This is a genomic window from Deltaproteobacteria bacterium (assembly GCA_016178705.1).
Taxonomy (GTDB): Bacteria; Desulfobacterota; Binatia; order HRBIN30; family JACQVA1; genus JACOST01.
This window is the reverse complement of sequence record JACOST010000007.1, coordinates 1-42,112: the sequence shown is the minus strand read 5'-3', so window position 1 is coordinate 42,112 and position 42,112 is coordinate 1. Positions and strand designations below refer to the sequence as shown.

Here is a 42,112-nt window from a genome sequence, read left to right as displayed (position 1 = left end):
ACAGTGTCTGTGCCCGCTGCGAAACGAAGTCAGCACACGACCCGCGGTACCGACGCGTCAGTGATCTACACGAGAGCCACCCCGCCCCCGTGACGCTACCGTCTCGTCTTCTTGACAAGCGGAGCCCTTATAGGTGTTAGGCTGCACGTGGGGAGTGCGCGGCGACTCACTTGTCATCGGACGAGCGTTGCGCCTCGACGAGGATATATCGCGGGTGAGCGGTCGGATCGAAACTCGTTGGTCGTGAGACACCTGGCGGGGCAGAGCAATCGACGAGAGTGCTGCCAACGATTTTGAAGATGCCTTGAACAGCAGTCCCTGCCTCCCAATAGTCGATCTTGAAGGGTTCGGTGGTCGCATCAATCTCGAATACCTCGAAGCCCCGATCTCCCTCGAACCAAAAGCGATTCCCTTCGAAGTGCATGATGGTGCCAAGCTTATCAGGCATCGCGGTGCCTCCGCGCTGAGCCCGAGTGACTGTCCAGACTCCTTGAAGCGCGATGTAGGACGCCGGAAGTTCAGATTGTTGCTGCACCATCGGCGCCCGCGGCGAGATTGGGCGAGATACCGAGACGCACCCACTGATCAGCAGCAGGAACAGGATGGCAAGTGCGCGCCGCATTACCCCCTCGATCGCCTAACTATCTGCTCACCTACTTCGGCCTCTGTGCTTCGCCGCGTGATAGACTGCACGATGCTGTCAGCCTATCGTGTATCGCTTTCGCCACGCCCATCGTAGATCTTCGCGTGTTCGTTCGCCGGTTGGAACTGCGGGCACCGATATCACCGACTGCGCAACCCTTGCAAGGTTTTCGCAGCCTATCCCCGCGCGTCGAGGAGACAGAGTCGCAGCCTATCACGCATCGTCCGCGTGGGTTGCTATTGCTTCTGCCCCGACACGCTGCGTCTGGTGAGCGAGCACCTCGGACTGATCGCGCTCGACCACCCCTGACGCAATCGCCTTGACCGGGTGAGGCAAGTGGAAGCGCTTCTCAGCGCCGCTTCGTCCGCGTGCGCTTGGCTCGTGGCGCGGGGGCTGGGGGGAGATCGCCCGCCTCAGGGCCGTGCAGTTTTGCGAGGCGCTTAGGTACGATCATGAGATAGCCGTCTTTGAGAAGGTCAGCGAGTTCTTCCCAATCGACCTTCCTCACGTCGAGGCGCACGCCTATCCATCCCTTGTGGCCGACGTATGGTGGCTTGAAGAACCGCTTGGGGTCGGAGCCCACGAGGATCTCCTGCACCATCAGCGGTGCCTTCACCCACACCGAGCAGTGCTCACTCCCGTGATGATGGTTGTCGGTCATGGCGAACATCTTGCCGCCGACGCGGAACGTACATTCCCCCCACGCCTCCTTCTCGGTCGCTTCCGGCAGTGCGAGGCAAATCTCCCGCAGCCGTTTGATCGGGCCTTCCGGATCGTAGGGCATATGTGGATGCGCCATTTGCTCACCTCCTCAACGCGCCCAACGATGCAGATCGGGCGGTGGCTTTGCACAAAAAGGTTGCCGCCCCTCGATACGCCGCCCTTCGATACGAAACCTTCGGCTTCTCAGTGCGACTACTCGGGGAAGCGGTTCTCTTCTCGCGAGGAGCCCAATGTCCGTTTGCTCGAGTAGATCGCGAAGCGATCGTATCGAGAGCCTTCGTTGTGCAAAGCCATCTCACGGGGTGACGATGGGGAAATTTCCATCGGGCTTGTCGAGCAGCGAGAAGAACGAGAGCAGATCCATGCGACTGCCCTCCACCTTGAGATCGTCGGAGAAGATCATATCGCGCAAGCCCGCTTGTCCCGTGACCAAGCGTAAGAGGAAATCGCGAGTGAGGCGCACGGTGGCGGTCGCGGAGGGTTCGGGATCGCGCTGATGGTGGTGCAGGACCGCGTTTTCGAGGGTGAGCACGTGGGTCTCGCCGAGGTCGGTGAAGACGAAGTTCAGCGTCATTGTCTTACCCTCGGCCTTGGGTCCGTTGATTCGCGTGGCCATCGACGTGAAGAAGCGATCCACTGGTGTGTGCCGTAGCAGATCCACCGCAGCGGCGAGGTTGAGCGCGGTGCTCGGCGTTCCGTGACGCAGCTCGAACGCGCCGCTGAGATACTCATCGCGCCACGGACCCGACTCGGCGCGATAGCCGAGTTGATCGTAGGTCTGGGCGAGCAGATCGCGCGCGTCGGCGCGCTCAGGTTCTGCGAAAACTAGATGGTTGAGAACCGTGGCGGCCCAGCGGTAGTCGCCTTGGGCGAAGGACTCGCGCGCCTTGCGTAGCACCTCGTCGCCTCCGCCCATGAACTCGACGTATTTCTTCGCGGACTCCGGCGGCGGCAGTGGATCAAGATTCGCCGGGTTGCCATCGAACCAGCCGAAGTAGAACTGGTAGACCGCCTTCGCGTTGTGCCGCACGGTGCCGTAGTAGCCGCGGTCGGCGAAGACGGACCGGAGCGACGCGGGCAGCTCCAGCTCTTCGGCGATTTCTTGTGGGGTGTGGCCGCTGTTGGCGAGCCGCAATGTTTGGTCGTGGATGTACTTGTAGGTGTCGCGCTGACGCTTGAGGTAGTCGGCGATGCGGGCGTTGCCCCACACCGGCCAATGATGGCTCGCGAACACGATTTCCATGTCGCCAAAGCGCGCGAGCGCGTCGTCGATGTAGCCGCTCCACTTGAGGGCATCCCGCACTTTGGCGCCGCGCAGCGTGTAGAGGTTGTGCATCGTGTGGCTGACGATCTCGGCGCCGCAGAAGGCTTTCACCTCCGGCAGGTAGAAGGTCAGTTCCGCCGGCGCTTCCGAATCGGGGACGTACTGGAACACGAAGGGAACGCCGTCGATCTGCATTTCCTGCCCGGTGTGATCGACGAGGTCCGTGGGTTCGAGGATCCCGATCGTACCGCGTGCCGGCGCCTTGCCGAGGCCGGTGTCAACGTGTCCGCGTTCCGTGCGGGCGAGCCCCAAGCCGTACATGAAGCCGGCCCGCCGACCCATCGCGACTCCGGCCAGGATGTTCTCGCTGGTGGCCTCTTCGATGAAGCCGCGCGGCGCAACGATCTGGATGGCCTGCTTGGCGTCGGGCGGCAGAACGCCGCCGACACCGCCGAAGTGATCGACGTGGCTGTGCGTGAAGATGATGGCGACGATTGGCGCGTTGCCCAAGTGGCGTCGCGCCAGTGCGAGTGCCGCGGCCGCGGTCTCTTGAGAGGTTAGCGGATCGATCACGATCAAACCGGTATGACCTTCGATCAACGTCATGTTGGAGACGTCGTAGCCGCGCACTTGGTAGACGTGGTCCGCAACCTTGAAGAGGCCGTGAATGCCGTTGAGCTTGGCTTGGCGCCAGAGGCTTGGATTTACGCTCGGAGGCGCGTCACCGGTTACGAAGCCGTAGGCGCTCGTGTCCCAGATCCGAGTGCCGCCACCGTCGACGATCACATTTGGATCGCTGGCGACGAGTCCGCGCTTCGCGTCGTCGAAATCCTGCTGATCTGCGAGGGCAAGCGTGCCGGCGACGGCGGCGTTGACTTCCACGGTCTTGTCAGTCGGCGCGGTGTGTCCCTGCGCGTCTGCGCCCGGCGGGGGCGCGGCTTGTTCCTTCGGTCCGCCACAGGAGACGAGGCAACCGAGGGCGACTCCGCTGATCACGATGGAACTGATTCTCATCTGACTCCCCCCAAGCGAGGAGCCTTAGTACACGATGCGGCGGCGCGCTACCGCGGCGTACGCAGCGTGCAGCCGACTACGTGGGTTGCCAGTCTCCGCGCAGGAAGGCGAGGGCGGTCTCGACGAACGGGGCAGACTGGTTGCCGAAGATAGGGCCGTGTCCGCCGTTCGGGACGATCCACAGGTGGGATCGAGCGATGGCCGCGTGCAACTCCATCGCCATCCGGACCGGATAGAGCGGATCTCGATCGCCGTGGACAATCAGCGTGCGGGCCGATATTCGCGACAACAACGGTGGCGTGAAGTTCATGTCCTCGTAGCTGTCCTTGAACGCGTGTGCTTGTTTCCACAGTGCTCGAATTTGCTCGTCACCGTGGTAATGGCGCTGCCGCATGACGCGCCACTCTTCGTCGGTCCGGTTGTCGACGGTCATCTGAGCCATGATGGCGCGGGCTTCCGGTGGGAAGTAGGGCGCGGCGCTGACCAACACCATGGCGTCGATTCGACTGGGCTGCTGCGTCGCCATGTGCAGCAGCGTCTTGGCTCCGGCGCTCATGCCGATCGCTTTGAATCGTTCGATCTTCAAGTGATCGAGCAAGCAAAACGCGTCGCGCGCCGATTGCCGATGCGTGAACTCCGCCGAAGGGTTGGTTGAGCGGCCGTGCCCGCGCAGATCGGGAATGATCAACCGGTAGCCCGCGGGCGCGGAGTTGAATACGAGCGCCCAATCGGCACCGGAGCCGGTGAAGCCGTGCAACAGCAGCAGCGGCGCGCCCTGGCCCTGACTCTCAAAGTACATCTCTATCCCGGTCTCGATGAACGCTGTCTGGCCATACGTTGTCGACATGCTCATTGGAGGTCCTCTCAAGGTGATGCAAAGCGCTGACTGTCGGCGGGTCGAAGGTGTAGTTCTACGTCTCCGCGAGATGTGCGTCGAGCGCGGCGGTGAGACGGCTCAGCCGCACGGCGTCGAGCGGGAGCGCGCGCTTTCGGTTGAAGCGGTGTCCGAATTCGCTCAGCAGCACGACGCAGAACAGGGTGGTGTAGAACTGGAGTACGCCGCGTTGCTCGGCTGTGAGATCGAGAAGATCGCACCAGTAGTCGACGTAGTCCGGGATCTGTCCGTCGTTGAGCAGCGCCGTTCGTGTGAGCGCGAGCGCAAACAGCGGATCGCCGAAGCAGACGACATCGACATCGACGATTCCGCTCACGCGACCGTGGTGCACGATCACGTTCTTCGTCGTCGTATCGTCCAAGAACGCTCGCGGTGGAATTGTGGCGAAGTAGCGATCGAAGCGTTCCGCGCGGCGCTCGACTCGATCGACGAAGTCGGTGTCGAGGAGTTGTGCCGCGTCGATCCACGCGCGACTGCGCGCAAGCGACGCGTGCACGACGCCAGCCCACGTGCGATGGGGAAACGGGCCGCCTTGATGATGCACGAACCCATACCCGCGACCTTCCGGGAGCCTGCGCACGGTGCTCTGAATGCGCGCGACCTCGGCCGCGATTCCCCGCTTTTCGTCCGTTGTCAGCTCACCGTATACGAGCCCGAGATCAGTCCCGGGCAAGCGCTCGATGACGATATACGGCATCCCCGCATGGGTTCCGGCTTGCAAGAGGGTCGGGAGCGGCACGCCCAAAGGGCGGAGTAGATTCGACCAATATGCGGCGCCGGCGAAGTGTGCTGTATCAGCCGGCGTACCGATGCGGACGACGAGGCAGCGCCCGCTCGAGGTAACCACGTCGTAGACGTAGTGCGCGATACCCATCGCGAAGCGAGCCACGGAGCGAGTTGCTTACGCAGTAAACGCGCTGGCGATTGCCGCGGCATCGCTTTCTATCGGTCGGCGGTCCGTGCCGGCGTTCATCTGCAGTCTGTATTCTCCATCCGTCGGACCGAGTACCAGACGCGGCCCGCTCGCTTCCCTTGTCATTGCGCCTCAACGACGAGCGCTGGCTTTCCTACGGAGACTTATGATCCGACTCCGCGCGAATACTTCGGCAAGGCGGGGTCCATGAAATCCCACGGTTGCGCACTGGATGTGAAGATGTCCATCGTCGGGCGATGGTCGCTGGGGTCGTCCAGGCTTGCGGCGTAAATGACGAAGACGGGGAACGCCGACTGCTTTGCCGCCACGGGCGATCCGCATTCCGCACAGAACCCGCGGCTCGCGATGTTGCCGCTGTCGGCGGTGCTGACGTAGTACTTCGCCGTTCCCTTGGTGAACGTCAGATCTGTTGCCGGAACGAATATGCCGGAAGCGCAAGCGCTACCAGCCGCGCGCTGACAATCCCGACAATGGCAATTGAGGACCAGGATCGGCTCAGCGGTACACTCATAGCGAATGGCGCCGCACGCGCAGCCACCGGCGAATGGGATCTTCATGATCGACTCTCCCTTCGATTGAGCGCTGAGAAGTTGGTGCCCCGCATGTCCAGCGTCGGTTTAGATCGCCCACGAGGTAGCCCCGATCATGCCGGGCGTCGCGGGCGCTGCTTCGCTGAGATGGATTTGATCACGATGCGGACCGGCTTCGTTGCGTCCAGCGAATTGGTAAGACGCTTGAGCGCCTGTGCCATTAGCGCCCGAACCGCCGGCTTGTCCAACGTTGCGGCGTCGTCGAGGACGATGTGGCGGATCTCCTTGCTGCCCTTCAGGAGCTTTCGCGGATCGGGCAGGTCCGCTGCGTGAAAGAAGAACAAGCTGACCCAGCGCGGATACACCACGATCGAGAAAATTACATCCGATGCACGTTCCGTCGGGCCGAAGCCGATGGCGAGGGCATTGTAGTTGTCCCACACCAACTCGAGCGCGCCTGGCAGACGCGCTCGCATCTTGGCGAGCGCGGCCCGCGCCAGCACCCCGATCTCGGGAGTGTACTTCGCGATGAAACCAGCGAGTTGTTTTTCGGCTGACTGATCCTTCATCGGGAGGCCACCTCGGTGCACGTTATGTCTGGTTCGACTGTGCCTGATTCGACGGAGTGCCCTGATGAAAGAGCATTTGCCAGCGTCCGTCCATCAGCTTCCAAATGGAGCTTCGCAACGAGGACGTTGGTGACTCGCCGGATGCGTCGTCTCGAATGGCGCGGTAGGTTGCCAACACCACGCCCGGCGCCAGCACGGAGGTCTTGAAGTCCGCCAGCGATCTGCGCGTCGGCGACTCGGCCTGCAGCGCCGCGATGATCTGCTGCTTGTCGAACACTCGACCCGAGCTGCCAAACTCGACGAACTCGTCCGCCAGCAGCGCGGACAACTTCTCCGCGGACCAGCGCACGTCAGGTCGAAGGAGTTGCTCTTCGAGCTGGCGAAGATGCTGCTCGATGGATGGCTCTGCACGCATGACTATGGGGCGGGAGCATCCACAGGCCGATGCGCGCCATGCAGCTCCGGCGAGCCGTCGCTGCGCAGGACGAACTGCGTAATGCCGCAAATGCGCCAACCCTCGACGACGCGGACGAACTCGTAGCGGTAGAAGCCATAGGTGTGAAAGAAGCGCGGATCGGCCTGCTCCACCGGCCAGCGGTGAATGATGAAGTCGCAGCGGCAGCACGCCCGCTCGCCCGTGACTTCGACCAAGTGGTTGAAGCTGAGGTGCTGCGTGCGCAGACCAGCCAAGCCAACCTGTCGCAGTCGCACGAACTCATCGGCGGCAAGCCGCGCCGGCGGCGTGCCGCGAAAGCGCGAGTAGTCGGTGTCGAGCGCGTCGGCCAGGCATGCGCGCAACGCCGGCCAGTCCTGCTCGTCGAAGGCGCAGCACATCCGCGACACGGTATCGATGACAGCTTGGCGGTCGAGGAGACCCTGCATGGTGGAGTCGGGTTGGCGTCTTCGCATCATTCACACCCCGCAGTCTCCGACGTCACACAGCGCCAACGCATCGGTTTGCTAGAGCGCTCTCGTTCATGGGGTTGATGCGATCACCTTAACCGCGCCCTGTGTTTGTGGGACGTGACCCTTGAGATTCGACTCGCGCCAAATCTCGAACTCCGATTCGCGCAGGCCGGACGGCTCCTGCGTCCAGGACTTCTGTCGCAGGTACACCCAAACGTATTCTCGCATGAACCCGGCCCCCGCAACTCGCGACAGATCGTCGAAGTAGGCCAAATCCAACTCGGGATCGTGTTGCTGGAGGCGGTGATACGTCTTGAGCGTCTCATCGCGTGCCTGAACTTCTTGGTCAAAAGTTGGGATCACCACGGTCTCTTCGCTCCCACATACATTCGTTGGTCCCGCATGCTGGGCCCGGTACATGAGATAGGCGAGCCAGATAGCTCGTTCTCGGTCGGGGGTTGAACTATTCCAATCGATGACGAACCTACACGACTGCGGCTTGCGTGCGGTGGCCGTACAGCCGAGCAGCATTCCAGCCAAGCCTATGAAAGTGATCCATCGCAAAGGCCCGCACCTAACTTTGATTTGAGCGCAACAGCGATATTGGCAAGCCGCACTGGTATCCGTAGGTCAGCACGCCTGAGCGCATGCTTGCTCATACATCTGGGTCAGCGGTGGATTCAAGCGGATTGGAAACGCATCCAAATGTGCTGTCGTCTCGAGTTGTTGACGAGCGCCTCTCGGCAGGGCCAGCGCTGCAAGCGCGGCCCTGCGATTTGAAAGACTACCCGTGATTGTGATGTGAGAGCAGCGATGCCCGAGTTGCCTGACGTCGAAATGTATTGCTCAGCCCTGCGGCCACGCATCGTGGGACTGCCGCTGGAGCGCGTGCGCTTGGCGAGTCCGTTTGTGCTGCGCTCGGTCGATCCGCCGATCAAGGAGGTCGAGGGAAGACTAGTCGGTGCGGTCGACCGGCTCGGCAAGCGGATCGTGCTGACTCTCGGCGGTGATCTCTTCCTTGTCTTTCATCTGATGATCGCCGGCCGCTTTCGTTGGGGACGACGCGGTGCCAAACCGCCCGGACGTATCGGACTCGCCGCCTTCGACTTTCCGACCGGCGCGCTGCTGCTGACCGAGGCGAGTCCAAAGAAACGCGCATCGTTGCACCTCGTGCGCGGTAGAGCGGAGCTGGCCGCGCACGATCCCGGCGGTCTCGAAGTCCTCGAGTGCGATGCGGCCGCCTTTCGTGTTGCGCTGCTCGACGGCAATCACACGCTCAAGCGCGTGCTCACCGATCCCCACCGCTTCAGCGGGATCGGCAATGCGTACTCGGATGAGATCTTGCACGCGGCGCGCCTGTCGCCGATCAAGCTGACGAGCCAACTCAGTGACGACGACATCGGTCGTCTGTTTGCGGCGACCCGCGGCGTCCTGCAGCGGTGGACCGCCACGCTGCGCGAGCAGTTCAAGGATCGGTTTCCCGGGGCTGGCGATGTTACTGCGTTTCGCGACGATTTCGCGGTACACGGCCGCTATCGCCAACCCTGCCCGGCGTGCGGCGCCACGGTGCAGCGCATTCGCTACGCGGAAAACGAAACCAACTACTGTCCGGGTTGTCAGACGGAAGGGCGATTGCTCGCCGACCGCTCGCTGTCGCGGCTGCTCAAGTCCGACTGGCCGCGTACGATCGAAGAGTGGGAAGCGCTGCGCGGCCGCAGTCGTGCAAACAATCCGGCGTGAGCTTGCGGGCGACGCATGCGTCGCCCCTACGAGAATCACCTGCTGCGCAGGACGACGCACGTGCGGGCGTTGACTAAGTAGCCATTTGTAGTGTCGAGACGGAACTCCTGACCGGGCTCGGCGATGTCGGCGGGACTCGGCTGCGCGGTGTCGATGACGCGGACCCAATGCTGTCCGGCTGGTGGCGGTGGCAGCTCGAAGGTGAGGGCATCGCGCCATGCGTTGCAGGCAAGATAGATGTCGCAATCCGTGGGGGTCGCGTGCTCGCCGGCGAGGTGCATCGCCAGGGCGCAGGACGCATCGCCCCAGTCGGGCTTGTCGAGGTGCACGCCGTGCCAGGCGACGTCCGGACGCGGATGCGCGACAGTCCCCTCTCCGGTGAGGAACTCGGTGCGCCGCAGCACCGCATGGGCGCGGCGGAAGGCGATCAGCATCTTGGCGAAGCGGAACAGATCGCGATGTTGTTCGAGCAAACGCCAGTCAATCCAACCGATCTCGTTGTCCTGGCAGTACGCGTTGTTGTTGCCGCGCTGGGTGCGGCTGAACTCGTCGCCGGCGAGCAGCATCGGCGTGCCCTGTGCGAGCAGCAGCAGGGTGAGGAAGTTGAGCTGTTGGCGATGGCGCAGAGCGATGACCGCGGGATCGCGGCTGGGACCTTCGGCGCCGTTGTTGGAACTGAAGTCGGCGTCACTGCCATCGTGGTTGTTCTCGCCGTTGGCGTGGTTGTGTTTGCGATCGTAGGCGACCAGATCGGCGAGCGTGAACCCGTCGTGGCAGGTGATGAAATTGATCGAGTGGCACGGGCGGCGGCCGGAGTGGTCGAATAGATCGGAGCTGCCGGCCAAACGCGTGGCGAGTTGGCTGGTGAAACCGGCGTCGCCGCGCACGAAGCGGCGAACGTCGTCGCGGAACGGCCCGTTCCATTCGGCCCAGCGATCGCCGGCCGCAAAGCTGCCGACTTGATAGAGCCCGGCGGCGTCCCACGCCTCGGCGATCAGGGTGACGTTGGCCAACACCGGGTCGCCCGCGATGCGTTCGAGCAAGGGCGGATTGGCGAGCACTTCGCCGTGCTGGCCCCGCCCCAAGATGGACGCGAGATCGAAGCGGAAGCCGTCGATGTGCATCTCCAACACCCAGTAGCGTAGCGCGTCGATGATCAGATCGCGGACGACCGGATGGTTGCAGTTCAGCGTGTTGCCGCAGCCGGAATAGTTGAGGTACTCGCCCGTGGCCGGATCGAGCATGTAGTAGGTGCAGTTGTCGAGTCCGCGGAAGCTCACCGTGCGGTCGGTCCGCTCGCCGGTGTGATTGAAGACCACGTCGAGAATCACCTCGAGCCCGGCGCGATGCAGCTCGCGCACCATGCGTTTGAACTCGCGCACCTGTTCGCCATCGCGGCCGGCACTGGCATACGCCGCCTTGGGCGCGAAGAACCCGATCGGGCTGTAGCCCCAGAAGTTTTTCAGCGGCTGTCCCGTTGTCGGATCGACGCGTGTCAGTTCGTTCTCGTCGAACTCGTACACCGGTAGAAGTTCGATGGTCGTCACACCGAGTTCAAGGAAATAGGGGATCTTCTCGATCAAGCCGAGATACGTTCCGGGATGTTTCGCACCCGCGGACTCGTGCTGCGTCAGTCCGCGCACGTGCACTTCGTAGATCACTTTGTCGGGGAGGGGGATGCACGGCGGCCGCACCGACTCCCAATCGAACTCGTCATGCACATAGAGGGAACGCCGTTCGGCACCGTTGCTACCGTCCGCTTGACCGGCCCGCGAATACACGGTGCCCCACTGGCTGCCGCCGGTGATCGCGCGCGCGTAGGGATCGATCAGCACGCGCGAGCGATCGAAACAATGAAATCGGTCCTGCGCCACTGGTTGGCGGTCGGCGCGCCAGCCGTAGCGGACAGTGGCATTGAGACCGCGGATCTCCGAATGCCACACGTCGCCGGTGCGGTTGAAAGTCGCATCCAGGGGGAATTCAATCAGTGACTCGTGCTGACCGGACGCATACAGCACCAGCGTGATCGCGGTAGCGTGACGCGAGAACACCGCGAAGTTGAAGCCGTGGCGGGTTTCACTGACTCCCAACGGCAGTGGCCGCCCCGCCGCGATTTCAAACTCCGAGTCGGTGACGTCGAGCATGGTCGGTGTGTCGCGGCTCGGGGTGCCGTTCCGTTTGCGCGACATGGCCATAGTCTAGTGGCAAACGGCGCTTTGTACAAAATGGCCCTCGATACGTTCGCTTCGCGATCTACTCGGGCAAATGGGTCTTGAGCTACTCAGAGAAAAATTCCGCCTTCCCGAGTAGCCGCAGTGAGTAGAAGCCGAAGGCTTCGTATCCAAGGGCGGCGTATCGAGGGCGCCTTGTTGGGAAGCCGGCAAACGGCGGCACGCCGAGGCGCGCAGCTACTTCGTGATGGCGTAGCAGAGCGCGTCGCGTGGTTCGGGGCTAAGGTTGGGATGAACGACAGCGCGGCGCAGGGTACCCTCGCGCAGCATGCCCGCCTTCTCCAGCACGCGTGCCGAGGCCACGTTGTCGATGTCACACGTCGCCCACACGCGATAGATGCCGGGCAGGGCGATGGCGGCGTCGATGACGGCACGCAGGGCCTCGGTCATGTAGCCCTTGTTCCACTCGGCGCGCGCGAGCACGTAACCGATCTCGGCGGCGTGCTCCGCCATTCGCAAGTCGATCATGCCGATCGGACCGGAACTGCCGTGGAGAGTGATGACCCAAGGGAACTGCGAGCCGGCGCTCCAAGCCGCCATGGATCGACGGATGAAGTCCCCGACCTCGCTCACCGATTGCTTGGGGGTCCAGACGAGGTAGCGCGTGACATCCGGATCGCGCGTGTAGGCGTGGAAGATGGCCGCCGCATCGTCAAGGCGCGGCGGCCGCAGCAGAAGGCGCGCGGTGCGAATGATCTCAGGTGGACGCGCCGCTGTGGCGTTGGCAATCACGGCGTCGGCTTCGATCTCCACTAGGATCTCGGGCGAGATGAAACGGCGCACTTCGACCATGCTAGTGGCGGGTCGAACGCTGCCGAAACCTTCGCTGTGAGCGCGCCCGATGTGTTCCCAGTCATCGATGTTGACGACGTACATGCGGGTGCGGACGACGTCGGTGAGGCGCGCGCCGGCGCGCAGCAACGCCGACTCGATGTTCTTGAGCGTCTGCACTGCCTGTGCGTACGGATCGCCGACGCCGACGATCTCACCGTCGGCGTCGGTCGCGGTGGTGCCGGAGACGTAGACACAGTCGCCGACGCGCACCGCGCGTGAGTAGCCGACGATGGGCTCCCACCGCGTATCGCTAGCGATGTTGTGGCGCGGCACGCTCGATCCTACTGCGCGGCGAGCAAGACGTAGTGGTGATCGAGATGGGGTTCGCCGTTGACCTCGGCCAGATTGAGCGCGGCGCGTTGCGGCGCAGTCAGTTGAGCCAGTAGTGCATCGATCCGACGGCCGTTCGCAGCCGAAACCCCGGCGGTGAATGCGCTCAGCGGACGATGCTTGCGGTACGGTTCAACGACGTCGACGGTGAAGTCGGCCGCGGCGAGCATCTGCTGCCATTCGGTGACGCGATATTCGCGGACGTGCGACTCGTCGTGGTGGCGATCGAGTTGGTTCATGCACGCATCGACGAAATTGTCCTCGGGCACGCTGCGGTCGTCGATGACCAGTCGGCCGCCGCGGCGGAGCACGCGGCGCATCTCGCGCAGCGCCCGCGCGATGTCGGAAAAATGGTGCGCCGCGCGGCGGCACGTGACCAGATCGAAAGAGCCGTCGTCGAATGGGAGGTGGTGAACATCGGCCGGACGGAAGCTGACGTTGGTGATGGAGCGCTGCGCACGCAGCATGGCGGCTTCGGCGAGCATCTCCGGCGTCAGGTCGGTGCCGATGACCGAGCGTACATGCGGTGCCAGCGCGAAAGCGGTGTGACCGGTGCCCGTCGCGATGTCCAACGCCGTCCATTCAGGCTGTGGGGTGCTCAGCTCGACGACGCGAGAGAGGACTTGCGGATCGGTGTGGGACACGCTGGTGGTATAGAGCGCGGCGCGTTCGCCGAAGATTCGCTGGGCGGCTTGTTCGTGGGTCTCCATCGGATTCGTCGATCCCTCCGTCGAACGAGTTGCACGATACTCTGCCACAGGCGCAGCGCAAACGCGCGTCGAAGTCCACGTCCGTTGCAACGCAAGATGGCCTTTTGCTGGTCGCAAATGATCGCTACGATGCAGCGGCGGAAAGTCGAGTGGGGTAGTCATGGGTGGGGTGGAGTCCGTAGACAAGAAGAAACGACCGATGCGTCGGCGCCGCCGTCGCCGGCGACGCAGCGGCTGGCAGTCGTTGCTTCGCAACGTGCTCGAAGCGGTCGCGTTGCTCGCGGCCGGTCTGATCGGCGTGATCACTGCCGTTGGGCGCGCGGCTGATCGATTCACGGGCAGTGGCGTATGGACTCACTTGCTGCCGTTTGCGGGGGCCGTGTTGCTGCTCGCGGTCGGGACGGCCGTGGTGCTGGGTGTATGGCTGGTCGTGCGTGCTTGGCTGGCGCGGTGGTTCACGCCCGCGCCGCTGATTCTTGCATTCGCGATTGCAGGAGGTGCGGGATGGTTCGCAACGCTGCCGGTGTTCGATCTGGAACTCGTTCATCTGCGCACGCTGATCGGCGGCAGCGCGGACGCGGAGCGTCGGGCGATCGCCCATCAGGTGTTCGCCGCCTATCGCCGCGGCGATCGGGTCGAGGTGCAGCGCATGCTGGAGCGAGCGCGTGGCTATGAGGGCATCATCCACGCTGCCGCGGAGGCCTTTGGACTCGATCCGGAGGTGTTGATCGGTCTCGCAGCAACCGAGTCGTCATTCGAACCGCGCGACAGCGCGGATGGCGGCCGCGGTCTGCTTCAGATCACGGCGGTGCCGGAGGACGCGACCCGGGACGTGCAGCATCGTCTCGGCGTGGCGCAGGTCGACCTGCGCGATGCGCGACAGAACGCGTGGCTGGCCGCCGCCACGATGCGGCGCTACCTCGACGATATGCAGGGCGATCTCTTTCTCGGCCTGTTGGCGTACAACATTGGCCCGCACAACGGCGGCTTGCGCGCGATCATGGAGCAATACGGCGCACGCGACTTCGTTACGATTCAGCCGTACCTGCAACACTTGCCGCGCGACTACCCGGTGCGCGTGCTGGCCAACGCGTTGGCGGCGCGCGTGTGGCGTCGCGAGGGACGCTTGCCGGCGTATGAAGAAGGCAACAACGCCGCGCGAATTCAACGGCTTGGCATCCCGGGATTGGAATCGATCGCAGTTACTGATCACTGAGACCGCGGCACTACAGATTCTCGATCGCGACCGGTTCGATCGCATCGGCGAGGACGAACTGAAATACACGGGAGTAAAAGTACAGCTCGGCCTCGAGCGCGCGCTTGATGTGTTCGGCGCGGCGAAAGCCGTGGCCTTCGCCCGCAAAGGGCACGTAGGCGACGGGCAGATGTTTGGCGCGCAGGGCAGCCACCATCGCTTCGGCTTGATTGGGCGGGACGACCTTGTCGTCGAGCCCTTGGAAGAAAATCACGGGACAGGAGAGACGATCGGTGAAGTGAATCGGCGAGCGCGCATGATAGAGATCGCGGCGGCCAGGGTAGGGACCAATCAACCGCTCTTCGTAGCGCGACTCGAATTTGTGCGTGTCGTGCGCCAACGCTTCGAGATCACCGATGCCGTAGTAGCTCGCGCCCGCCTTGAACAGATTGCGGAACGTCAGCGCGCACAACGTGGTGTAGCCGCCGGCACTGCTGCCGCGAATGGCAAGGCGGTCGGGATCGACGAGGCCGTGCTCGATCAGGTCGCACGCGCCGTTGACGCAATCATCGACATCGACCACTCCCCATTGGCCATTGAGTCGCCGGCGATAGGCGCGTCCGTAGCCGGTGCTGCCGCGGTAGTTGACGTCGAGCACGGCCAGGCCGCGACTGGTCCAGTATTGAACGGAGAGATTCAGCGCGGTCGATGCCGCTCCGGTCGGACCGCCGTGGCTGATGACCAGCAGCGGCGGCTGCTCGCCGTCGGGCGCCGTGTAGTCGCGATTGCGGGGCGGATAGAAGAAGGCGTGCGCTGTCTCGCCGTTGGTGGTTGCAAACGTGATCGGCTGCGGCGACGCGAAGTAGGCTGCATCGACATCGACGGTGCTGGCGCAGCGGATGATCTCTCGCCCGCCGTCGACGAGATCGAGCCGCACGATCGACATCGGTTCCGTCGGCGACCCAGCGCAGAACACCGCATGGTGCCCGGCGCCTTCCGCAACACGGATCGAGCTGATCTCCGTGTACGGCAACGCAATCGGCGTAAGCTCGCGCGAACGAGTGTCCAGTCGCGCCAGGTGCCAGCGACCTTCGCGCGCGTAGCTGCAGATGATGTGCGTGGCCGATTCGAAAGCGTAGGTCGACTGCCCGAAGGCCCATTGCGGCCGGCCGAACTCCGCAGCCATGTCGCAGAGTGCCTCGCTGTCGCGGCCATTCCAGCGGTAGAGGTTCCACCATCCGCTACGGTCAGAAACGAAATAGAGCGTGCCGTCGGGTGACCACTGCGGTTGGAAGATCGATTCATCCGCGCCGCCGGCGATGCGCTGCGCGTGCTGCAGCGCGCCGTCGCCGGCAATCTTGGCCAGCCACAGTTCTGTGCCATCCCACGGCATGTTGGGATGGTTCCACGTCAGCCACGCCAGTCGGGTGCGGTCGGGGCTCAGACGTGGGGCCGCGTAGAAATCATTGCCGGCCGTCAGCAGCGCCGGCGGCGTTCGCCCGGCGCTGTCGATACCGACGAGCATGTTGATCGCCTCATGGCCGGCGAGCGAGTGATCCTCGCGCACGCAAATGAGACGCGAGCGCTGGCGATCAAGTACGGCATCGGCGTAGCGGAACGCACCGTCCGGTGTGATCGGTCGCGGGGTGCGGTCGCGATCTTGGCGGTACAGGCGTTGGTCAGTGAAGTTTGCGAAAAATGTCACCCCGTCGGCGACCGTAAACGCGCCGCCGCCGTACTCGTGCACGCGGGTGCGCGCATTGAACGGGGGCGGCGTCACGTCGGCGATGATGCCGTCGGGCGTCCGGCGGACGATCACCGAGCGACCGCCCTCGGTTGGTCGTAGCTCGGTCCAGTAGATATCGTTGGCATCGATCGCAATCTGGCCGAGAGCGATCGTGCTCGCGACGATCACGTCGGCGGTGATCGGCGCTCGCCATGAACCGTAGGGGGCGATGCGAGGCTGGAGTGCGTGCGAGGACACGTGCAGAGGTCTATTGCGCAGTCGAGCCGCCGTCGACGACGAACACACCGCCGGTGGCGAACGACGAATCGTCGCAAGCGAGGAACAGCGCCATGCTGGCCAGTTCCTCCGGCCGTGCCAGTCGCTCCATCGGATTGCTGCGCGAGATAGCGGCGCGGTGCGCCGCCGGCACCATTTCGAGGATCGGCGTGTCGACGCCGCCGGGGGCGATGCAGTTCACACGCACGTGGTGTTTGGCGTACTCGAGCGCGGCGACCTTGGTGAGCTGAATCACGCCACCCTTCGACGCGCTGTAGCCGGCATAACCGCGGGCGCCAATCATGCCCGCGACCGATGCGGTGTTGATCACCGCGCCCCCGCCGCTCGTGAGCATCGCCGCGATGCCATACTTCATGCCGAGGAACACGCCCTTGAGGTTGACCGCGACGACGCGGTCGAAGTTCTCCTCGGTGTAGTCTGAGAACGCCGCGAACGGACCACCAATGCCGGCGTTGTTGAACAGCACATCGAGTCGCCCGAACTCCGTGACCGTGTCTCCGATCATCGCCTGGACTGATTCCGCGCGACTGACATCGACGGTGACTGCGGTGGCCTGGCCGCCCGACTGACTGATGCTTGCGACTGTTTCGTCGGCGCCCGCGCGATTGAGATCGGCGACCATCACGTGCGCGCCTTCGCGCGCGAACAGCACCGCCGACGCGCGCCCGATACCGGAGCCCGCGCCAGTGATGATCGCGATCTTGTTTGCCAGCTTGCCCGTTTTGTTGTCCTTTGGGTCGAGGCGGTATCTACCGCAACCCTGGTGATCGCACCAGCCCGCGGTGCGCCAGCGTAGTGTCTCACGATCGGGTATACAAATCGGCAGATGCAAACCTGGGAGGGCGAGGCTTCTGCCGAGCCGCACTGTGCAAACCAAACGGCTCGCCGGAAGGCTCGCCCTCCCGTTTCGGATACTACTCGGACGGGCGACGGTGCTCGTGACGTGTCCCCCAGGCCCGCCGAGTTACCACTCATCAGTCACGATTCACGACTCACGCGTCACGACTCGCGGGCCACGATTCACGAGGCCGTTTGCGAGCCCGCAGGGCCGATGGTAATCGTCAAGCCATGGCCAGCGCGAGCAACTACGCGGCTGAGCGGCGGCGCATGGTGAGCGAACAGATTGCGGCGCGCGGTATCCGCGACGCGCGGGTGCTGGCGGCGCTGGGGCGCGTGCCGCGGCATTGCTTCGTACCGCTGGCGCAACGTGCGCACGCCTACGAGGATCATCCGCTCCCGATCGGGCACAGTCAGACGATCTCGCAGCCGTACATGGTGGCGCTGATGACCGAAGTGGTCCGGCCGCAAGTCGGCGACCGCGTGCTCGAGGTTGGCACGGGCTCGGGCTACCAAGCTGCGGTGTTGGCGGAACTGGGTGCCGAGGTCTTCACGATCGAACGACACGCCGAATTGAGCCTGGCGGCGAAAGAAGCGTTGTTGGCGCTTGGCTACGGCGAGCGCGTCCACTTGCGCGTGGGTGACGGCGAACAGGGCTGGCCCGAGGCGGCGCCGTTCACCGCGATCGTTGTGACCGCGGCGGCGCGCCGGGTTCCGCGCGAGCTGCTGCAGCAGCTCGGTCCCGCCGGCTGTTTGGTGTTGCCCTTGGGCGAGGCCGAGTTGCAGGGCCTCGCCCGCATCCGGCGCAGCGCGACCGGGTGGGAGGAAGAGTACTTCGGCGAGTGCCGCTTCGTGCGGCTGGTAGGCGCCGACGGCTGGGACGAATCGTAGCGCGCGGGTGACGAACAGGTAAATGGAACGGCGCGCGTGGGCTCGGTGAAAAGCGCGCGCCTGAAGTGGTGGGTGTGGCTGACGGGGAACGGCAACGTAGGCTGTGGATCATTGGGGCGCTGGTGGTGCTGGTGGCGCTGGCAACCGCGTGCGGCCACAAGGTCTATCATCGGGTCCGCCCCGGCGACACGCTCTCTCGTATCAGCAAGGCGTACGGTGTGGGCGTGCAGCGCATAGCGCGCGCCAACCACGTGCGCGATCCGGCGCGCATCGAAGTTGGACAGCGCCTGTTGATTCCCGGCGCGACGCGCGAGCTGCCCGTGCACGTGATCACCCCAAGCGATATCAATACCGCGGTCCCGCATCACGGTGAATTTCCGCGCGGCGATGGCCGGCGCCCGTTCAATTGGCCCATCGACGCCGGCACCGTGAGTTCTGGATTCGGACCGCGCGGCAAACGCTTCCACGACGGCATCGACATCGCGGCGCCCATCGGCACCGTGGTGCTGGCCGCCGCCGATGGCGAAGTGATCTACGCCGACAAACTGTCGGGCTACGGCAACGTGATCATCATCCGCCACGCCGATGGCTACGCGACCGTGTACGCACACAACCGCGAGAATCGCACGCGTGAGGGTGCGCGCGTGCGGCGTGGCCAACTGATTGCGACCGTCGGCGACAGCGGACACACCACCGGCCCGAATCTCCACTTCGAAGTCCGCCAGGACAACATTGCGCGCAACCCGATCTACTTCCTCCCGCAACTGACCGCGAGCGCCAAGTAGAGATTGCGGAATGCGGATTGCGGAATGGGGTCGCGGAATGCGGACGGTGGTGTTGGTGAGTGGCGTTGGTATAAGGAAGACCACGACTCACGAGCACGAGCCACGAGCACGACACGGAGGCCCTGTGAACTTCCAATCGTTCATTCGCGACATTCCAAACTTCCCGAAGCCGGGGATCATCTTCAAGGACATCACGCCGCTGCTGGCCAACGCTGACGCGTTCCGCGCCGTCGTCGACCGGTTCGCGGCGCGCTATCGCGACCGCATCGACATGGTGTTGGGAGTGGAGTCACGCGGTTTCATTCTCGGTGCCGCGCTGGCATATGCGCTCGGGCGCGGACTAGCGATCGTCCGCAAGCCCGGCAAACTGCCGGCGCAGACGGTTGCGGCGGAATATGAGCTGGAATACGGCGCCGATCGCTTGGAAATTCATCGCGACGCCTTCGGCCATCCCTGCCGCGTCTTGCTCGTTGACGATCTGCTCGCCACTGGTGGCACCGCCGGTGCAGCGATTCAGTTGATCGAGCACCTCGGGGGTGAAGTCGTCGAGTGCGCGTTCATCATCGAGCTGAGTTTTCTCAACGGCCGCGACAAACTCGCCCCGCATGGCGTGTTCTCCCTGATTCAGTATGCCGCTGAGTGACCGACTGCCGACTGCCCCCTGCCGACTGCCCACTTCTTCCTGAGCATGCACCCCCGCGCCCACGATCAACATGCGCTCCGGCTAGCGGTCATCCTCACCGCCGCGCTGTTTCTGATCGAACTGGTCGGCGGCTATCTCACCAATAGCCTCGCTTTGTTGGCCGATGCCGCGCACATGTTCGCCGACGTGGCGGCGTTGCTGCTTGCGTTCTGGGCGCTGTGGATCAGCACCCGGCCGGCGAGCGATACCAAGACATTCGGCTACTATCGGGTCGAAATTCTCGCGGCGTTCATCAACGGGCTCTTCCTGTGGCTGGTCGTCTTCTACATCGGCTACGAAGCGTGGCAGCGCTATCATGCACCGCCGATCGTGAAGGCCGGGCCGATGATGGTCGTGGCAGCGGTCGGGCTGGTAGTGAACGTGGTGTGCGCGCGACTGCTACAGCCGCACGACGACAGTAGCCTCAATTTGCGCGGCGCGTTTCTGCACGTGTTGTCCGACCTGCTCGGATCGGTCGGTGCATTGGCGGCCGGGGCGGTCATGCTGACGACCGGTTGGTACGTTGCTGATCCACTGATCAGCGCCGGCATCGGCGTGCTGATCATCGGCAGTTCGTGGGGATTGATTCGCGATGCCGTCGACGTGTTGATGGAAGCGGTGCCGGCGCACGTCGACCTCGATGCGCTGCGGCGCGCGCTCAATGACGTGCCCGGCACGCTCGAAGTCCACGACCTGCACGTGTGGACGCTGACCACCGGGCGCGAAGCCTTGAGCGCCCACGCCGTAATCGACGGCGGCGCCGATCATGACGGCGTGCTCGACGCCATGCAACGCGTCTCCGCAGAGCGTTTCCACATCGATCACGTCACGATCCAGATCGAGCGCGTCAATCGGAAGGAATTCGAGCCGGTGCATTTCTGAGATCGCGAATCGTGGGTCGTGATTCGTGGGTCGGTCTCCCGGCTTAAGTCCGAAGGTTCGGCGTCGGCGGTCGCTCCGGTGTAGGGGCGACGCATGCGTCGCCCTCCGCGGCTCACCACCATAGATACACACCGGTCCCGAGTCACCCCAACGCCTCTCCCCAGCGATAAGCGGTGCGCAAGGAGCCATAAGCGCTGCCGCGCTCGCCAATTGCGCGCGTGTTTGGTACTCGCAAACCGTAACCACATGCGGAGGACCACATGGCTGATGAGTTTCGGATTGAGAAGGACAGCATGGGCGAAATGCGTGTGCCGGCGGCGGCGTACTATGGAGCGCAGACCGCGCGCGCGGTGGAGAATTTTCCAATCTCCGGCCTGCGCTTCTCGCGCCGGTTCATTCGCGCCCTCGGATTGATCAAGGTGGCTGCGGCCCGGGCCAACAAACAAGTCCGTCTGCTCGACGCCCGGCTTGCGCAAGCGATCGAGCAGGCTGCTCTCGAAGTCGCCGAGGGAAAGTTCGACGCCGAATTCGTCGTCGACATCTTTCAAACCGGCTCGGGTACCTCGACCAACATGAACGCGAACGAAGTGATCACGACGCGTGCGACGGAAATCCTCGGCGGTGCGCGCGGCGACAAGCCGCTCGTTCATCCCAACGACCACGTCAACATGGGGCAGAGCACCAACGACGTCTTCCCCACCGCCATTCACGTCGCGGCGATGGAAGCGGTCGAGCTGCACTTGCTGCCGGCCCTGCGCCACCTCGCGGCAGCCTTCGGGCAGAAGGCCGATGAGTTCAAGGATGTGGTGAAAGCCGGCCGTACGCACTTGCAGGATGCCGTGCCGGTCACCCTCGGACAGGAGTTCTCCGGCTACGCCAGCGTGGTGCGCCACGGGGTCGTGCGCGTGGAGAACACACGGCCGCACTTGTCCGAGCTGCCGATCGGCGGTACCGCGCTCGGCACCGGCCTCAATGCGCATCCCGAGTTTGCGACGCGCGTGGTCACTGAACTGCGCGGCCTCACCGGGCATCTGTTCAAGCGCGCCGACAATCCGTTCGAGGCGATGCAGAACAAGGACGCTTGCGTCGAGTTGTCGGGCGCCCTCAAGACGATCGCAGTCGGTCTGATGAAAATCGCCAACGATCTGCGCCTGCTCACGTCGGGCCCGCGCACCGGTTTTAATGAGATCGAGCTGCCCGCGACCCAGCCGGGCTCGAGCATCATGCCGGGCAAAGTGAATCCGGTGATCGCGGAGGCGGTCAACATGGTTGCGGCTCACGTCATCGGCAACGACACGACGATTGCCATCGCGGCCATGAACGGCAATCTGGATCTGAACGTGATGATGCCGGTCATCGCGCACAACCTGCTCGAAGGGATCGAGCTGCTCGGCTGCGCCGCGCAGGTGCTGGCTGACAAGTGCGTTCGCGGGATCGTCGCGAACGCGGCACAGTGCCGCAGCTACGGCGAGAACACCGCGTCGTTGGTTACCGCGGTTGCGCCGGTGATCGGCTACGACGCCGCCGCGAAGGTGTTCAAGAAGGCGCTGGCCGAGAACAAATCGCTACGTCAGGTCATTCTCGAAGAAGGACTGATGTCGCCCGAACGGTTAGACGAGATTTTGAACTTGAAGCATCTCACCGAAGGTGGGCGCGCCTGACGCGATCGTTCGCCGTCCGACGCGCTCGCCCGCGGTTTTCCTCCGCATCACTTTCCGATTGAAAAACCAGTGCGCGTGGCCGAAGGTGCGAAGCATGATGCTTCGGGACGTGATGGTTCGAGAATTGATGCGACGCGGCTTGATGCACCTGCGGGTGTTTCTGGTCTGCGCGCTTGTGTTGACCGTAGCGTCGTCGAGCGCGTCCGGGCAAACGCGCCCGACCAAGACGCCGCGACCGACGAAGACAGCGCGTAGTGCGACCGCGACGCCCACGCGCCCCGGCGTGCCGCCGCCAACGCCGACACGCACGCGGCAGACGTCTCGGACACCAACCTTCACGCCCACACCCCTGCCCAGCGAGCCGATCAGCTTTCGCGTGGCGGCGCGCTTCGCCGCCGGCGTTGCGCCGAACGCCATCGCCGCGGGCGATTTCGATGGCGACGGTAAGACCGATGCGATCGTGACGGCGAGTGGCGAAGCGGCGGTGCGCATCCTACCGGGCAAGGGTACGGGAGCGCTCGCGTCGGTACGCCCCGCAATTGCCGTCGATGCGAACCCGATCGCACTCGCCGTCGCCGACCTCGACGGCGATGGGCACCTCGACGTGGCGGTGGTGAGTACGACCGCAGCGAGTCTCACGGTGCTGTTCGGTCAAGATGGCTTCAGCTTCTCAGCGCCGCTCAAGCTTGCGGCCGGCAGTGCGCCAGTGGCGGTGGCTGCTACCAGAGGTCGCGTGGCGGTGGCCGACGAGGCAAGCGACGCGGTGTTGTTCTTCGACGTGACCGACGGGCGTCAGGTGACGGCGACCGGGTCGTACGCCGTTGGCCAAGGTCCCGTCGCCCTCGCGTTCACCGATTTGAACAACGACACGCGTCGCGATGTGGTGGTGGTGAATCGCGTCGGAAATTCCATCTCCGCGCTGATTGCGGATACCAGTGGTGGGTATGCGCAGGGCACGACAGTGGCGGTCGGCCGTGAACCAATCGCGCTGGCGGTCGGCGACGTGAATCTCGACGGCCGATCCGATGTGGCGGTCGCGAACTCGGCCGACAATAGCGTGACCGTGCTGCTCGGGGATGGCCGCGGCGGTTTGAGCCCGAAGCCGGCGCTCCCCACTGCTCCCAATCCGGTGGCACTGGCGATCGCGCGCGACAGTAGCAACGGGATGGAAGTGGTGAGCGGTGACGGCAAACCGGACCTGTTGGTGATCAACGCCGGGGCGAACAGCGTCACCCTATTCGAGGGCGGCGGCGACGGCACGTTCAGCCGCGCGAGTGAATTCGGTGTCGGCGTGGCGCCCGCTGGTTTCGCGCTTGGACAGTTCGATGCCGACGCCGATGGCGCGGTCGACATCGCAGTCACGAATCCCGATGTCGACGCGGTTACCGTGTTGCGCGGACATAAGGGCAGCGCGTTTATCGCGGCGCCGTTGTTCAATGTCCCCGATGGCGTCGTCGCGATCGCCGCGGGAGATGTGGACGGCGATGGTTTCGTCGATGCGGTGGTGGCTAACGAGAACGGCGACACGGTGTCTGTCCTGCGCGGCAACGGCCGCGGCAGTTTGCGCGCGCCGACCGCGCTGCCGGCCGGTCCGAATCCGAGTGCCGTGGTGGTGGGCGATTTCAACGGCGACCGGCACCTCGACATCGCTGTCGCCAATGGCGGCAATGCGCAAGTTTCAATTCTTCGCAATCAAACGGCCGGCAGCTTTAGCCCGCCGATCTCGGTGGCGCTGGCATCGCCAGCCGGCGAGTTGGCGGCGACGGATCTCAATGGCGACGGCATCAGTGACCTGCTGGTGGCGCAGCCGCTCACCAGCGGCTTGACGGTATTGCTGGGTCAGCACGATGGCAGCTTCAGCGCGCAGTCGCTGGATGCGGGTGGTACGGTCGTGGCGGTCGCGGGCGCAGACGTCAACCACGACGGGCATGCCGACGTGATCGCGGCGCGTACGAATCCGATTGCTCTGGTGACGTGGTTGAGCGACACGACGGGTACGCCGCAAACGGCGTCGACCACAACGCTCCAGGATGAACCGAGCGCCCTGGCCGTCGGCGATTTCGACGAAGATGGCTTGTTCGACGTTGCCGTGCTGAGCTCCGCTGCCGGCAAGGTGTCGATTTGGCGTGGCAGCGGCGACGGCAAGTTCACCAGCGGAGGACAGTTCACCGCGCCGTCAAGTCCGATCGCAATCGTCGTGGCCGACTTCAACTTCGACGGGCATCTCGATCTGGTGGTGGCAAGCGGCGACGGAGACCGGGTCGTGAGTTACGCCGGGACTGGCAGTGGTGGATTTGCGGAGGGTATGGACTTTCCGGTGGGTCACGGGCCGATCGCGTTGACGGCGATCAATCTGACATTGGACGGTTTGCCGGATGTGTTGGTCGCCGAAACCGACGGCGAGGACGTGCTGGTGCTGCGCAACACAACCCGTGTGCTCGCACCGGGCAACACACCGACGCCGACCGATACGGTTGGACCGGGAACGCCGACCCCGCCCCCACCGCCATCGCCGACGCCGAGCTTCACGCCGACGCAGACGGTGGGGCCTGGTACGCACACGCCGCTACCGCCGGCAACTGCAACGCCGCGACCGACGCGCACGCATCCGCCGAAGAACTCGGGTTCCGGCGGAGGTGGCTGCACCACTGTGCCCAGCCGCGCGGATGGCGCGGCGGTCGTGGTCCTGCTGTTGTATTGGAGCCGCCGCGGGCTACGGCGTGCCGATCGCGTAGACGCGACCGTCCGCGGCGCCGATGTAGACGGTGCCGTCGAGACCGATGGCCGGTGACGAGCGGCCGAGCGCGATCGGAACCGGGCCTTCCGTTCCGGGCACCGTGATCGCGACGTGCCAGACTTCGGTCAATTCAGTCCCGTCGTCGGTAACCTGGTAGACGTTGCCATCGTTGGAACCGAAGACAATCGCGTTGCCCGCGACGGCGATTGACGACTGAATCGGTCCGCCGGTCTGGAACGACCGCGTTGCGCCTGTGGTCGGGTCGAACGCGTACAGATTGCCATCGGTTGATCCGAGGTAGAGCACGCCGTTGGCGCCGAGCGCTGGCGACGAGACGTTGGGTAGCGGCCCTGGTTTCGTGAACGGCAGACTAAAGGAATCGCCGAACGCGGCCGCGCCGGACTCGGCATCGATCGCAAAGAGATGACCGCCGCCATCGAAGATGTAGACGGTGCCGGCGCGTGGATCGGTGGCGGTGGGCTGCAGTTCCAAGAGTGGTGCGGCGACAACCGGGTCGGATGCGATGAACGTCCAGCGGATGTGGCCGAGGCACCGATCGATGGCCCGCACCGCCGGATGCGGCCGCGACTCGGCAACATAGACCAGGCCGTGCGGCGCGGTGTCGCTGCTCACCGTGCAATTGGCAACCTGCGTGCCGGTGATGCCATCGGGACCCAGCGCGGGAGCGGCTTGAACGCTCCCTTCGCCCAGCGACCAGCGCGCGATACCGTTGGTGCAAACGGCGCCGCTGATTCCGCTCTGCGCCGAGATGAACGCGCCGACCATGGCGGTGCCGTCGGTTGCCAACGCCGGCGAGCTGGCGCTGTATCCGCCGACCGCGGCGGCGCGATCGAGAAAGCCGGTTGGAGTCAGGCGCAGCAATTGATTCAACGTCGTGTTGAAAAACGCCCGCCCGCTGGTGTCGACGGCCGGCGAGTTGGTGATGGCGCTGGCGGCGGTGGAGTATGAGAACACCAGACTTCCAGTGCCGCCGTCGAGGGCGTAGAAGCTGCCATCGGCCGCGCCGATGAAAACGCGTGCGGTGCAGGGCGCGGAATCGCTGCAGTCGGGGTTACCGGTGCAGGGCGTGCCCGAATTCGCGCACACATTGATCACCGCTGGTGAGGTGGCGAAGGGGCCTTTGCCCGACTCGTTGGCGGGCGGGAATTGCCAGAGTATTTGCCCAGTGTTCTCGCTCAAGGTGATGACATGGGGATCGTCCGCGGCGCGCCCGGTGTTGGCGTTGCCGGTATTGGCGTTGTCGTGACGGAACTTCGGCCATGGTGCGGCGTCGGGTAAGGTGCCGGGGGTTGGCGAGGTTCCCGGCGCGGGGGTCACAGCGGCGTCGCCAGCCAGTGGCAGGCCGTCGTTGGTGTTGCAACTCGGTGAGCCGCCGCCGCTCGTACACGCTCCCGCGAGCAGCGCCAACAGGGCGAGGGACAATCGCACGGTACTCTTCATGATGGGTTGTTGCTCGCCGAGCCGATCCGATAGATGCGGCCATCGTCGGAGCCGACGTAGATCGCGCCGTTGGAGTCGATGGCGATCGATGAACGGATCGGTCCGTTGGCCACGTGAATGAAGTCGGTGTTGAAACAGTCGGGTATCGGCGTCGGGGTTGCGTCTGGGGGCGGGGTCAAGGAAGAGAAGGGCAGCCGCACCGAGACATGGCCCGCGTCATCGCCGAACACCAAACAGCCGTCGGCGGATAGGGCTGGCGACGAGGTTGTCGGGGCCAGAGCGGACGTGATGCTGATGCCCGTGGCGAGTGCGCCCGTGCTTTCATCGATGGCGTAGAGTGAGCCATCACGGGCGAGCGCAAACACAAGGTTGCGGATCGTGGTGCTCAAGGTCGGGGTCGGTGTCGGACCACCGGGGGTTGGTGTTACCGGCGCGGTCGGCGGTGGCGTCGCGGTAGGAACGGGCAACCCGCTGCTGCCGAGCGCGAGCGAGGCGACCACCGCCTCGCCGTTTGGAATGCTGACCAGTGAGGTTTGGATGACATTCTGAAAACTGGCATCGGAACTGATGCCGACCACATAGCCGTCGGCAGTGCCGACGTAGATGGCGGCAGTGCCGCGCAACGGCGAGGCGGGAAACACTCCGGATAAATTGTGAAACTGATTCGGGCCGGCGTTGAAATCCAGCGTGCCGTCTAGGGCAACGGCATAGAGAAAGCCATCGGCGGCGGTGAAGTACAGCGGCCCGCCGGAGTCGACGGCAGGGGAGGACGTGATCGCGCCGCCCGCGGTGAAAGTCCACTTCAGCGAGCCGTCTTGATTGAGCGCATAGAGGCGCCCGTCGTTGGTGCCGAAGTAGATGCCGGTGATGATCTCTTCGTTCGAGTCGACGAGAAACGTTGGCGATGACAGGATCGGCGCCACGTCGGTCTCCGCGGTCGCAGGATATGCCCACAGGCAAACCCCGTAGGTATCCTTGTCTTGCACCGCGAAGAAATGCCCGGTCGTATCGCCAAAGTAGAGCACCTTGTCGTTCTGTTCGGTGAAGGTTGCGCCGGAACGGAGCGAAGTGAGGGCCGGCGACGATTGGATCGGACCGAACGGAATGGCCATGCTCGTATCTGGAGTTGGCGTGGGACCCGGCGTGAGTAGAGGTGCGCTGACCGCGCACGAGGTGAGGGACCACCGCAGCGTCAGATCGGGATTGAGCGCATACACTCCGCCGCCTTCGGTGGCGACGTAGACGACGTGATTGACACCGATGACCGGCGAGGAAGTGATAGCTCCGAGCGGAGTTGCGTCCGCCGGCGGGTAGGACGGGAACGATTCGGTCGTCGGCGTGATGCTCTTGTACGCGTCGCCGACGTTGCCGGAGGAGTCGCCGCTGTTGAGCGGGTCATGACGAAACTTGCCCCACGGTGAGATCGGGGTGGTTTGGGTCGTTCCGCCGCCCCCGCCGCTGCAGGCAACGAGGGTAAGACACAGGACAACGACCAATCCGCGGCGAATCATCTCGGGCTAGTTGTCAGAGAAGGCTTGAAAACTCAATCCCACCTGCGCGCCACGAGGCGGGCGAGAAACACGGGATCGCCTTCGTCTTCGCAGCGCCCTTCGCTGGCGCTGAGGATCTCGAAGTCGGCGAAACGCTCGGCGAGTTCGCCGTGCTGCAGCAGAAAATCAGGATTGGTCGGATGACCGATGGTGCGCTGATCGATGAGAAAAGCTTCGAAGATCACCACGCCACCCGGCCGCACCGCGGCTTTGAGTGACGGGATCAGCGTGCGCTGCAGAAAGCGGATATTGATGATCGCGGCGTAGTGGTTGCGCGGCAGCGGGAAGTCGTCGAGATCGGCCTGCACGAACTGCACGGGCAACCGCTGCGCGCGCGCAACCGTGGAGATTTGGTCAAGGGCCGGCAACGCGATGTCGATGGCGTGAACCGGATGACCGGCGCGCGCGAGGTAAAGCGTGTTACGGCCGGCGCCGGCGGCGATGTCGAGCACCGGCCCGGGCGGAATGCAGTGCTGGTGCCGAACCAGAAGCAGCGACGGCGGTTCCAACTCGCGCGCTGCGCGGTCGCGGTAGCGCGCTTCCCAGCGCTCGCGATCGGATCGCATGCTCAGCTCAGCACGGCGCGGGCGAGCACCAGCACATCGACGTGTGCGGCGCCGGCGCGGCGCAGCGTTCGACTGCACTCATCGGCGGTGGCGCCGGTGGTGTAGACGTCATCGATCAACAGAACGCGGCGGTCGCCAACGCGTGCCGGATCAGGCACACGAAAGGCCCGGGCGACGTTGCGTCGCCGGGCGGTATCGTCAAGTTCCACTTGCGGCGCCGTTGCGCGCACGCGCTCGAGGGCGAACGGATCGATCGACAACGTGGCGTGCCGCGCAAGCTGATGGGCCAGCAAGTGCGCCTGATTGAAACCCCGCCAGCGCAAGCGCGTCAGGTGCAGCGGCACAGGAATCAGCACGTCGTACTGCGTGAGGTCGAAGACGCAGTGCTCGGCCATGAGGTGGCCGAGGGTCGGCGCGAGGCTCGCGTCGGGCGCATACTTGTAGCGCTGCAGGGCGCGCTTCAGCGGTCCGGTATGCGAATCGGCCGCCGCGTACGTGGCGCACGCGCGCGCCAAGCCGAAGGTTGGGCGGCACGTCAGGCAGCGGTTGCAGAGGTGATCGGGGCCGGCGCCAGCGAAAGGATCGCCGCACACGGCACACAGCGGCGAGCGCGGCGGCTGGATATCATCCGCGCACGGGGCGCAGAAGCGTCGCGCCTGGTTGGTGCCGCGGCCGCAGCCGGGACACTTGGGCGGGTAGAGCAGATCGAGCGCGGGCGACCAGAAGGACACGGCCGCCATGCTACCAGGCCGGTTGCCCTGGGCAACTTTCGTGGCAGTCCTGTCGCTGCGGCCGTCGGCGCGCTACACTGCGCGAGTGCGCTGTCGGATATGTCACGAGCCCGCGGGATGGTTGCGCCGCCGCTGCGAGACGTGCGCGCAACTCGCCGGGGTTGTGGCCGCCAGCCGCGGCCTGGGCTTGAGCGAGACGCTCGACGCAATGATTGCAACCGGGGCGTCGCCGTCGCGGATCGAAGCGTTCTTGGCGCACGAGCCCGCCGGCGCCGGCACGATTCGCGATCAGATTGTGGCCGACATGACAAACCAATTGGCCCAGGCGCTGGGGCAAACACGCATACAAACGGCGGCCGAGGTGAAACGGTTGCGCGAGCGAGGCGCCTGGCAGGTGTTGGACAAGCGACCAGAGCAATTGTGAGGAAAGCGAAGGTCCTTCATAATAGGGCCGCGATGGAGCAACGATGAAGAAGTTCATGATGGGTTTCGTGCTCGGATTCGGACTCATGTATTGGTATCTCCAGAACGCGGATCGCGTGATGGCCGGGGCCGACACGTGGATGCAGAAGTCCGCCTCAGGGTATCGCGGCGATCGAGTCCACCAGGCTGCCGGCGAAGTGTTGGGCGACAAGAAGTAGCCCTGCACGACCGCTCGGTGGGGGCGCACCGCTTGGCGCAGCCGCCGACAACGTGTACGCTCCGCCACCACGACGGGCTGGAGCCGGAACGACACTTATGGAACTTCCAGTTATTCAACGACTCAAGAAGGACCTGGCGGAGCTGGTCAACGAGCTCAGCACGAAGATCCCGAAGATGCTGGCCGAAGCCGCAGCGCACGGGGACCTCAGTGAGAATGCGGAGTACGATGCCGCCAAGGCGCGCCAGGAGTTCGTCCGCGCGCGCATCGGCCAGCTCAACGAGCGCATCCGCGAGTTGTCGCTGTACAACGTCAGCGCCATTCCCGAAGGTGTCGTGGCCTACGGCAGTAAGGTTACGGTCGAGGACGACGAGGGCGAGTCGCAGAATTTTGAGATCGTTTTTCCGGAAGAGGTGAACGCGGCGGCGGGCCAAATCTCCCTCGGGTCGCCGCTGGGCCGGGCGCTGCTCAATCGGGCCGAAGGGGATGAGATCGAGGTGCAAACTCCGCGCGGGAAGAAAACCTACCAGATCGTGACGCTGCGGACCATGCACACGCGCGCGCAGCCCGAGTAAATTGGCGAAATACTCGCGCCACCAAGCACGCTTGCGGCTCCAGGGTGGCTGTGCTACATCGCCACACGACATTGAGGGCCGCTAGGGGAAAGTGGGCCGCGCGCCCACTTTTTTAATTTGGAAAGATGGATACGTCTGTGGCCGAGCGTGTGTGGGCGCTGGCCGAGCCGCTGGCACAACAGGAGGGTTTGGAAATCGTCGACACCGAGTTTCGGCGCGAGGGGCGCGGGCATGTTCTGCGGGTTTATTTGGACCGCGCCGGCGGTTTCGAGGCCGCCGGGGCGGGAGTGACCCTCGACGAATTGACCGGGTTCAGCCGCCAACTTGGCGATGTGCTCGAAGTCCATCGGGCGGTGCTGGGTGCGTACACGCTAGAAACTTCGTCGCCGGGCATCAATCGGCGATTGCGCGTGCCGGCTCACTTCGCGCGCTACCTCGGACGCCGCGTGCGGGTGCGAACGAGCGAACCCCATGAAGGCCGGCGGATGTTTGTTGGGGTGCTGCGCGAGGTTCGCGACGACGCCATCCTTCTCGGGGACTTGCTCGGGGACTCGCCCGGCGAAGAGGTGATTCGCTTCTCAGAGATGGCGCAGGCGAACTACGAGCACGATTTTGGACAAGAGAAATAGCCGTCGTCCACGGAGGGCACCATGCAACCAGAGCTTAGCCGGGTTATCGATCAAGTCAGCAAGGAAAAGAGCATCGACAAGTCGATCGTCATCAGTGCGGTCGAAAACGCGATGCTGTCGGCGGCCAAAAAAGTGCTGAGCGCTGATATCCGCGTCGAGGCCAAGTTCAACCCGGATCTTGGGGAGGTCGAGCTGTTCAAGATTCTCACCGTGGCTGAGCACGTCACCAATGCAGAGATCGAGATCTCGCTCGAAGACGCGCGCGCCAATCTCGATCCCGAGGCCAGCGTCGGCGACGAGTTGCTGGAGAAGCTGGATCAACGCTACGGACGGATCGCCGCGCAAGCCGCCAAGCAACACCTCATTCAGCGCCTTCGCGACGCGGAGCGCGACATCATCTACAACGAGTTCAAAGATCGTAAAGGCGAGCTGACGCACGCCGGGATCGTCCAGCGTTTCGAGAAGAAGAATATCATCGTCAACCTCGGCCGTACCGACGCCATTCTACCCGAGAAGGAACAGATTCCACGCGAGCGTTACCGTCAGGGCGATCGTATCCGGGCGTACATCCTCGACGTGGAGATGAGCAGCAAGGGGCCGCAGATCATTCTGTCGCGCACGCACCCGGGCTTTCTGGTCAAATTGTTCGAACAGGAAGTGCCGGAGATTTACGAAGGCATCGTCGAGGTGAAGGGCGCCGCCCGTGAGCCCGGCGGCCGCGCCAAGATCGCCGTGATCTCGAACGATCCGGACGTTGATCCGGTCGGCGCGTGCGTCGGCATGAAGGGCACGCGCGTGCAGTCGGTCGTGCAAGAGCTGCGCGGCGAGAAGATCGACATCGTGCACTGGACACCCGATCCGGCGGAGTACGTGTGCCGCGGGCTGGCCCCGGCGAAGGTGTCCAAGATCGTGATGGACGAAGACGATCATGTGATGGAAGTCATCGTGGCTGAGGATCAGCTTTCGCTCGCCATCGGAAAAAAGGGACAGAACGTCCGCCTAGCCTCCCGGCTGTCGGGTTGGAAGCTCGATGTCCGGAGTGAAGCGGAAGCCGAAGACGAAGCCCGCCGCGCGCGCGCGGCGATCACCAGCATTCCGAACCTGGGGGATGTCGCGGCCGAGTTGCTGTACCAGTACGGGTTCAAGTCGGCTGAGGAGGTCGGGGCGAGCGACGAACAGACGATCGCCGACATCGACGGCATCGGACCAGAAAAGGCGCCCGCGGTTCTCAAAGCGGTGCGGGCGCATGTTGAAGAGCTGAAGCGACTGGCGGAAATCGCCGCCGCCGAAGCCGTCGCCACCGCCGCCGCGAACGCCGCCGCGGCGAAGGCTGCCGCCGAAGCCGCCCCGCCGGCGCCCCCCGAAGGCGAGGCCTCGTGAGCAAAACTCTGCAGCTCCGCACCTGCATCGGCTGCGGCGCGCGGGCCGGGCAGGCCGCGTTGGTGCGCATCGCGGCAGACCCGCAGGGCACCTTGACGCCGGTGATCCGCCACGCATCGGGTCGCAGCGCGTATCTGCACCGCTCGGCGGAATGCTGGGAACGCTTCGCGGGCCGCAAGGGCCCGGTGCGCTCGCTCCAGCGCGCCGTTAGTCGCAGCGAGCGCCAGACGCTGGTGGCTCGCCTGCGAGCCGAATCGGAGCTATAGAGGGGAGTCCATGGCGGCGAAGCGCATCAACACGCTGGCGAAGGAATGGTCCGTCGGCGATCGCAAGTTCGAAGCGAAGGACCTCCTCGCCCAGCTCGAGCGCTTGGGGATTCTCGGGAAAAAAGCGCAGAGTTCACTGACCGACGACGAAGTCGAGCGTTTGCACAATGCAGTGCTTATCGTCGAGAAGCCGACCGTCTCCGTCGGCGAAGAACGCACCGTGACGACCGACGAAGGGCAAACCAGTGTCGAACGTCGCGTCAGCACGCGCGTCATTCGCCGGCGCGCCGCGCCGACCTCGGGGATGGATGATCAAGCCGCCGAGATCGCCGTCGAACCGTTGGTGTCGCACGCAGAAGAGGTGGAGACCTTCAGTCTGCCCGAGACCCAGGCGGAACCCATGTTGCCGTTGGAGGCCGAACCCAGCGTGTTGCCGCCGTTGAGTTTGACCGAGGCGGTGGCACCAGTGGTGACGAAGGCACCGGTTGCGGCGCCACCCCCGCCGCCGCGCGTGATCTCGGTTCCACCGGTTCCGCCCGCGCCCAAGCCCAAGGCACCGTCGCGCACCAGCGGGCCGATGATGGAGAGCGAGGCGATGCGGGGCCCGCGCGTGCTCGGCCGCATCGATCTGCGCAAGCCTGAACCGCCGAAGCCTGCCGCACGTCCGGAACGCGAACGGCCCGCCGGCGCGCCAGCTGCACCTGCGGCTTTTCCACCTGAGGAAGCGCGGGAGGGAGGCGCGGCAGACGGTCGCCGAAAGAAAAAGCGTCGCGTCATTTCAAAGCCAGAGGTTGCCGACCAGCCGGGTGGCCGCGATACGCGCTTCGGTAAGATTCCGCGCAAGAAGCGAGCGCTGCCCGGCAAGGAGCTGAAGAAGACGGAGATCACCACGCCCAAAGCCAGCAAACGCGTCGTGCGCATCTCCGAGATCATCACCGTCGGGGAGCTTGCCAAGGCGATGGGCGTGAAGGCGGGCGAGGTCATCAAGAAGTTGATGGACGCGGGCATGATGGCGACCATCAACCAAGTGCTCGACGCCGACACGGCAACGCTGATTGCGTCCGATTTCGAGTACAACGTTGAGAACGTGGCCTTCAACGCCGAAAGCGCACTCGAAGGTGATCGCGATGTCGCGGCTGACGACGTCCCGAAGCAACCGCGGCCCCCGGTGGTCACCATCATGGGCCACGTCGATCACGGCAAGACGTCGCTGCTCGACCGCATCCGCAAGACCAACGTCACCGCGCAGGAAGCCGGCGGGATCACGCAGCACATTGGCGCGTACAGCGTCGATGTGCACGGCAAACACGTCACCTTCCTCGACACTCCTGGTCACGAGGCGTTCACTCAAATGCGAGCCCGCGGCGCGAAGGTGACGGATCTCGTCATCTTGGTGGTGGCGGCCGACGACGGGGTGATGCCGCAGACGGTTGAAGCGCTTAACCACGCGCGCGCCGCCAACGTGCCGATCATCGTGGCGATCAACAAGATCGACAAACCGGAAGCCGACCTGGAACGGATCAAGCGCGATCTGGCCAATCATGGACTAGTGCCGGAAGACTGGGGCGGCGACACCATCACGGTCCCGGTGTCGGCGAAGAGCGGCGACGGCATTCAGCAACTCTTGGAGATGTTGCTCCTGCAAGCCGAGATCCTCGATTTCCAAGCGCCGACCGATACGCTAGCGCGCGGTACCATCGTCGAAGCGAAGTTGGATCGCGGGCGCGGACCGGTGGCCACAGTACTGGTGCAGGAGGGTACGCTCAAAGTCGGCGATCCGTTCGTGTGCGGCGGTGAGTACGGCCGACTGCGAGCGATGGTCGACGACAAGGGGCGCAAGATCTTGACTGCCGGGCCCTCGACCCCCGTCGAAATTCTCGGTCTCACCGGTGTGCCGGATGCCGGCAACGGTTTCGTGGTGGTGCAAGACGAAGCCATGGCGCGTCAAGTCGCCGAGCATCGGCGTCTGAAACAGCGCGAGGTCGATCTGGTCAAGACCGCCAAGGTATCGCTCGAAGATCTCTACGAGCAGATTCAGCAAGGCGAGGTCAAAGAGCTCCGCGTCATCATCAAGGCCGACGTGCAGGGCTCGGTTGGAGCGTTGTCCGAGGCGCTGTCGCGTCTGTCGAGCGACGAGGTGCGTCTCAACGTCCTGCACGCCTCGGTGGGCGGCATCACCGAGAGTGACGTGTTGCTGGCGTCGGCGTCGAACGCGGTGGTCATCGGATTCAACGTCCGGCCGGAGTCGAAGGGCGCCGATCTGGCCGAACGCGAGGGCGTCGATATGCGCCTCTACACCGTCATCTACAACGCCGTGAACGACGTGCGCGATGCGATGGAGGGTTTGCTCGAACCAACGATGCGCGAGAAGACGACAGGGCGCGCGGAAGTGCGCGAGATCTTCAACATCCCGAGCGCCGGAGCCGTCGCTGGGGTGTCGATCGCCGATGGCAAGTTCGTGCGCGGTGGCAACGTCCGCTTGGTGCGCGACCACGTCGTCGTCTACACCGGCAAGGTCACCAGCCTGCGTCGCTTCAAAGAAGACGTGCGCGAAGTCCTGTCCGGCTACGAGTGCGGCATGACGTTGGAGAACTACCAAGACGTCAAGGCGGGCGACGTGATCGAGACCTTCGAGACCGAAGCGGTGGCGCGCCGCCTGACTCCGCTGGCAGGCAAGGCCGCGGGCGCCGAGCGCCGCGTCTAGCGACCGGCGCACTCCCGCCAGTGGCCGGAGTGTGGGAGACCTTCCGTGGTGGTCGGGGTTCTGAAACTCACACTCTTCCTGCCCGAGAATCACTCGCTCAAAGGCAAGCGCGGCGTGATCAAGCGAATCAAAGCGCGCGTGGCGAATGAATTCAACGTGTCGATTTCCGAGTGCGATGCCCAAGACTTGTGGCAACGCGCCGTGCTCGGTGTCGCGCAGGTGGGCAGCGACGCGCCCTACGTCGAAGGGGCGCTGCGGCAAGTGGTCCAATTCATCGAACGGATGCAGCTGGCCGAGGTCGGCCCGGACGAAATCGAAGTGCTTCATTGTTGAGCGAAGGGTTGAACTCCCATGAGCGGACACAGAGCCGAACGAGTCAGCGACGCGCTGCGCGCGGTGATCGCGGAACTGTTGGCGCGCGAGATCAAGGATCCGCGCGTCGGGATGGTGACCCTCACCGCGGTGGAGATGACGCCCGACTTGAAACATGCGCGCGTATTCTTCAGTTGCCTCGGTGACGACGCGGCGCATGAGCGCACGCTCGCCGGGCTGCGCAGCGCTCGTGGCTTCATCAAGGCGCAAGCCACGCGTCAGCTGGGGCTGCGCTTTGCGCCGGACATCACCTTCGTGTTCGATCCATCGCTCGAGCGCGCGGAACGTTTGGCCGTGTTACTGCGCGAAGACGACCAGGCCCACCAGGTCAACGACGCGCGCGTAGGCGAACCTCCGACCGATGTCGACGCGCCGCTGGCAATCAAGCCGCGCGACTGACCGCGCCCTTGCGCGCTCTTGATGGACGGAATCCTCATTGTCGACAAGCCAGCGGGGTGCACGTCGGCGGACGTCGTGCGTCTCGTCAAGCGCCGTCTGCGCGTCAAGGTCGGCCACCTCGGCACGCTCGATCCGTTCGCCACCGGAGTGTTGCCTCTGTGCGTGGGTGACGGCACGAAGATCGCGCAGTTCCTCAACGTCGCCGACAAGGTCTACGTCGGTTGCATTCGGTTGGGTGTCGCGACCGACTCCGGTGATCGAACCGGACGGGTGACTCGCGAGGTAGCAGTGCCGGCATTCACGCCGCCGGCTCTCGACCTCATCGCGCAGCGGCTCAGCGGCCCGCAGATGCAAACGCCGCCGATGTATTCCGCAATCAAGCAGAGCGGTGTGCCGCTTTACAAACTCGCGCGCGCCGGTAAGGAGGTCGCGCGTGACGCGCGGCCGATCGTCATCCACCGTCTGGTTCTGCGGCGCGGCGGCGATGCGGCGATTGAGTTCGAGGTACACTGCTCCAAAGGAACCTACGTGCGCGTGTTGGCCGAAAACATCGGTGCGGCGCTGGGGACGGCCGCGCATGTCGAGTCGTTGCGGCGCACCGCGTTCGGCACGTTCACGCTCGCCGAGGCAGTCAGCATGGAGGACATCGAAGCGGGGCGAGTCGAGTCATTGATCGGATTGCGCGCTGCGTTGCGTCACCTGCGCGAGATCGCGATCGACGCTGAGTGCGCCCGGCGGGCGCGCAGCGGACAGGAAGCCGCGCTGCGCGACCTGCCCGCCGCGGAAGCTGGCGAAGCGGCGACATTGATCGGGCCGGACGGAGACTTAGTGGCAGTGGTAGTGGCGACACCGCAGCACCGCTGGCACTTCGAGCGCGTCTTCGGCGTCGCGTCATCGCCCGCAACGCGTGCGTAGAAACGGCGGCGTGATCTCTGCCGGGGTGGGTTTGCACAAGGAAGCCCTCGATACGTTCGCTCCGCTCACTACTCGGGCAAACGGATGTTGAATGGGTGCGAGAGAAAAAACCGTTTCCCCGAGTAGCAGTCCTGAGTGAAGCCGAAGGCTACGTATCGAAGGGCTGCGTATCGAGGGGCTAGCTCATGTGCAAAGCCGCCGCGCGCATATCTTGCGCGCCTGTGCGGCTCGTGTTACTTGCGAGGCGGTCCTACCGTTTTGCTACGCGCCCTTAGCTCAGTTGGATAGAGCGTCTGGCTACGAACCAGAAGGTCGCCTGTTCGAATCAGGCAGGGCGCGCTCTTTTTCTGCAGACCCAATCATCAATGCTTGCAGCCTGAAGTGGCAGTGCCTAGTATCGCGTCAAACGAGATTGAGGCGTCAATCGTGTGCGTCGGCAAGTGCTCGCGCGGTGTCAGTAGTGGTGTCAGTTGGTGATCGAAATTGACCGCAATCGGTCGAACGAGAACGAAGGAGACTCCCGGCGTGTGCGCTCAGATCTGCCGATCGATATCCGCCCGCCCGCCGTCTTGCTCCCGTTTGCCGACGCCGAGTAGCGAGAGTAGACGGCGCGCACCACTCGCGAAGCGGGACGGTTGCCTCGCCCCTTGGATGAGGCTGTCGGGTGGTGGCTTGGCGGTGGCGATCGATGTCGGCAGATTCGGAATGGCTGGCGGTTGCGCGGTCTGAATGAACTGAGGCTCGATCTGCGAAATCTTCGTCGCGAGGAATGCCACCTGCGCCCGCTGCAGGCGAGTTGCCTCGTTGGGCAATCGTCCGGTGCGCGCGGGTACGCTGCTGCGTTTGGGCAGCGTGGCGGCGGCAGTCGGTAGTCTGTGGCCCGGCGCAGCGATCGGCGGCGTGATGTCGGGCTGCTTCGCGTTCGGCGATTCATCTGTGCGCGGCGGCAGGGGCTGCTCTAGCGCGCGTGTCTGCAACTCCGCCGCGGCGATCGACACGGGCTTGATGTCAGGCTCTCCTCGCAAGGCGTCGAGCTGACGCTGTAGGGCTTCGACGGCCGCCCGCAATTCGTCTTCGCGCCGTCGGGCGGCCACGATGATGCGCTCTGTCTCCTCTGCATCGCTCTGTTCGCGCTGTGCCATTTCGTCGCGTGCTTTGTCCAAGAGGGCCTCGCGCTCGCGTAGCTCCGCCGCCTGTGCCGTCGTACGCGCGGCGAGGTCGCGCGCGGCAGCTTCGCGGGCGACGACTCGTTCCTCAAACGCGCGGAGCCGGGTCTCGGTCTTCTCGAACACCGTCCGGTTCTGGGACAACTTGTTGCGCACCGTCTCGAGGGCGGTTGTGATCGCCGTGTGCTGCTGCGCCATCTCCGCCAGTCGCTCGTCGCGCTCGCGCAGCTCCGCTTCTCGCGCCGCCAGGCGCACGGTCAGATCGAGCCCCGCGGCCTCGGCCGCGGCGACCTGCTCGGTCATCGTGTGCAACCGCGCGTGTGCGTCCGCGATCGCACCGCGCGTTCCCGCGCGCTCACGCTGGGTAGCGGTAAGTTCCTGCCGAACGGTGTCGCGTTCGTGTTCGAGCGCATCGCGTTGGCTGATGAGATCGTGGACTTGATCAGCGAGCGCAGTCGCCTGCTCGCGAACGGCCATCGTTTGTGCCCGCTCCGCGGCTAGCTCCTGTTCCCACTGCGCGCGCGCCGCTTCCCAGTCGGTGTGGCGCTCCGCCGCGGCTGCTTGCGCGGCGCGCGACTCCTCCGTTTCGGTCGCCTGCAAGTGTTCCGACTGTGCGATGACGGTGTCCCGCGCGTCGAGTTCCGCTTCCAGCAGCGTGACGCGATCCGCCAGCTCCTGCTTGACCGCCTCGCCCACCGTGGAGCGCTCGGTGAGGAGGTCGATCTCCGCCCGCGCCGCCGCCAGCTCCGTCTGCCCGCGCATCGACTCGTCCTGCGCCGTGGTCAGTCGGCGTTTGAGAGCGTCGCGACGACGTTCGGTCGCCTGCCGCTCGATGTCGAGTTGCGCGACGCGATTGTCGAGGCCCGCAAGCTGCGTGTGAGCGGCCTCCAGCCGGGTACTGAGTTCGCCACTCGTGGCGTCGCGCGCGGTGAGCTGAGCCTCCAACTCGCGGACGCGATCGGAGGCAATCTCGAATGCGGCGATCTGACGCGCCAACTCGTCGCGGGCCTTCTCGACGTCTCGTTCGGCCTTCGCGTGCTGCTGCGCTTCGGCACCTCGCTCCGCGTCGAGAATGCCAAGGCGCTCACAGAGAGTGGCGGCACCAGCGCGTTCCACCTCCAGGGCTCGTGCGAGATCGTCGCGCGCCGTCACCAGCTCGGCTTCACGTTCGGCAGCCGCATCGCGCGAGTTGCTGAATGCCTCCGCCTCCGCCGCGCGCAGCGCGTCGATCTCGGCGATGCGGCCGTCACGTTCGCTCAACTCAACCCGCAGCGCGGCGAGGCGATCGCCCAGTTCGCGCCCGGAAGCCTCGCGTGTGCTGAGCTGCGCTTCGAGCAATCGCAACTGCGCCTGCGTCCGTTCGGCGGCTGCCTGCTTCTCGGCGAGCAGCCCACGCACCGCGATCAGCTCCTGTGTGAGGGCTGCCCCGCCGGCGTCCGCCGCGTCACGATCGGCGGCGAGGTCGCTGAGCTGCTCGGCGATCGCGGCGTTCCGCGCTTGCTCTTCGTTCCACCGCTGCGTCCAAGATGTGCGGGTCGCCTCCAATTCGCCCTGCGCCTGCTCTGCGGTTTGCTGCCAGCGAAGCAACCCCTCCGCGTCGGTGATTCGCGTGTCCGCCATCTGTGCAATGCGCGCATCGCGCTCAGCCAGCTCGGCGTCCTGCTTGTGGACTTGTCGCTCCGCGCGTTGAGCGGCGCGGCGTTGCTGTTGCACCTTGCCGCGTGCCGCGATCAGGTGTCGCTCGGTCTCGGTGTGGCGGCGTGTCGCCGCGCCGCGCTCTGCGTCGAGCGCCTGAATCCGCTCGCTTAGCGTGCCGACCTCGTCGAGCGCGTGGGCAACGCGCGCTTGTTCATCCGCCAGTTGCCGCGTCCAGTCGGCGCGGGCGGCTGCTAGTTCGGCTTCGCGTTCGGCGGCGCGGTTCTGCCAGACATGCGCGTCTTCCGCTTGCGTCGCGTGGATCTGTTCGAGTTCCGCGATGCGAGTCACGTGTGCCTGTCGCTCGGCATCGAGTGTGGCCAAGCGAGCGTTCGCCTCGCGCGCAGCGGTTTCGGCTGCGGCGAGTTGATCGTGCAACTGACGGAGCTGGCTCTTTGCGAGTTGCGCAGCGGCGCGCTGATGCTCCAGTTCTCCGCGCGCTGTCGCCAATTCCTGCCCGGCGGCCGTGCATTGCTGCTGCGCTGTGGCCCGTTCCGCTGTCAGCGCTTGCAGGTGTCCATTTGCTGCGGTGACTTTCGTCTGTGCGGCCTTGGCTTGAGCGCGTGCCGCTTCGAGTTGCCGCGTCCAGTCAGCGCGCGCGGCTTCCAGTTCGGCTTCGCGTTTGGCGACGCGGTTCTGCCAGACGTGCGCGTCCTCCGCCTGCGTTGCGTGGATCTGTTCGAGTTCCGCGATGCGAGTCACGTGCGCGTGCCGTTCGGCTTCGAGTGCGGTCAAGCGGGTGGCTGACTCGCGCGCAGCGGTGTCGGCCGCGGCGCGCTGCTGCTCAAGTTCTCCGCGCGCCGTCGCTAGCTCCCGCTCGGCGGCCGTGCATTGCTGCTGCGCTGTGGCTCGTTCCGCCGTCAGCGCCTGCAGGCGGCCGTTTGCCGCGGTGACTGTCGTCTGTTCGGCTTTGGCCTGAGCGTGCGCCGCATCGAGTTGCCGCGTCCAGTCGGCGCGCGCGGCTTCCAGTTCGGCTTCGCGCTCGGCGGCGCGGTTCTGCCAGACATGCGCGTCTTTCGCCTGCGTCGCGTGGATCTGTTCGAGTTCCGCGATGCGAGTCACGTGCGTGTGCCGTTCGGCATCGAGTGTGGCCAAGCTGGCACCCGACTCGCGCGCAGCGGTGTCGGCCGCGGCGAGTTGATCGCGCAACTGACGGAGCTGGCTCTGTGCGAGTTCCGCAGCGGCGCGCTGCTGTTTCAGATCTGCGCGCGCGGTCGCCAATTCCTGCTCGTCGGCCTGCTGCGCCGTGGCGCGTTCCGCTGTCAGCGCCTGCAGGCGGCCGTTTGCCGCGGCGACGAGTTCCGCGATGCGAGTCACGTGCGCCTGTCGCTCGGCATCGAGTGTGGCCAAGCGGGCGGTCGACTCGCGCGCGGCGACTTCGGTTGCGGCGCGCTGCTGTTCCAGTTCTTCCCGCGCCGTCGCCAGCTCCCGCTCGGCGGCGGTGCATTGCTGCTGCGCTGAGGCGCGTTCCGCGGTCAGCGCTTCCACGCGGGCGTTTGCCGCGGTGACTTTCGTCTGTGCGGCCTTGGCTTGAGCGCGCGCCGCTTCGAGTTGCCGCCTCCAGTCAGCGCGCGCGGCTTCCAGTTCGGCTTCGCGCTCGGCGGCGCGGCTCTGCCAGACATGCGCGTTGTCCGCCTGCGTTGCGTGGACCTGCTCGAGTTCCGCGATGCGAGTCACGTGCGCGTGCCGTTCGGCTTCAAGTGCGGTCAAGCGGGTGGCCGACGCGCGCGCAGCGGTGTGGGCCGCGGCCCGCTGCTGTTCTAGCTGTCCGCGCGCCGTCGCCAACTGCCGCTCAGCGGCGGTGCATTGCTGCTGCGCTGTGGCGCGTTCCGCTGTCAGCGCTTGCAGGCGGCCGTTTGCCGCGCTGACTTTTGTCTGTGCGGTCTTGGTCTGAGCGTGCGCCGCTTCGAGTTGCCGCGTCCAGTCAGCGCGCGCGGCTTCTAGTTCGGCTTCGCGCTCGGCGGCGCGGTTCTGCCAGAGATGCGCGTCCTCCGTTTGCGTTGCGTGGATCTGTTCGAGTTCCGCGATGCGAGTCACGTGCGCCTGT

At 64.9% G+C, this 42,112-nt stretch carries 38 protein-coding genes and 1 tRNA gene; 19 read left to right on the top strand and 20 right to left on the bottom strand.

Annotated features, from left to right (window positions below):
* Window positions 1-166: 166 nt before the first annotated feature.
* The 10 genes from HYR72_03285 to HYR72_03240 all read right to left on the bottom strand — a co-directional run bounded on the left by HYR72_03285 (window position 167) and on the right by HYR72_03240 (window position 7,841).
* Window positions 167-622: a TIGR03067 domain-containing protein gene (locus HYR72_03285; GenBank protein ID MBI1813981.1), complete on the bottom strand. Its 456-nt coding sequence runs from the start codon at window positions 620-622 to the stop codon at window positions 167-169.
* Between the two features lie 370 nt (window positions 623-992).
* Window positions 993-1,427 carry an MmcQ/YjbR family DNA-binding protein gene (locus HYR72_03280; protein ID MBI1813980.1) on the bottom strand — a complete coding sequence of 145 codons (435 nt, stop codon included), beginning with the start codon at window positions 1,425-1,427 and terminating at the stop codon, window positions 993-995.
* Between the two features lie 234 nt (window positions 1,428-1,661).
* Window positions 1,662-3,644, bottom strand: coding sequence for an MBL fold metallo-hydrolase (locus tag HYR72_03275; GenBank protein MBI1813979.1), 1,983 nt, complete (start codon window positions 3,642-3,644; stop codon window positions 1,662-1,664).
* Window positions 3,645-3,720: 76 nt separating this feature from the next.
* Entirely contained in the window at window positions 3,721-4,497 is a 777-nt protein-coding gene (locus HYR72_03270) for an alpha/beta hydrolase (protein ID MBI1813978.1), read from the bottom strand.
* A 58-nt stretch (window positions 4,498-4,555) separates the two neighbouring features.
* On the bottom strand, window positions 4,556-5,428 hold the full coding sequence (locus tag HYR72_03265) for an aminoglycoside phosphotransferase family protein (protein MBI1813977.1): 873 nt from the start codon (window positions 5,426-5,428) through the stop codon (window positions 4,556-4,558).
* 188 nt (window positions 5,429-5,616) lie between these two features.
* The gene (locus tag HYR72_03260; protein MBI1813976.1) at window positions 5,617-6,030 is read right to left on the bottom strand and encodes a GFA family protein; all 414 of its coding nucleotides are present in this window, start codon (window positions 6,028-6,030) and stop codon (window positions 5,617-5,619) included.
* 86 nt (window positions 6,031-6,116) lie between these two features.
* Window positions 6,117-6,572: a hypothetical protein gene (locus tag HYR72_03255; protein ID MBI1813975.1), complete on the bottom strand. Its 456-nt coding sequence runs from the start codon at window positions 6,570-6,572 to the stop codon at window positions 6,117-6,119.
* A 22-nt stretch (window positions 6,573-6,594) separates the two neighbouring features.
* Window positions 6,595-6,987: a DUF4440 domain-containing protein gene (locus HYR72_03250; GenBank protein MBI1813974.1), complete on the bottom strand. Its 393-nt coding sequence runs from the start codon at window positions 6,985-6,987 to the stop codon at window positions 6,595-6,597.
* 2 nt (window positions 6,988-6,989) lie between these two features.
* Entirely contained in the window at window positions 6,990-7,484 is a 495-nt protein-coding gene (locus HYR72_03245) for a nuclear transport factor 2 family protein (protein ID MBI1813973.1), read from the bottom strand.
* A gap of 63 nt (window positions 7,485-7,547) precedes the next feature.
* The gene (locus HYR72_03240; GenBank protein MBI1813972.1) at window positions 7,548-7,841 is read right to left on the bottom strand and encodes a hypothetical protein; all 294 of its coding nucleotides are present in this window, start codon (window positions 7,839-7,841) and stop codon (window positions 7,548-7,550) included.
* A gap of 450 nt (window positions 7,842-8,291) precedes the next feature.
* Here HYR72_03240 and HYR72_03235 point away from each other — a divergent pair, with 450 nt between their 5' ends.
* Window positions 8,292-9,218 carry a formamidopyrimidine-DNA glycosylase gene (locus HYR72_03235; protein MBI1813971.1) on the top strand — a complete coding sequence of 309 codons (927 nt, stop codon included), beginning with the start codon at window positions 8,292-8,294 and terminating at the stop codon, window positions 9,216-9,218.
* Window positions 9,219-9,253: 35 nt separating this feature from the next.
* On the opposite strand, the gene glgX is transcribed toward HYR72_03235, so the two are convergent.
* The 3 genes from glgX to HYR72_03220 form a co-directional block, all read right to left on the bottom strand.
* Window positions 9,254-11,362, bottom strand: a complete 2,109-nt coding sequence (glgX, locus tag HYR72_03230) for a glycogen debranching protein GlgX (GenBank protein MBI1813970.1) — start codon at window positions 11,360-11,362, stop codon at window positions 9,254-9,256.
* 264 nt (window positions 11,363-11,626) lie between these two features.
* A complete protein-coding gene (locus HYR72_03225; GenBank protein MBI1813969.1) occupies window positions 11,627-12,241 on the bottom strand; it encodes a GNAT family N-acetyltransferase in 615 nt (204 codons plus the stop codon).
* Window positions 12,242-12,564: 323 nt separating this feature from the next.
* The gene (locus tag HYR72_03220; GenBank protein MBI1813968.1) at window positions 12,565-13,323 is read right to left on the bottom strand and encodes a class I SAM-dependent methyltransferase; all 759 of its coding nucleotides are present in this window, start codon (window positions 13,321-13,323) and stop codon (window positions 12,565-12,567) included.
* 160 nt (window positions 13,324-13,483) lie between these two features.
* Here HYR72_03220 and HYR72_03215 point away from each other — a divergent pair, with 160 nt between their 5' ends.
* Window positions 13,484-14,539 carry a transglycosylase SLT domain-containing protein gene (locus tag HYR72_03215; protein ID MBI1813967.1) on the top strand — a complete coding sequence of 352 codons (1,056 nt, stop codon included), beginning with the start codon at window positions 13,484-13,486 and terminating at the stop codon, window positions 14,537-14,539.
* Between the two features lie 10 nt (window positions 14,540-14,549).
* Here HYR72_03215 and HYR72_03210 read toward each other — a convergent pair whose 3' ends face one another.
* Together HYR72_03210 and HYR72_03205 are read right to left on the bottom strand one after the other, a co-directional pair.
* Window positions 14,550-16,502, bottom strand: a complete 1,953-nt coding sequence (locus tag HYR72_03210; protein ID MBI1813966.1) for a S9 family peptidase — start codon at window positions 16,500-16,502, stop codon at window positions 14,550-14,552.
* A gap of 10 nt (window positions 16,503-16,512) precedes the next feature.
* On the bottom strand, window positions 16,513-17,355 hold the full coding sequence (locus tag HYR72_03205) for an SDR family oxidoreductase (protein MBI1813965.1): 843 nt from the start codon (window positions 17,353-17,355) through the stop codon (window positions 16,513-16,515).
* Window positions 17,356-17,609: 254 nt separating this feature from the next.
* On the opposite strand from HYR72_03205, the gene HYR72_03200 reads away from it, so the two are divergent.
* The 6 genes from HYR72_03200 to HYR72_03175 all read left to right on the top strand — a co-directional run bounded on the left by HYR72_03200 (window position 17,610) and on the right by HYR72_03175 (window position 25,070).
* A complete protein-coding gene (locus HYR72_03200) occupies window positions 17,610-18,269 on the top strand; it encodes a protein-L-isoaspartate(D-aspartate) O-methyltransferase (protein MBI1813964.1) in 660 nt (219 codons plus the stop codon).
* Window positions 18,270-18,343: 74 nt separating this feature from the next.
* Window positions 18,344-19,054 carry a LysM peptidoglycan-binding domain-containing M23 family metallopeptidase gene (locus HYR72_03195; GenBank protein ID MBI1813963.1) on the top strand — a complete coding sequence of 237 codons (711 nt, stop codon included), beginning with the start codon at window positions 18,344-18,346 and terminating at the stop codon, window positions 19,052-19,054.
* Between the two features lie 37 nt (window positions 19,055-19,091).
* Window positions 19,092-19,697, top strand: a complete 606-nt coding sequence (locus HYR72_03190; protein ID MBI1813962.1) for an adenine phosphoribosyltransferase — start codon at window positions 19,092-19,094, stop codon at window positions 19,695-19,697.
* Window positions 19,698-19,742: 45 nt separating this feature from the next.
* Window positions 19,743-20,618, top strand: coding sequence for a cation transporter (locus HYR72_03185; protein ID MBI1813961.1), 876 nt, complete (start codon window positions 19,743-19,745; stop codon window positions 20,616-20,618).
* Window positions 20,619-20,878: 260 nt separating this feature from the next.
* Window positions 20,879-22,279, top strand: coding sequence for a class II fumarate hydratase (locus HYR72_03180; GenBank protein MBI1813960.1), 1,401 nt, complete (start codon window positions 20,879-20,881; stop codon window positions 22,277-22,279).
* Between the two features lie 94 nt (window positions 22,280-22,373).
* Window positions 22,374-25,070, top strand: coding sequence for a VCBS repeat-containing protein (locus tag HYR72_03175; GenBank protein ID MBI1813959.1), 2,697 nt, complete (start codon window positions 22,374-22,376; stop codon window positions 25,068-25,070).
* Here HYR72_03175 and HYR72_03170 read toward each other — a convergent pair.
* The 4 genes from HYR72_03170 to HYR72_03155 are packed head-to-tail and all read right to left on the bottom strand — an operon-like array spanning window position 24,993 to window position 29,333.
* Entirely contained in the window at window positions 24,993-26,477 is a 1,485-nt protein-coding gene (locus HYR72_03170) for a PQQ-binding-like beta-propeller repeat protein (protein MBI1813958.1), read from the bottom strand. The two genes, HYR72_03175 and HYR72_03170, sit on opposite strands and share 78 nt — an antisense overlap.
* Window positions 26,474-27,988, bottom strand: coding sequence for a PQQ-binding-like beta-propeller repeat protein (locus tag HYR72_03165; GenBank protein MBI1813957.1), 1,515 nt, complete (start codon window positions 27,986-27,988; stop codon window positions 26,474-26,476). The genes HYR72_03170 and HYR72_03165 overlap by 4 nt, the downstream gene beginning before the upstream one ends.
* Before the next feature lie 32 nt (window positions 27,989-28,020).
* Window positions 28,021-28,593 (bottom strand): class I SAM-dependent methyltransferase, encoded by a 573-nt coding sequence (locus tag HYR72_03160; protein MBI1813956.1) that lies wholly within the window; start codon window positions 28,591-28,593, stop codon window positions 28,021-28,023.
* Window positions 28,594-28,595: 2 nt separating this feature from the next.
* On the bottom strand, window positions 28,596-29,333 hold the full coding sequence (locus HYR72_03155) for a ComF family protein (protein ID MBI1813955.1): 738 nt from the start codon (window positions 29,331-29,333) through the stop codon (window positions 28,596-28,598).
* Between the two features lie 31 nt (window positions 29,334-29,364).
* Here HYR72_03155 and HYR72_03150 point away from each other — a divergent pair, with 31 nt between their 5' ends.
* The 11 genes from HYR72_03150 (at window position 29,365) to HYR72_03100 (ending at window position 37,543) form a co-directional block, all read left to right on the top strand.
* Window positions 29,365-29,748, top strand: coding sequence for a hypothetical protein (locus tag HYR72_03150; GenBank protein MBI1813954.1), 384 nt, complete (start codon window positions 29,365-29,367; stop codon window positions 29,746-29,748).
* A gap of 43 nt (window positions 29,749-29,791) precedes the next feature.
* Entirely contained in the window at window positions 29,792-29,965 is a 174-nt protein-coding gene (locus HYR72_03145; protein MBI1813953.1) for a hypothetical protein, read from the top strand.
* Between the two features lie 97 nt (window positions 29,966-30,062).
* A complete protein-coding gene (locus tag HYR72_03140) occupies window positions 30,063-30,539 on the top strand; it encodes a transcription elongation factor GreA (GenBank protein MBI1813952.1) in 477 nt (158 codons plus the stop codon).
* A gap of 125 nt (window positions 30,540-30,664) precedes the next feature.
* Window positions 30,665-31,168: a ribosome maturation factor RimP gene (locus HYR72_03135; protein MBI1813951.1), complete on the top strand. Its 504-nt coding sequence runs from the start codon at window positions 30,665-30,667 to the stop codon at window positions 31,166-31,168.
* A gap of 21 nt (window positions 31,169-31,189) precedes the next feature.
* Window positions 31,190-32,548, top strand: a complete 1,359-nt coding sequence (gene nusA, locus HYR72_03130; protein ID MBI1813950.1) for a transcription termination/antitermination protein NusA — start codon at window positions 31,190-31,192, stop codon at window positions 32,546-32,548.
* Window positions 32,545-32,814 (top strand): YlxR family protein, encoded by a 270-nt coding sequence (locus tag HYR72_03125; protein MBI1813949.1) that lies wholly within the window; start codon window positions 32,545-32,547, stop codon window positions 32,812-32,814. Before nusA ends, HYR72_03125 begins: the two co-directional genes overlap by 4 nt.
* Before the next feature lie 10 nt (window positions 32,815-32,824).
* Window positions 32,825-35,518: a translation initiation factor IF-2 gene (infB, locus tag HYR72_03120; GenBank protein ID MBI1813948.1), complete on the top strand. Its 2,694-nt coding sequence runs from the start codon at window positions 32,825-32,827 to the stop codon at window positions 35,516-35,518.
* Window positions 35,519-35,563: 45 nt separating this feature from the next.
* The gene (locus tag HYR72_03115; GenBank protein MBI1813947.1) at window positions 35,564-35,851 is read left to right on the top strand and encodes a DUF503 domain-containing protein; all 288 of its coding nucleotides are present in this window, start codon (window positions 35,564-35,566) and stop codon (window positions 35,849-35,851) included.
* Window positions 35,852-35,869: 18 nt separating this feature from the next.
* On the top strand, window positions 35,870-36,289 hold the full coding sequence (gene rbfA / locus HYR72_03110; protein MBI1813946.1) for a 30S ribosome-binding factor RbfA: 420 nt from the start codon (window positions 35,870-35,872) through the stop codon (window positions 36,287-36,289).
* A gap of 21 nt (window positions 36,290-36,310) precedes the next feature.
* Window positions 36,311-37,204, top strand: coding sequence for a tRNA pseudouridine(55) synthase TruB (gene truB, locus HYR72_03105; GenBank protein MBI1813945.1), 894 nt, complete (start codon window positions 36,311-36,313; stop codon window positions 37,202-37,204).
* Between the two features lie 265 nt (window positions 37,205-37,469).
* Window positions 37,470-37,543, top strand: a tRNA-Arg gene (locus HYR72_03100).
* Between the two features lie 194 nt (window positions 37,544-37,737).
* Here the strand turns inward: HYR72_03100 and HYR72_03095 are convergent.
* Entirely contained in the window at window positions 37,738-42,102 is a 4,365-nt protein-coding gene (locus tag HYR72_03095) for a hypothetical protein (protein ID MBI1813944.1), read from the bottom strand.
* Window positions 42,103-42,112 lie beyond the last annotated feature (10 nt).

Bases quoted from the DNA above. Each gene is read 5' to 3' on its own strand.
- HYR72_03140 (MBI1813952.1), top strand. From the start codon at position 30,063: ATGGAACTTCCAGTTATTCAACGACTCAAGAAGGACCTGGCGGAGCTG.
- HYR72_03270 (MBI1813978.1), bottom strand. From the start codon at position 4,497: ATGAGCATGTCGACAACGTATGGCCAGACAGCGTTCATCGAGACCGGG.
- HYR72_03145 (MBI1813953.1), top strand. From the start codon at position 29,792: ATGAAGAAGTTCATGATGGGTTTCGTGCTCGGATTCGGACTCATGTAT.
- HYR72_03170 (MBI1813958.1), bottom strand. From the start codon at position 26,477: ATGAAGAGTACCGTGCGATTGTCCCTCGCCCTGTTGGCGCTGCTCGCG.
- HYR72_03275 (MBI1813979.1), bottom strand. From the start codon at position 3,644: ATGAGAATCAGTTCCATCGTGATCAGCGGAGTCGCCCTCGGTTGCCTC.
- HYR72_03175 (MBI1813959.1), top strand. From the start codon at position 22,374: ATGATGCTTCGGGACGTGATGGTTCGAGAATTGATGCGACGCGGCTTG.
- HYR72_03185 (MBI1813961.1), top strand. From the start codon at position 19,743: ATGCACCCCCGCGCCCACGATCAACATGCGCTCCGGCTAGCGGTCATC.
- HYR72_03180 (MBI1813960.1), top strand. From the start codon at position 20,879: ATGGCTGATGAGTTTCGGATTGAGAAGGACAGCATGGGCGAAATGCGT.
- HYR72_03215 (MBI1813967.1), top strand. From the start codon at position 13,484: ATGGGTGGGGTGGAGTCCGTAGACAAGAAGAAACGACCGATGCGTCGG.
- HYR72_03200 (MBI1813964.1), top strand. From the start codon at position 17,610: ATGGCCAGCGCGAGCAACTACGCGGCTGAGCGGCGGCGCATGGTGAGC.
- HYR72_03135 (MBI1813951.1), top strand. From the start codon at position 30,665: ATGGATACGTCTGTGGCCGAGCGTGTGTGGGCGCTGGCCGAGCCGCTG.
- truB (MBI1813945.1), top strand. From the start codon at position 36,311: ATGGACGGAATCCTCATTGTCGACAAGCCAGCGGGGTGCACGTCGGCG.
- HYR72_03190 (MBI1813962.1), top strand. From the start codon at position 19,092: ATGCGGACGGTGGTGTTGGTGAGTGGCGTTGGTATAAGGAAGACCACG.
- HYR72_03255 (MBI1813975.1), bottom strand. From the start codon at position 6,572: ATGAAGGATCAGTCAGCCGAAAAACAACTCGCTGGTTTCATCGCGAAG.
- infB (MBI1813948.1), top strand. From the start codon at position 32,825: ATGGCGGCGAAGCGCATCAACACGCTGGCGAAGGAATGGTCCGTCGGC.
- HYR72_03220 (MBI1813968.1), bottom strand. From the start codon at position 13,323: ATGGAGACCCACGAACAAGCCGCCCAGCGAATCTTCGGCGAACGCGCC.
- HYR72_03160 (MBI1813956.1), bottom strand. From the start codon at position 28,593: ATGCGATCCGATCGCGAGCGCTGGGAAGCGCGCTACCGCGACCGCGCA.
- HYR72_03155 (MBI1813955.1), bottom strand. From the start codon at position 29,333: ATGGCGGCCGTGTCCTTCTGGTCGCCCGCGCTCGATCTGCTCTACCCG.
- HYR72_03225 (MBI1813969.1), bottom strand. From the start codon at position 12,241: ATGGTCGAAGTGCGCCGTTTCATCTCGCCCGAGATCCTAGTGGAGATC.
- HYR72_03245 (MBI1813973.1), bottom strand. From the start codon at position 7,484: ATGATGCGAAGACGCCAACCCGACTCCACCATGCAGGGTCTCCTCGAC.
- HYR72_03250 (MBI1813974.1), bottom strand. From the start codon at position 6,987: ATGCGTGCAGAGCCATCCATCGAGCAGCATCTTCGCCAGCTCGAAGAG.
- HYR72_03235 (MBI1813971.1), top strand. From the start codon at position 8,292: ATGCCCGAGTTGCCTGACGTCGAAATGTATTGCTCAGCCCTGCGGCCA.
- glgX (MBI1813970.1), bottom strand. From the start codon at position 11,362: ATGCTCGACGTCACCGACTCGGAGTTTGAAATCGCGGCGGGGCGGCCA.
- HYR72_03165 (MBI1813957.1), bottom strand. From the start codon at position 27,988: ATGATTCGCCGCGGATTGGTCGTTGTCCTGTGTCTTACCCTCGTTGCC.
- HYR72_03260 (MBI1813976.1), bottom strand. From the start codon at position 6,030: ATGAAGATCCCATTCGCCGGTGGCTGCGCGTGCGGCGCCATTCGCTAT.
- rbfA (MBI1813946.1), top strand. From the start codon at position 35,870: ATGAGCGGACACAGAGCCGAACGAGTCAGCGACGCGCTGCGCGCGGTG.
- nusA (MBI1813950.1), top strand. From the start codon at position 31,190: ATGCAACCAGAGCTTAGCCGGGTTATCGATCAAGTCAGCAAGGAAAAG.
- HYR72_03280 (MBI1813980.1), bottom strand. From the start codon at position 1,427: ATGCCCTACGATCCGGAAGGCCCGATCAAACGGCTGCGGGAGATTTGC.
- HYR72_03285 (MBI1813981.1), bottom strand. From the start codon at position 622: ATGCGGCGCGCACTTGCCATCCTGTTCCTGCTGCTGATCAGTGGGTGC.